Raw genomic sequence first — 57,671 nt, forward strand, 5'->3', positions numbered from 1 at the left:
ATGTCACGAACTGCACTTTTCACTGCCGCCATGTTTTTGATGGCCTGTGACCAGAAAAGTTCACAATCTGTAGAACAGCAGGCAACGGAAGACTCTGCATCAGAGGAAATCATGCAGGAATTGAAAACTGGACCCGTGAAAAACTTCCCTAAAACAGAAGATGATTCACATGATATCGCTGCCTTAAATGACTATGAAGAACGTTTCCAGGAAATGAGCGCGGATCTGGAAGCTGAACTCAATGGCATGCGCAATGATGACAATCTGACTCCGGAATTTGTCCAGCAACGTCAACGTGATCATGTCCAGTCTTCGCTAAATATGCTCAAAGATCTGGAGCTGAAAACTGAACAGGGCCGTTATATTCAGGGTTTGATGTATCAATACTGGGAACATCAGGAAAAATTGGTGAATAGTCCGAAATCTCAGGCCACTACCGTAAATGAAGCCAGTGAAAATGTAAAAGGTCTGGGCAAATATCTACATGCCCAGGAGCAGTTAGAACGCTGGCGTTCGCAATATCCAGAGATGACCACCGCAAATAAAGCCCCAGCACAATAAATAATACATTTCAGGAAGCAGACACTTCCTGAAATTTTATATACAGTCCTAAGATTTAACTTTCACTTTCTGAAGAATGCGTATTATTGAGCTTGAGCCAGATAGTGCTGCACCCCTTCTGCGGCTGCACGTCCAGTGGCAAAACAGGCTGTCAGCAAATAACCACCCGTAGGCGCATCCCAGTCCAGCATTTCACCACATAAGAACACATGTGGATTGGATTTAAGCTGAAGCTGCTCTGACAGAACCTCGCGTTTAACGCCACCTGCACAGCTAATCGCTTCCTGTATAGGACGGAAACCGGTTAAAGGAATTTTCAATTGCTTAATCTGCTGTGCTAATTCAGGAGCATTTTGCCAAAGCGGTTTTGGCACCAGTTCACGCACCAGAGCAGCTTTTGCACCATCCAGACCTGCTTTCCGCCAGATATTATTTAAAGATTGCTTTTTACTTGGCTGTAATTTTTTAGCTAATTGTTCTACGGTTTGATCCGGAAAAAGATCCAGATTCAGCTGCATCGGCTGGCCCTGTTTCAGCTGTTGACGCAGTCCCCGACCCTGTTTATAGATCAGACCACTTTCCAGACCATAGTGACTGATCACAATATCACCCTTAGTCTTGTCGCCACCCTCACCCCAAGCTTCGACCCGTTTTAAGGGCTGGCCAAAGATCGGCTGCATAAACTTGGACCATGGATATTCCACACCCGCATTACTGGCTTGGAAAGGTTCAATCTCGCTGCAATCAAGCCATGCTTGCCATTTCCCATCACTGCCGAGTTTTGACCACGACACTGCACCACAAGCCAAAACAATCGCATCAAAGTTTTCTGTGAATGCGCAATCATTTTTTAAATCATGAATCTGTAGCTGATGATTTTTTAGATCTAGAATTTGATGGCGATAATGAAATTGGATGCCATGCTCAGTTAAGCGTTTTAACCAGACACGCAATAGTGGAGCGGCTTTCATTTCTGTAGGAAAGACCCGACCTGAGGAACCGATATAAGGTTCAATGCCAAGATCTCTCATCCAGTTTTGAATCCATATGGCATCCCAGCGTTTGATCCAAGGCTCTAACCAGTCCACTTGATCATAACGTTGCACAAACTGTTCGACTGGCTCGGCATGGGAAATATTTAGACCGGTTTTCCCAGCCATCAGAAATTTGCGTGCAGCCGAAGGCTTCTGTTCAAAAACATGCACCTCATAATCAGACTGGCTCAGTACCTCTGCAGCCATCAAGCCTGCCGGGCCAGCACCTACAATTGCAATGCGCTTCGTCATAGCTTATTCCGCCGAACTCGCATTCTGCCCTTGTAGCGGCTGAAACTCATCAAAACGCGTTGTATAGCCTTCCGGCTTGCTAATAATCAATTGCTGGCACAACTCACCACGTTCTAGATATTTAATTTCAAAATGAGTTCTTGCCGAGTCCTGACCAATGACTTCTTTAACGAAAGGCAGTTTCCACAGATTTTGAACCTGCTGCTCTGCCTCCTCAATATATTCAGGAATATTACTCGCCAAAGTAATCGTGCCACCAGTTTTTAAACGCGATAATAAAAACTCAAAAAATGGCATATTCAGCCAGCGCTGTGCCGGGTTATGCGGCTCAGGGTTCGGATACAAAATAAAGAATTGTTCGACTTGTGCTGGATAGAGTGCATGCACAATCCACGGCAAGGCATCGGCATGAACCGTTTGTAAATTCGGCTGTCCTTCCAGCGCATGCTGTTTTTGCATAGCTAAAAATTTTTCTCGAGTTCGCTCGATCGCAATCAGCTTGCTGTTCGGATTGGTCTGAGTAAAGAGCAAAGCATGTTTACCTTTGCCCGCACCGATTTCCACACAAACCGGTTCAGAACTGATACTTTGGAAATCACGAGGCGCATGCATACGCTGTGCTTGAAATTGACGAATCGACATAATCAGATCAAACTAATAAAAACTGTATAAGTCTAACAAGTGCAGTTATATTTGCCTAATCGAAGCTTTATTTTTCTAGGGAGTGCGCTGATGTCGACCACTTTAAAATGTCCACGCTGTGGCAAACTGACCACTTGGGAAAATAATGAATTTCGTCCTTTCTGCTCGGAGCGCTGCAAAATGCTTGATCTAGGCGCTTGGGCCAGTGAGGAATATAAATTGCCGACCCAAGATGCTCCAGCGGCTGAATCTTCTGAAGAAGACTGAACCTTTTAAAATATCCTATCGCCTTAAGCATATCCTAAATAATCACATGATTTTTATAAAAGGCCTGTAGAAAACCAACACAAGTTAACAGTACATATGCCAGTTTAATACTATGTTCTTACGCAGAAATATCACATTATTTTAGAGCAAGAATATGGGCTACATTATTCTAAAGATCATTTTAATTGGGGTAGGAATACTTGCGATATTGTCATTAGGAATAGGCATTTTTCAACAGGATGGCTTATTTATTGTCGTTGGAGTTCTGCTTGCCATTATGACCTGGCTGATCTATGCACAAACCCGCCAGTCTTTGAATAATCCTTTTAGCAAATAAAAAGACCAGCTAGGCTGATCTTTTTACCTACTTTAACCCGCTTTTCCCGCAACGAAAGGGTTATGCTGCTTTTCAAAACCAATATTGCTGATCGGACCATGTCCTGAAATAAACCGAGTTTCATCCGGCAGACTAAAACATTCGCGCTGGATTGAATCGAGTAGCTGTTGGTGATCGCCACGTGGGAAATCTGTCCGTCCAATTGAGCCTTTAAACAGTACATCCCCTGTCCATAACAAAGCATGATTCTTGTTATAAAACATTACATGACCTGGAGTATGGCCTGGGGCAAAACGTACTTCAAACTCTTCATCACCCAGCTTGAGAACTTCTCCGCCCTCCAGCCATTGCGTGACTTCTACTTTTTCCGGAATCGGAAAACCGTAACGGGCAGACACTTCCTGAATCATATCCAGCCAGAATGCATCGTCCTTATGCGGACCAATCACCGGCACATCCCAAACGTTTTTTAAAGCACCAACTGCTCCAGCATGATCGAGATGACCATGAGTCAGCCATAAAGCCTTGACTGTTAAGCCCAGTGCTTCTACTTCCGCTTTTAATTTTTCAGGTTCGCCCCCTGCATCAATCAAAACAGCCTCTTTACTGTCACTATCCCAAAGAATCGAGCAATTTTGCTGAAATGCAGTCACAGGAACAATTTTGACTTGTAACATAGGATAAGAAACCTCAAAAAATTAATAGGCAAGCGTCTGGTTCAATGCTTCAAGATTAGCCTGTAACAGCGTATTGAGCAATTGCACATGATCCTCACGATTGTTCAAAGCCGGAATATAACTGTAACTTTCCCCGCCATTGGCCTTGAAGGTCTCCCCATTTTCCATCGCCAGCTCTTCCAGTGTTTCCAGACAGTCAGCCGAAAAAGCCGGACTCATCACCTGAATTGATTTCACGCCCTGTTTGCCCCACTCTTCAATCAGAGCATCGGTATAAGGCTTGACCCACTCCTGTTTACCAAACCGGGACTGGAAACTAATTGCATATTGATCTTCAGATAGACCTAAAGCTTCTGCAACCAATTTGCCTGTGATTCGGCAACGATCTGCATAGGGATCACCTTTATCGGCATAGGGCTGTGGAATACCATGAAATGACATCAACAGTTTTTCCGGCTGCCCATGAATCGCCTGATAATCCCGAACACTTTGCGCCAGTGACTGAATAAATAAAGGGTGTTGATAATAATCGCGGATAATCGACAAACCAGGTAAATTGCGCTGTTTCAGCACCCATTTTGCGACTGCATCATACAGAGGCGCGGTAGAGGTCGCTGAATACTGGGGAAATAATGGAAACAGAATAATGTGATCTTGGGGTTGAGCCGAAATCTGATCAAGGACAGCCTGAATATTGGGATTGCCATAGGTCATGGCAGGCACCACATTCAGTTCAAATTGCGGATATTGTTCAATGAGCTTGGCCTTTACTTGACTCACCTGCTGCAGCAGAATCTCACGCATCGGTGAATCCTGACCCCAGACCTGTGCATAGGCACGGGAAACCCGCTTGGGACGGAACGGTAAAATAAATAAACGCAGGATGAGTTGCCAGATCGGCTTGGGAATTTCAATGACACGCTGATCAGATAAAAACTGCTTCAGGAAATCGCGTACTGCCGGCACAGTCGGTGCATCAGGTGTGCCTAAATTTGCCAATATAATCGTAACTTTCGGTTTAGCTGTAGAAAACATGCAGTACGCCCGTCGTGGTATCAACCCGCTTACTTTAACAGCTTTTTACTTATTCTCTATATGGATTAATACACTGACTTATATTGAAAAGTACGATCTTTATCCAGCAAGTTACTGTCCAGCAGTTTCTGTGCCTTAGATGTAATCTGCCAAAGCAGACGCTGGCGGTCATCACGGCCCGACGGTACAATCCAGTCGTTCTGGCGCATTTGCAATTTCAGGCTATGTAGGGCACGGATATTAATCTGGGCACGGGCTACAGCATGTGCACGCGGCATTTCCGCTCGTGCATCTTCCAGACCGGTTTCATTCAAATACTCATTCATACGCTTGGAGAAAAATTCCTCCGGCGTTGGATTAATGAAGGTAGAGCCAAGAATAGCCAGCAATTGTGCCCAGGTCAGTCTCTTCTGAACTTTCAGCTCTTTAAAGTTACCATCCTGATAAGCATGCATACGGTATTCGAAAGAGAAAACTTCATGCATAGACACTTTCGGTAAGCTCAGGAAAGGGTCTACTTCACGCGTACCGCCATCTCGTTCCAGTTGGGCCACTTTGGCTTTGAGCTGGTCAATCTCGTCATGCAAGGCTTGAGTATTCTGCGGACGTACCCAGCCACTTACCGGATAACGTTCCAGCATTTGCGGCATGTTCAAACGCACCGCCATTTCCAGATCGCGCAGGGTGCGATAGCAAAAGACCTGATCAGCTTCCTGCTGCAATAACTGACGAAATTCTTTAAATTTTTCCTGTAATTCAGGTTTGGTATCGTGCAATGAAGAATCACGTGAGGCCGGATCTTCATGCATAAACACAATAATCGGTTTCTGCTTGGTCACAGCGTAAATGTATTCCAGGTGCATATAACCCACACCGGAAACCGACTGCTCGCCATACTGGCTGCCCAGCAGAATCACCACATAATCACAGTCATCAATCTGGCGACGCGCAAATGCAGTATTTAAAGGAGTGCGTTGTTCCAGCCCCCAGGAAAAGAAACCCATGCCGACCAAAGTCTGTGACAAGATGATCCGCTCTGGCTGCATTTCTGCACCAGAGGTGGAGATAAACACCTGATAACGTTTATCGAGCATTGATTATCCTCTTTTACTGCACATTGATCTGGCCGGCTAAACCCTGCCCTGACACAATATGACGACCCCAGTATAAAAATATATCTTTGAAAATTATAAGATGAGTGACGGTCGCCTAGCTGACTTCTGTCTCCATATTACTGACCTGCCATTTAATATCGGCTTGAATCAGATGCCCTAAAATCGGCTGGAGCTGTTCAGCATTTTGACCACTAACCACAAGTCGGATTTTTAGACTGTCCTTGCACTCATGTTCAAATAATAACCCATTTTTGATCAAAATTCGGGCCGTTTGTCTCGCAACCGCGAATCCTGAGTCAATTAATGTCAGCTTTTGACCAAAAATATACTGAATTGACGATTTTAGGAAGGGGTAATGTGTACATCCTAGCACTAAATAATCAGCCCCCTGATCAACAACCGGTTGTAAAATCTGAGTTAATGTCGCCAGACACTCAGGACTCATCTGCTGACCGGCTTCTACAAAAGGCACCAGATCCAGACAGGTCACCGGAATTACTTTGACCTGTGCCGGCTCGGCAAAACGGGTCATGACATCCTTAATCAGCTGGCCACGAAAGGTTGCAGGTGTGGCCAGGACGGCCACCGTTTTGGATTGGGTATTAAGGACCGCAGGTTTGAGCGCTGGCACTAGTCCAATGATCGGAAAGTTTTCGCCGTAATGCTCACGTAAATAATCCAGACTAAATGCAGAAGCGGTATTACAGGCAACAACTGCAACTTTACAGCCTTCACGATACAGCCATTCAATCGCTCGCGCAGTCAGATCACGGATTTCCTGATCTTTACGGGGTCCATAAGGTACGTAAGCCGTGTCGGCATAATAGACAAAGCGTTCATTGGGCAAATACCGGGCAATTTCCAAAGCAACCGACAACCCTCCTACACCAGAATCAAAAATCCCAATAGGTGCATCAGCACTGGCTTTAGGCATGGGATCTACTAAGGGATAAATCGGTTGGATAGCGCTCATAACGTTGCTAGTTGCTTGTTTCAAATGACCTTGCGACAAAGCTTAAACCTCAGGTGCTTAAATGCAAGTCTAAATCACCACTTTTCAAGCTTAAAACCGTCTCTCCAGCAGCATTTTCACCAAGCTCGCCCATCTCCACCAGATGTAAAAAAGCAGCCCGCTGAATAAGCGCATTGATTCCAAAACGCACATGCACATAAGGGCGCAATTCATCCTGATACTGACGCATAAAAATAGGATGTTCGCTATCGACAATAATGATGTCCTGAGTCGTGGTGGTCAGTTGCAGGTAAGTCCTGCCTTCAATCTTGACCTGATCGACCTGATTTACAAACAGAGGTTCATCTTCGACCTCGATTTCAATCATTTCAACCGGCGTCTTTAGATAGAATTTTCCTTCTTCTTTCCAGAGTACCGTGGAAAACAGGTCTATCATCGGCTGACGCTTGATCAATTGACCTTCGTGCCACCATTCTCCATTGGCCAAAACCTTGAGATCCATTGCGCCACAATGCTTTGGCTGCCATTGATCCAAAGGCGGGATTGACCTTTTGTGACTGCCCTGTGCATCTTTTAAGTATTGTGCGATATCCATTAAATTTTTATCATCGCTAGAAGCTACTTTTTTCGTCGGATTTTTCTCGGGTGCTGACTTATTCATATAAAGAAGACCTTAATGACGGAAAAATAATATGTTTCAGCCAATTGGCTTAACCTGGGTTTAAAACTATACTAGCCCAGATGCTTAAAGACACTACTATTTTTGTGTCTAGGAATTCAGAACACTCATGGCAGCACCCAATCATCCGATTATGGTTGCCACCGAATAGAAATATGAGGAGTCCTACATGGAACACATCGAACGTGAATCGATGGAGTTTGACGTTGTGATCGTAGGTGCGGGTCCTGCCGGCCTGTCTGCTGCAATCAAGATCCGTCAACTTGCAATTGAAAACAATTTAAATGATCTGTCCGTTTGTGTCGTAGAAAAAGGCTCCGAAGTCGGTGCACATATTCTTTCGGGTGCTGTGCTTGAACCACGTGCCATGAACGAACTATTCCCGAACTGGAAAGAAGAAGGCGCGCCTTTAAATGTTCCTGTGACAGAAGATAAAACTTTCTTCCTTCTTTCAGATGAAAAATCACAAGAAGCCCCGCACTGGATGGTGCCGAAAACCATGCACAATGATGGCAACTATGTCATCTCTCTGGGCAACGTGGTGCGCTGGTTAGGCCAGAAAGCCGAAGAGCTGGAAGTATCGATCTTCCCGGGCTTTGCTGCTTCAGAAATTCTGTATCATGAAGATGGTACAGTGAAAGGTATCCAGACTGGTGACATGGGGATTGGCAAAGATGGTGAACCGACGCATAACTTTGCGCCAGGTTATGAGTTGCATGCCAAATACACCATCTTTGCAGAAGGCTGCCGTGGTCATTTAGGTAAACGCCTGATCCAGAAATTCAACCTGGATAAAGATGCTGATCCGCAACACTACGGTATCGGGATTAAAGAACTCTGGGAAATTGATCCAGCGAAACACAAACCAGGTCTGGTAATGCACGGTGCCGGCTGGCCTTTATCTGAAACCGGTTCGTCAGGTGGCTGGTGGTTATACCATGCTGAAAACAACCAGGTGACATTAGGCATGATCGTGGATCTGTCTTATGAAAATCCGCACATGTATCCATTCATGGAAATGCAGCGCTGGAAAACCCATCCACTGATCAAACAATATCTGGAAGGCGGTAAACGTATTTCTTATGGTGCGCGTGCCGTAACCAAAGGTGGTTTTAACTCTCTGCCGAAATTCACCTTCCCGGGTGGATCTTTAATTGGTGATGATGCAGGATTCCTGAACTTTGCCAAGATCAAAGGCTCACACACTGCCATGAAATCTGGCATGTTGTGTGGCGAAGCAGTCTTTGAAGCGATTGCGGCCGGTGTAGAAAAAGGCGGTGACCTGGCGATTGCGCGTGTGACCGAGGGTGAAGACTTCTTTGTAAAAGAACTGACATCTTATACAGACAAGTTCAACAATAGCTGGCTGAAAGAAGAGTTGTATAGCGCACGTAACTTTGGCCCAGCAATGCACAAGTTCGGTCAATGGATGGGTGGAGCGTTCAACTTCATCGACCAGAACGTATTTAAAGTGCCGTTCACGCTCCATGATTTAGTGCCAGACTTTAAAACTCTGAAAACGGTTGATGCAGTGAACTTCAAGCCGAACTATCCAAAACCGGATGGCAAGCTGACGTTTGACCGTCTGTCTTCTGTGTTTGTATCGAATACAGTCCATGAAGAAAACCAGCCAGCGCACTTAAAGTTAACTGATGCTTCGATTCCGGTGGATGTGAACCTGCCGAAATGGGATGAGCCTGCACAGCGTTACTGCCCGGCGGGTGTGTATGAAATCATGGAAAATGATGACGGTTCGAAGCGCTTCCAGATCAATGCAGCGAACTGTGTACACTGCAAGACCTGTGACATCAAAGATCCATCTCAGAATATCACCTGGGTAACACCGGAAGGTGGCGGTGGTCCGAACTACCCGAATATGTAATGCTTAATTAGCTTGCATAAGCCTCTAAAATAATTAATTACTTTAGAGGCTTTTTATATTGATAAGATTATAAAATACGTGTCATTTAATTTTTTTGTGCAAGAAAAAATTAGCTTTCAATAGATTTAAATATTTTATCTGCATCATGGCGCTGCCAAATATGAAATAGGCTGTTATGGGTACAATTCATAGCTTTTAATATTTCTGCTTGGGTTTGAACTGAGTTGTAACCTTCTAATTTTTTATTAAGAACTTCAAAAAATAATTTATCTGTATTATTTAATTCATTCGGTATATCAATAATGTCTTTTATTGTTTGCACAGTCCAGATTGGTTGAGGGAGTAAATCTTCCTCATAAACCATAATAGATATCCTTACTATGTCTGTATAAGGTATTTTAATTATTACATCATCTATATTTACGCCCACAATCTGATCATGCTCTAGGCTAAAATTTTTAATTTTAGTTTTATAATTATTCGCATCTAAATTTTTATTAGCTTCTTTTCTTACTAACCTTTTAAAAAACTTAAACATATAGTCTACCTACTGGAATTAAAATAAAGTCCATTCTGTAAAAGCTTCTAATTCTTCATCATAAGCTTCAACTAATTTATATGCTCCATACCCTCCCGCTAGACCTCCAATTATTACCCCCACTGTTGAACATATGGGAGACCCGGGGCCACAAATTCCTCCTGCAATAGCACCACCCACAGCGCCAGCTACCACTCCTGAGCCTATGGTTGCGGCTTCTTTATAAAATTCCTTTTCTTTATTCTCAGCTGAAAAAATCTCATACCAAGCATAAGAAATTGAAATAACGACAATTACTCTGCCTAGTGGTTTCATATACTTTGCTGCTTTATCAAAGGTTCCATGGGAGGACCCTGATCCTTTAACTACACTATAAAAAACTTTATTTTTATCTGCTGTTGAAAGCGCCTGAAAATATGAATTTCTTGTACCTGTTGATGCTTTTACATAATGATCTAAGGTTTGTCTTGACTGATCTTTCAGTCTTTTCCATTTATCAGGATCTTTTAATTTCAATGCATAGTATTCTAAAAATTGATCTAAGCTTTTAGCTGCTATTTTTTCTTTTTGTGATACTGCTAACGCGATTGGAGAATTCTTTTTCCTAGTCTGTTCTAAGATATCATTTCTTAATGTATGAGCCTCTTTCGAAGCGTCTTTTACAGTCATTCTTCCATTTTCGACATCCTTTAAGTAATCATGACTCATTTTTTTAATTGCTTTCATATAAGCAATTCTTAAGGAGCTATCATGATCTAAAAAGTTATTACTAAAGTAAAGTGCTGTACTATGTAAGGCTTCAAGTGCTATTTCTAATTCATTTTTAACTTTAACAGGTACTTTATTTGATTCTGCTTGTTTTGTTGTACCTGTAGTTGATTTTAATTTATATATCGATTTATTAAATTCGCCATTTTCTAGTGCGGGAACACGCACTCTGGCAATTTTTGAATTATCTAAAATTAACTCTACAAAGATTAAATCTAATTTATTGCAATTATAGATTTTGGTACAACCATTCGGATCAATTTTTCCTCCATAACTTTTTTGAGTTGTTGTATTTAGTAAGGTATAGCTTAATTTTGATAAAAGGTCTTTATTATCACAGGATACCTTTAAACGAGCCGTATAAGTCATTTTTCTAACTCCGATATCTCTGCATCATATTTATGCACCATAACAGTATATTTTTCTTCCTTATTTTCTGAAGTAATTCTAATAATTCCATCTTTGGGAACCTCTCCTATTCGTACATTTCCCTTAGAATCGATAAGACTAAAATTTGGAGAGCTTTCTAATAATTTATTATTTATTTTATGTCGCACATCGAACTCTAAAATATAGGAACTATTATGTGAGGCAGGAAGATAGGGAATATCATGTATTACCTTTTCCCCTGATAAAAATTGATGCTGCCCTGCCTTCATCTCAAACTGACCACCCATCATCGACAAAATTCCGGCACTACTGATTTCAACTTGAGAACCGCCCGCAGTTAAAACAATTTCCTTCGCTGCTGTAATTTCGATCTGATCTTCAGTGGAGACAACTTTGATACCTTTACGCGCAATAACATCCATCCCATCATTTTGCGCCTGTAGTTCAACTTTGCCCTTTGCGGCATAAGCTCTTAAGCCTTGTTGAGCTGCAAACAGACTGACTTTAGAAGAGGCATGCCCAATAATATTTTTCTGCGAACTTAGGTTAATACTGTCCGCCGCCTGGTGGCTAATTTGACCCTCCGCAGACAAATAAATATCCTGCTGAGTACTCAGCGCAATGGAGTTTGGTGCTGTCAGAATCATGATTGCCTGTTTAAAGGCAGCTGCCTTGTCTTGATCTTGCTGTTCAATTTGCTCAATAAAGCTTTTTAAATTTTCAAAGATTTCAAGCGGATCAGTTTGCTGGTTTTTAGCAACATCACTTAGCGCCTGGCTCATCTGCAAGCCTGATTCAAGCTGGCTTTTCGCTGGTTCAGCATCCATATGTGAACCATCTGCAGCTTGCTGTTTATGAGCCGAAATCAATAACCCTTCACCTGCACGGACTGCACCCCATTGGTCAGTTCTAAGTTCAAAACCTTCACCCCGTCCTTCACTTTCCGCCTGTTCTTTCGGATGACTCAAGTTACCCAGATTGAGTTGACTGGCAGCTTGACTACTATGTAACTGTATACTGATCTGGCCAGTCGTATCATCAAAACGTAACTGGTTAAAGCCTTGCGCCTGTACTTTTTGCGAGCGAATACCACTGAGTTTTTTGGTGTCTGGTAGTTGTCCTTTTTGGTAAAACTTCGTCGGAGAACGTTGGCCTTCATGAATCCGACCTATCACAAAAGGCCGATCAATATTGCCATCGAAAAAGTCGACGACCACCATTTCACCAATGCGTGGCAAGAAACGGACCCCATAACCTATACCTGCCCACGGGGTCAGAACATCTACCCAGGCTGAATCTGTATCACTGTCATTGCTGCCTGCGCCACCATCGTGAGCATGATCATCCGAACGAGTGAACAGAAAACGGATTTTGATCCGCCCCCATTCATCCACATAAATCTCTTCATCTTCTGGCCCGACTACCTTGGCGCGTTGCAGATAGGCCTGTGGCCGCTGCAATAAAGGCTGATACTCAGGAACCAAGTGAATATGGCGACGTTGCAAGACTAGCTGGTTGGCCTGACGCTCACCTGCGTCCTTGGATTCTGTCATCTGCCAGCAGCTTTGCTGAATTAAAGCATGAACCTGCTCATTTAAGTCTTTAGGCAAATTATTCTGGTTATAAAATTTCTTAGAGATAATTAAAAATTCTTTGTCTACTTCTGGATGCTGATCTAGCCTGAACCAGTAGCCCACTTGGGCATCGCGTACCGTGGATGTTGCTAAAAATTGTTTGGCCTGTGCATCATAGAAATATTGCAAATTTTGGTTTATTTTGTCGATTTGTGCATCTGAGGCTGGGGTTGCCTGATCTTCATGCCTGAGATCAGTGACCCATGCCGGGCTGATGTTCCAGCCTTGTTCCAATGCCAGGCTGGCATTATCCTGAACCTGACTCTGCTGATGCTTACTTTGTATTGAACCTACACCTTCTTCCTGATTCAAGCGATCAGCATGCCAGCGCTGGATATGTACAGCAGTCGGCTGCAACTGTCGTTCTGCAATAAAACTGGTCATGCTATCTTCTTGTTCAGTCGCACTGGAACGATGGAAACGGATCGCCTTGCGGCTTAAAGCTTGGTAGTGGCTATTGTCATCAATTAATCTAAGCTTTTGCGCTGCAATCGGTGCAGATGAATGCACAACTATAAGCTCAGACTCATCAATCAGCCAGTTAATCCCCTCACTACGCCATAAACGGGTTAAAAATTCATAGTCGCTTTCATTCAACTGCATAGTAAAAGGACGCACATCATAAGTTTGCTGCAAACCGGATAAATCCAGCTTGAGTGCAGCCGCAAATAATGGACTCTTACGCTGCCATTCTTTGAATAAGATTTCAGTAATTTCTCGGACACTTTTGTCCATGAACACACGGCTATTACGGCGTTTATGCCATAGCGACGTTGCATCTTCCAGGGTGAGTTTATAAAGCGTTAATGCACCATCACTCTGTCCCTGAGTTGCTGCAGTAATAATTCCGGAACTGCGAAATAACTGTCCTTGATCCGTAACCTGATCTATTGCTACTTGAGTTCCAATAAATTCTTTAAGGGGAATCAAGGCATTGGTCGATACACAAATCAGTTCAATTTTTAGTCCCTGATTCAGGACATGTTGGCCATTAATACGTTGTAGAAAAACTTCAGAATTAAGTTTTTGAAGGGAAAACTGAACAAGCAAAGCTCGCTTCTGTGCACTAAGACCCAATTGCTCTAATACTTGAGCGATATGATTTTTTATCATTTTTAATTGTTATAAATATTTTTGCGGCATTATAGTGAATTATTTATATCCAGCCTAGGTTCATTGGTCTGGCCATGGTTCCGCTTCATCACTGTAATTCTGGAAGAAGCTTGAATATCAAAATTTTTATTTTCTGAAAGTCAGGCATTTCAAGCAGATCAAGTATTCAAAAAAAATATAGCTTTCTTTTAATTTTAATCTTTCAAAAATATGGGCAAATAAATCACTCATCTGCCCAAAAAATCTTTTAACCGCCTTTTTTCACCAGATAGTGGAACTCTTTATTGCCATTTTCATCCAGACGTTCTTCTTGGAGCAGCAGTTCATGTCCTAAATGCATACAGAATTTTGGAATATCCCAAGAGGTTGAATTATCCGTAGCAAAAACTTCAACTACATCACCAGCTTTAGACTTACGGATGGCTTGATGCAACATCATCACTGGCTCAGGGCAGCGTAATCCACGGGTATTCAATTGCAGGCTTGGCGTAATTTCGGCTTCAGACATCGACAGACTCAGGAATTCAAGATCAGCCTTATTTTAGCATAAAGCGACTCTCGCATTGCAGCCCGCGCTTTGAGCCAGTTCACAAAACCAGACTGACCCGCGAGATCAAGTCTGCGCAGCATAATTACAATAGACAAGCGTATTTTCTGCGGTATGATAAAATCACGTTTTTTTAGATATTAAGAGTCTTTAGGAAAGATCATGCACGAGGAATCAGGCCCGTCGTGGGGTATGCGCGGCTTACGTAAATGGCTGGGAACTGCACCCGAAACTCGCGACGAACTGCTAAAATTAGTACAAGATTCACGTCGATTTTTAGAACCCGATACTGTTGCAATGCTGGAAGGCGTATTGGACCTGCCAGCCACCAAAATTCGTGAAGTCATGACGCCAAGAACGTCCATGATTAGCTTGCAGGAAGATGACCAACTTCTCGAAATTCTGCATGTTTTAGTTGAATCTGCGCATTCGCGATTCCCTGTGTTCTCATCGGATCAACCGGATAATGTGGTTGGTATTTTGCTGGCCAAAGATCTGCTTCCTTTCCTGACCGAGCCTTCTTCCAAAGTCGATATTCGTGCCTTGATGCGTCAGCCGCTGTTTGTGCCGGAAAGTGCGCGTTCGGATCAGGTTCTACGTATGCTGAAAAATACCCAGACTCATATTGCGGTAGTGATTGATGAGTACGGTACAACTTCAGGTCTGGTGACCCTAGAAGATATTCTCGAAGAAATTGTGGGTGAAATTGAAGACGAACATGATATTGCGGATGAAGAAGCACAATATATTGTTCCAGACCAAGACCCGAAAACAGCCAATACCTGGGTAGTACAAGCGCTGACACCAATCGAGCATTTTAACAATATGCTGGATGCCAATTTCTCCGATGATGAAGTTGAAACCATGGGCGGTTTGTTATTACAAGAAATTGGTTTGGTAAATGATCTGGAAGGTCAGACGATTGAACTGGAAAACTGGCAATTTACCATTCTTGAGGCAGATTCACGTTCTATTCGTTTAATTCGAGCTGTGCGCCAATGAGAGCATATTTCGATAAGCTATTAAATCCAGCCCAGCAGCAAAAGCAGTTAGCCCTGATTTATCCTGTACTGATTGCCTTATTTGCCGGCGCTATTTTTAGCCTGGCACTAGCACCTTATCATTACTGGTGGCTGGCGATTCTCTCTCCTGCCTTACTGTATGCTTGCGTCCGTGGTCGTAGTGCGAAACAGGCTTTTGGTATTGGCTGGGCTTATGGGATTGGATTGTGGTTTGTGGGTGCATTCTGGCTCTATACCTCTATTCATGTGTATGGCGATACCAGTTCTTTCCTGAGCATAATCATGATCTTGATCATGGCGATCGTCATGGGACTGTTTACTGCGCTTCAGACTTTTATTTATCGTCGTTTTTTCCCGGAAACACCTCTTACCTTCGCACCACTTTGGGTGATCTTTGAATGGGCCAAAACCTGGGTATTTACCGGTTTCCCATGGTTATTTGCAGGTTACGCTTTTACTGAGCTCTATCTGGATGCCTATGCGCCTTTATTTGGTGTATTTGGGGTGTCCTTTGTAGTGATTGTTCTGGCCTGTGCGCTGGTTGAAATCTTAAGTAAACGGGTCTTCTGGATCGTTCCTTCTGCACTCTTATTATTGGGTGCCTGGGGTGCTGCACAACTGACTTTCGTACAAGAAAAAAATGAAAAGCCGCTCACTGTTTCTCTGATTCAGGGCAATATCCCTCAGGACCTAAAATGGTTAACTGAATATCAGGTAAAAACCTTACTGATCTATGCAAATCTGAGCAAGACAGAATGGGGACGTGACCTGATTGTCTGGCCAGAATCTTCGATTCCGATGTTCCAGACTGATATCGAACCTTTCTTGGATGCCATGAAAGTTCAGGCAGAAAAATCTGGAACAGCTTGGGTCACAGGTATTCCGTTCTGGGATCTGGCTGAGTCACAGGAAGCAGGCACGCCAAAATATTACAATAGCATCATGGCGACCGGTGATGAGTCGAGTGGTCTGTATAAGAAGCAGCGTCTGGTGCCTTTTGGAGAATATATTCCACTCTCTGGCGCACTCAGTTGGGTACTTCCAGCTCTGCAAAACGACCCTTCGGTGAGTGGTTTCTCGCGTGGTGCGGATATCCAGAAACCATTAAATGTGAAAAACCATCCTTTAGGTGCAGCGATTTGCTATGAAGTGGCTTATCCAAACCTGACTCGTCGTAATGCCAGCCAAAGCGATTTTCTGGTGACCGTATCTAATGATGCCTGGTTTACTGGCACTGCCGGTCCACAGCAACATTTACAGATGGTACAAATGCGGGCCAAGGAAAATGGTCGCTGGTTTATTCGTGCTACCAATACTGGGGTAACTGCGTTCATCGACCACAATGGCCATATTGTGAAACGTGCACCTATGGATAAAGAAGCTATACTCCGCGGTGAGTTACCCGCCATGCAGGGTGAAACGCTTTACATGAAACTCAGCGACTGGCCAGTACTGATTTTCTCCGTATTGTTATTATTACTGGGTTGGCGCTTCCGCCCACGTAAGGTGGATATCAGCTTTAAGTCTAGAAGGTAAGTATTTATTCCCTCTCCTTTTAGGAGAGGGTTAGGGAGAGGTCATTATGTGTTTCATCCTCTCCTTAATCCTTTCCCACATGGAGAGAAGGTATTAAGTATAAAAAAACCGAGGTTCATGCCTCGGTTTTTTATCTATATGTTATTAAAACTGGATCGCCAGATAAGATAACATGCTCGCCAGTGACAGCATTGGAATATAGCGATAGACCTGTACAATTCCGTTTTCAAATGCAGAAGCCTGTTCCTGTTCAAACTGTACGACCGATGCTTTTAATGCTGACCAGAAGCATAGTACGAATAAGGTACTCATCATGCTAATGGCAAAGAAACCCACCATAATCTGGCTGCTGCCTTCAGTGGTCTGCCATAAATGCAAAATTCCCTGACTGGCTGGAAGAATGCTTAAAACCAAAAGAACAGATTTCAGCATCGACCAATGAAACTGGTTTATTTCATCCGACAATATTAATGCTTTCATACCATTCTCCTTTGGCTAAAAAAGGGCCATTAAGAATATTATGAGCTATTTTTTGTAAATAGAAAGTCTATATTTATTCACATTTTACGATAATTGTAATAGATAAATATGGAAATAATTCTTATTATAACTATCAAATCATTAATATTATAGTAATAGTATTAAATTCAGTTACTTATATTATATTTTATGATTGAGAGTTATTATCACTTCACCTAATATTGAAACAACCAATCAAGTGAAGTGATATATTCAATAACTCACTAATTTATAATAATTATCAATTAAGGTTGGTAATAAATATCAGCATCAGTTCCTTCGCCTCCTGCCTGCCCATCGGCACCAAAAGAATACAAGTCAAAAGCACGACCATTGGTTCCCGGAATCACGTATTGCAGGTCATTATCCCAGCTGTCTTTTGGATAACCCCCTTTCACATAGCCACCTGGCAACCAGTTCTTCGCTGTTGCTGGCTGATTTACCAGCGCATCCAGACCACCTTCCTGCATACTTGGATATTTGCCATTATCCAGCTTATATTGATCCAGTGAACCCGCAATACTTTGCAACTTAATGACTGTGGTATCCACTTTAGCCTTTTCACCGCGTCCCATCACATTTGGAACAATCAGCGCTGCAAGCACACCAAGAATAACAATAACCACCATTACTTCAATCAAGGTAAAACCTGAGGCACGATGGGCACGTAACTGACTCACACGTACGGTAGGTTCAACAGCTGTAGTTGAAGGGTCTATGGCTTGATTTGGATTCCTTTTCATTCAATATCTCTCATTCATCTTTAGAAAGTTCAGGCACTTTCAATTCTTCGTAGACGTTACACATGTTATTTAAATCATATTATTCATATTCACGATTGGCAGCATCACCGCGATCACAATTACCAGCACAATACTGGCCATAAGTACTAGCATCAGCGGCTCCAGAAGCGCGAGTAATGTCGAAATCAGTGTGGTCACTTCACGGTCCTGCATGGTCGATGCCCGTTCCAGCATACGATCCAGCTCCCCCGAGGCTTCGCCACTTTTGATCATTTGTACCATCATCGGGGGGAAATAACCACTACGTTCCAGCTGGGTAGCCAGGTTCCCGCCTTCAGTCACTTTTTCAGCAGCCAGATTAACCGAATCCCGGATCACCCAGTTATTACTTACCGCTGCTCCGATGCGTAAGGCATCCACCAGTGGCACACCAGACTGGGTTAGAATTGATAAGGTACTGGCAAAACGGGCAGCATTAATGCCACGTGATAATTTTCCGAATAAAGGTAGTTTCAGAGTCAGGCGATCAAAAGCATAATGCCCAGCGGTCGTTCTTAAAAAACGTACCAGCAGAAAAATACCTGCCGCACTCCCTATCAACAAAAATGGCCAGGCGATCCGGATAAAATCGCTGGCTTTCATTAAAGTCACTGTAATCCACGGCAAGGCATCTTTGCTTTGATCAAAGGTCTTGACGATATCCGGTACCACATAGGTCATTAGACCCATCACAATCGCAAAAGACATCAAGAGCAAAATAATCGGATAGATCATCGCCCCTTGAATCTTTTTCTGCATGGCGAAGCGGTTTTCGGTATAGTCGGCTAACTGATCCAAAATCAAATCCAAGTGACCAGAACGTTCGCCGGCCGCAATGGTGGCAATATATAGTTCTGGAAAACGTCCAGACTGTTGTAGCGCCTGAGCTAAGCTATGCCCTTCCAGCACTTTAGAACGTACTGACATCAGCAGATTTTGCACATGAACTTTTTCGCTCTGCTTGCCGACGGCGCGAATGGCTTCCTCCAGCGGAATTGCGGCAGCGACCAGTACCGAGAGTTGTCGGGTCATAAGGGCCAGATCATAAGCAGTAATGCTTTTTTCAAACCATTTGCGACGGTAATACTGGTCTTTTTTCTCAACCGGATCTACGGACACCGGAATCAGCGCCTGATCCCGAAGCTGTTGCCGGATTTGTCGTGCTGAATCCCCCTCAAGCACGCCTTTTTGCTGCTTCCCTGAAGCGTCAAGCGCAGTAAACTGATATGCAGGCATTGTAATGCTCTAATTTTCCAAAATTTTGCTTAACGCTGTTGCGTCAGACCATCAAAATCATTCATATTCTTCAATATAAATTATCTGCTCACTCTAACATAACTGAACTTTGAGCACGACGAAATTTCATCAGGACCCACTCTGTTACTATGCCAAATTCTGTTCCCGTTACTGCCCCTGTTTATCGTGTTCGTGTTGCAGTGCCGGTGCATCTGTTTGACTGTTTTGACTATAGCTTGAGTCAGGAACAATATCAGCAGGCAGAAGTGGGTGCCCGAGTCGCGGTTTCTTTTGGCCGGCAAAATCTGGTCGGCGTGATTACTGAAAAATTACCGCTAGATGCTCCGATTGATCCGAGCTTCAAACTGAAAGCCATCACCGAGCTCTTAGATGACCGTGCCATTATCAATTCCCAGGTTTTAAGTGTATTGACCTGGTCAGCACAGTATTACCAGTTTCCTATCGGGGAAGTGATCCAGACTGCTTTGCCGACCTTATTGCGTCAGGGCAAACCTTATAACCTGCTGGCCCGAAACTGGAAATTGCTGGATCATGAGGCTGAAGCCAAGGTTCGCCGTTCCGAGAGGCAACAGGAAGCCTATCGGATTCTAAAACTGCATCCTGTGGGAACAACTGAGAATCTCTTAAATCTGGCCGGAATAGAAACAGCGACTTTAAAAGCGCTCGAAAAAAAAGGGATTTGCGAATGTGTCCTGGAAGCACAGGATTTTAGCCCGCAACCTGTACAACTGGCCCAGATGCCATTAACGGCCAATCCGGAACAAAAACATGCGATTCAGCAAGTGCTGAAATACCGCAAGCAATATCAGGCCTTTTTACTCGATGGCCTGACTGGCAGCGGTAAAACTGAAGTCTATCTTCAGATCATGGAACAGGTACTGAAACAGGGCAAGCAGGTACTGGTACTGGTGCCTGAAATCGGACTGACGCCACAAACGATTAGCCGCTTTCAGTCCCGTTTCCATTGTCATATTGCCTTGCTTCACTCTGGCCTGAATGACAGTAAACGCTTACAAGCCTGGCAAGCCGCTGAAACCGGTAAAGCTTCCATTGTGCTTGGCACCCGTTCTGCGATTTATACACCGATGCCGAATCTGGGCCTGATCATTCTGGATGAAGAGCATGACCTGTCATTTAAACAGCAGGAAGGCTTTCGCTATCATGCCCGTGATGTGGCATTGTACCGGGGACATTTACAGCAATGTCCAGTACTCTTGGGTTCAGCAACACCCAGCATTGACAGCTATGCGCTGGTGCAGCAAGGCAAAATGCAGGTGCTGGAACTGAATCAACGCGCGGGTACAGCGCTAATGCCGAAAATCCATATTCTGGATTTAAAAGTAGCACCAAAGCAGCATGGCATCAGCCTGCATCTGATTGAAGAAATCAAAAAGCGCCTGGCCAAAAAAGAACAGGTGCTCATTTTCCTGAACCGTCGTGGTTATGCGCCCGTACTGATTTGTGGCAGTTGTGGTTGGCAGGCGCAGTGTCCGAACTGTGATGCCAATTTCACTGTGCACCGGCAACCTTATCAGCATCTGCATTGTCATCACTGCGGCACCATTCATCGTATGCCTGAACAGTGTCCGCAATGCCAGCACCAGGAGCTGGCAACTTTAGGCATGGGCACTGGAAAAGTTGAAGAACATCTGAATGAGCTTTTCCCAGATTTTGAAGTGATCCGGGTCGATCGCGACTCAACCAGCCGGGTCGGTAGTTGGCAAAAGATCTATGACAAGATTCAGAAAAGTGAGCCTGCGATTCTGCTCGGCACCCAGATGCTGGCCAAAGGCCATCATTTTCCTTATGTCACGCTGGTTGCAATTTTGGATATCGATTCTGGTCTTCTTAGCGTCGATTTCCGGGCCACAGAACGTACAGCACAATTGATCGTACAGGTCGCAGGTCGTGCAGGACGTGGGGAACATAAAGGGGATGTATATTTACAGACCCTAAGACCTGATCATGCGCTGCTGAATACCTTAGTCACTGAAAATTACCGCGCTTTTGCCAAGCAGACCTTGACCGAACGGCAAATCGCCCAGATGCCTCCTTTTCGTTATGCCGTGCTGATTCGCTGTGAATCCAAAGATCAGGCACAAAATACCGAATTCTTACAGAAACATGCTGCTCTGCTCAGGCAATATCCCGATCTGGTGCTGGATATCTGGGGTCCCATTCCTGCCCCGATGGAACGTAAGGCCGGACGCTATCAATCCCATATGGTGCTATTGTCCGCAGACCGTGCCCGTTTGCATTATTATGTCCGTAGCTGGTGGCAAAACCTGTTACAGGATAAGCCATCCAATATGAAGCTGACACTGGATATTGATCCACAAGAACTCAGCTAAAAATATTGAGCCCAACTTCATTTGATAAAGGCTCAACTTTAAGACTGGATGAAAATAAAATTTAAGGCGGAAAAATGTCGATACTGTTACAAATAGCGCTGGTTCTGGCGATTGCACTGTTAATGGTGCCACTGAGCCATAAACTCAGACTGCCAACAGTGCTGGGCTATTTACTGACAGGTTTAATCATTGGGCCGAGTGCCTTAGCGCTGATCTCTGCTCCTGAGGTGATGCAGACTTTTATTCAAATCAGCCTGTTGGCCCTAATGTTCTGGATTGGCCTACAACTCAGACCACAACGAATTCTTCAGCTTGGGCAACCTCTGTGGTTTATGGCCATTTTACAGGTACTGAGCACGACCCTGATTTTGAGCCTGCTGGCCTGGTTCTTTCTCGATCAGAATCTGGTTTCCAGTATTGTTATCGGACTGGCCGGCAGCCTTTCTGCCATGACGTTGGTCACGCAGTTTTTAAATAATCAGCAACAACTGGCGACCAGTTATGGTCAATCCGCTTATGCCAACACCCTGATTCATGCACTGATTGCAATTCCTGTCATTGCAGCAATTCCGCTGTTTGCAGGCGTCAGTTCAACAGAACATGGCATAGCTTATTTTGCTGCCATGATGGCTACCTTTACTGGCTTATTCCTCTGTAACCGCTATTTCATGCAGCCGCTCTATCGCTGGATTGCCAGAAGTGGTCGTCATGAATTGCATAGCATTGTTGCCATTGTCATTTTCCTGGGCTTACTAGTCCTGATGGATACGCTGGGGCTGAATCTGTACCTCGCAGCATTATTTGCTGGCATGTTACTGGCAGATTCTGATTTCCAGATTTCGGTCGAAAAGAGTCTCCAGCCTTTTAGCGGCTTATTGATTGGGTTGGCTTTTATCAGTCTGGGCATGTCATTGCAGTTTGCCGATGTACTGACTCAACCCGTATTGATTATTGCCGGAACACTTTCGCTGATCCTGATTAAATTTGTGATTACCTTAGGATTGGCACGTTATTATCAGCATAGCTGGCGCAACAGTACGCTACTGGCCGCTAGTGTGGCACAAAGTGGTGAGTTCGCTTTTCTGGCACTCATCATTGCACTTTCGCAGCAGATCATTACTCCACCCCTGCTCTCCCCATTGATGTGGATGGCAAGTTTATCCATGCTACTTACACCGGCATTTTACTGGTTATTGCATAACCAGATTCTGCCACGACTGGATCGGCAAAATCATTTGGCAGCGACCTTTGACATTGAAAGCCTTCCACCCAATACTGCACCGATTCTAGTAATTGGTTTTGGCCGTTTTGGCCAGATTATTGCCCGTATCTTGCTGCAACAGCAGCAAAAATTCAGTGTCATGGACAGCAATATCGAAGCAACTGAATTGCTGACCTCTTATGGTATTACCTTCTATCAGGCCAATGCGACTGAGCCAGAGGCTTTAGCTCAAGCACATCTGGATACGGTTCAGCATGTGATTGTAGCCATTGATGATATTGAAGATTCACTGCTGACCGTCCGACATCTCCGCTTAAATTATCCTGACATGTCTTTATGGGTACGGGCACGTGACCGACATCATGTCTATCTACTTCAGGAGCTGGGCGTGGAAAAAATCTGGCGAGAAACCTATGCTTCTGCACTAGAACTAAGTCAGTGTCTGTTAGGTCAGCTGAGTGGTCTGTCTGAAGAACAGGCACAACAAAAAATTATTGAGTTTCATACTCACGATGAAAACCTGCTCAATCGTCAATTTCATCCGGATACGGAGAGCCCGTTTAATTCCGCAGGCTCAAGGAATACACTGGCAGAACTGGAGCATCTTTTTGCTCAGGATCAGCTAAAAAAAGTATCGGAACAGGATACGGACACGCAACAGGACAACAACGCTTCAGGAATTGATGCCATAAGAGATGATCTGGCATAACTTGTGTTTTACAATAATGCCACCATTAAAGCAGGGTTATGGAGAATTTTATGTCTGATTTACGCCAACGCTTTTTTATTGAAGATAGCCCTGTTCGTGGTGAAGTGGTGCATCTTGAAGAAGCTTTACAAACAATTTTGGCCCAGCGTGACTATGCGCCTGCAGTAAAAATCCTGTTAGGTGAAATGCTGAGTGCCACTGCACTATTGGCCAGCACCCTGAAAATTAAAGGGCGTATCAGCCTGCAAATTCAGGCTTCAGGCACATTTAAATGGGCAATGGCTGAATGTAACCATCGCGGTGAAGTACGTGCACTGGCGGATTACGAAGAAGATCCACACTTTCAGGCAGCAGAAGATAGCAGCACAGTTTTAAAATCACTGACTAATCCAGTGCTGTTTATCAATATCGAGCCTGAATTTGGTGAACGTTATCAAGGTATTGTTCCGCTTGATCAGGAAAATCTGGCTGGCTGTCTAATGCAATATTATGACCTGTCTGCCCAGATTCCGACACGTATCGTGCTGGCCAGTGACAACAACCGTGCAGGTGGTTTGCTGATTCAATTGCTACCGCGTAACAGTGAAGAAGAACAACGCCGTGTCGATGAAGACTTATGGCCACGTCTGACTATGCTGACTGAAACATTAAAAACAGAAGAACTGGTCACTCTGGATGCCAATGAAATTCTCTATCGTTTATATAACGAAGAAGAAGTGCGCTTACCAGAAGTAGAACATTTGCAGTTTGGATGTACCTGTTCTAAAGAACGTTGTGCGATTGCCTTACAGCAGATTGGTGTAGAATCGGTTCGCGAAACTTTAGAATTCCAGAATCCAATTGAGATGGACTGTCAGTTCTGTAATAGCCGTTATATCTTTACGGCTGAAGAAGCTTTGAGCCTGTTTGGCGAACACCTCAGTTAATAACTGCCCCTGTTCGACTCAAAAAAGCACTCAATATTGAGTGCTTTTTTCATTTTATATTTTCATAAAATATTGACCAAAATTCATCATAAAAAAAGACAAATGTACTTAATTTCAAGCTTGCCTCATGATTAAAATTTGCACGCCGATAGAATCAGAAGATCAACGGTATTTTCAAAGTAAAAAAATCAAAAAAATAAGTGGAAGATTTTAAATGAAATTTCGATATTTAATGGGTGTGATGTTATGTGCTGCGCAAAGCTTCAGCTATGCAGCCGAAATCACGGGGACATGGAAAGCCATTGATGACAAAACGGGCTATGCACGTGCTGATGTTGAAATCAGTAAACTCAATGATGGTACCTACCAAGGTAAAGTTATTCGTATCCATGCCATTCCAAATCGTCCTGCACATACCCATTGCTCTAAATGTAAGGGGTCACTGAAAGACGTACCTATTCTGGGTCTCTCTGTCTTATCAGGTCTAAAACTAAATCCAGAAAAGAAAAATGAATTCGTTAATGGATCAATTCTCGATCCACTAACCGGCAATGTCTATAAAAGCAAGGCAACGCTGAATTCCCGAGGCAATGTGCTGACGCTTCGTGGCTATGTAGGTACACCCATGCTCGGACGAACAGTATCCTGGGTGAAAGTTGAGTAAACCTCATTTTTTTATAAATTCTCATCTGTAAGCTGTCTGACCAGATCAAAGGCTTGGACAGCTTAAAATCATTATTTTCACTCCATTTCTTATCGCGAAAATATTCACCCGCTCTCATCAGGATGAATGAACGTGATTTTTAACTCATATTCATTTTTCTTAATTTAACGTGATTATTGACTGGTATTTAGTGTATTTTTCACGCTATATTAATCCCATAATTTTTTTATGCCTTTAAGAAGTTAAATATATTTTCAATAGCATGGGGTAATGTGGCAATGAGATTCAAACTGCTTTGTTCTATCATTCTTACAGCAGCAAGTATCATCAGTCTATCCGCGTTCGCCAACAGTGACCCATTACTTGGCCACTGGAAAACCATTGATGACCGTACCGGTTATTCCCTGGCAGATGTGGTGATTAGTAAAGATGCTCAGGATCGCTATATTGCCAAAATTGTGCATGTTCGTGAGATTCCTGGGGCAGCTCGACAGCAAACTTGCACTCTATGTAAAGGCGCATTGAAGGATCAGCCGCTCATTGGACTAACAATGCTTAAGGGACTGAGCAGTCATCCCTACCATAGCAATGAATTTATTAACGGCACTCTGCTCGACCCGGTTTCTGGACAGCTTTATCAGGCCCGTGCCCGCCTGAAAAATAATGGCAGGCATCTTGCCATTCATAGTCGTGCTGAAGGTGCACCGGTCGGACGCAATATGACCTGGATTAAAAACTAGTTTCGAATTCAGATTATTAAGAAAAGCTCCTTAGGAGCTTTTTTATTTTAGGTCATGTGATAATTCACATGAATCCATTAATCTTATGCCAATCTCATCACATTTTATACTATTGATTTTGTTACATTTTATGAATAAATTAGAGTAATAAATCTAATACGAATAATCATTGATCAACAGGCATGTTATGAAGAAAATTTTAAATCGCTTAATGATGGGGATCACATTGGCAACAGCAGCAGGTTTAAGCTTTGCTTCTGAAGATCCACTACTGGGGAAATGGAAGACTATCGATGATCAATCCGGTTATTCTCGTGCTGATGTCGAAATCCGTAAAAAACCAGATGGCAGCTATGAGGGAATTATCGTAGAAACCCGTAGCCTGCCAGGTGCAGAAAAACTGGGAATCTGTAGCAAATGTCCAGGACAGCTTAAGAATAAACCATTTATTGGCTTACCATTTATCTGGGATTTTAAGGCAGACCCCAAAAAACCTCGCGAATTCCATGATGGCAAGATACTTGATCCAATCAGCGGTAAAGTTTACAAAGGTAAAGCACGTTTAAGCGCCAATGGCAAACGCCTGACCCTGCGTGGTTATGTAGGCGTTTCGGTTATCGGACGCAGTGTTACCTGGATAAAATACTAATTTTTGTCAGTTTTCCATGCCCCTGTTTCAGGGGCTTTTTTAATGGTTATGATTTGAAACAATTAAGTACAAATAAAAACTGTTTCCCTTAGCCCAAACTCATAATAATGAATTGAAGACGGTTATTTTTTATTCACACAATGATCTATCTTCAGCTGCAATTCAATCTGCTACGGACTCTGGAACCTCTGGAACGGAGTATCCATGCAACAAGTATTCCTCAATTGATAGGCATGGGTAAATGTGTGTTGCAAACAGCGGATGGTTTGCAAATGACAGATAAAACTATAAAAACAGATGCCCGCCCAGATCTTTGTTTCCCTGCTCAGACTGAATTGTTCAGGTTCAAGCAGGATTTCCACAGGATAGGAGTTCCTCTTCTAGGCAGGATGCTGGTTCAAATAGCATCCCATGCCGTTAGGGCACAGCGCAGCGGCCATAAAATATTATGGCATTCCCCTACTTCAGGACGACCTTCCTTTCTGAATGTCTCAAGCCTGGCTGTTTAAGGAGTAGAGCTATGACTACAATTCAATATAGAGAAAACTTTTCCAACGGTTATATCCCCTCTGAAATCATGGATGATCGTACCTTTGATTTATTCCACTTTTCTGAAGCATGTGGCCAAAGTCCGGAATGGGTGATGCAACTCATTGAACATGGAATTTTGCCGAACCGTTCTAAAACGCATCCAGGTACCTTCCTTGGGGAAGATATCACCCGTGCACAACGCGCTTACCGTTTGCAGCGTGATTTTGATGCTTCCTTTAGTGCCGTTGCCATGATGCTGGATCTGATTGATGAAGTGCAGGAATTACGTCGTGAGGTGAAACATCTGCATTTCAAGTAATGCCCTTTAATGTCCGGTCTGCATGAGTTAGATCAATGCGGACTAGGGCATATTTTGCTTTTTTCTTTTATTTTTTGAGTGATAAATATCCCTATGAAAACCAAAGACTGCAATAAAAAGATCAAATATATGTTCCCAGAATACCGTGATTTAATTGTGCAATTACGCGAGGAAAATCCGTACTTTGCCCGACTATTTGAGGAACATAGTGAATTGGACAAACAGATTAGCCAGCTTGAACTCGATCCAGTCAATCATATCAATGATGATATCGATGCGATTAAACGCAAAAAACTAAAACTCAAAGACGAGATTTATCGCATGCTGAAAAACTCTGAAGCCGATCCGCTTACCTGAATGAGAGCAGCTTTCTTGACCAAGAGTGTTTCAACACAAGGCTTAATCATCCGTTTTATTTAAAATGTGATTATTGAATGATTTCGGTTCTTAAATAAAGAATCTGTCCAAATAAAAAAGCCCGCATGATGCGGGCTTTTTCAGACTTAAAAAGTCATCGAATTATACTTGTTCGATGTCTTTCATGGTCAATTTAATACGACCACGGTTGTCAACGTCAGCAACTTGTACTTTTACTTCCTGACCTTCTTTCAATACGTCAGCCACGTTGGCAATACGTTCGTTAGAGATTTGAGAAATGTGAAGCAGACCGTCAGTACCTGGCAGGATGTTCACGAATGCACCAAATTCAACGATACGAATTACTTTACCTGTGTAGATGGTACCTGGCTCAACTTCAGCAGTCAGCGCCTGGATTTTTGCAATCGCAGCCTGTGCAGCAGCTTTAGTTTCACCAAATACGCGTACTGTACCGTTATCCTCGATGTCAATCGCAGCTTTAGTTTCTTCAGTGATTTGACGAATCGTTGCACCCCCCTTACCAATCACATCACGGATCTTGTCAGGGTTGATGTTGATCACTTGGAATGTTGGTGCGTGCATAGAGATTTCTGGACGAGCACGTGAAATCACTTGATTCATCGCGTTCAGGATGTGCATACGACCTGCATAAGCCTGGTTCAATGCAACTTCCATGATCTCTTCGGTAATACCCTCGATCTTGATGTCCATTTGTAGCGCAGTAATACCGTTAGCAGAACCCGCCACTTTAAAGTCCATATCACCAAGATGGTCTTCATCACCCAGGATGTCAGAAAGAACTGCGAAACGTTCGCCTTCTTTCACCAGACCCATTGCGATACCCGCAACTGGTGCTTTAAGTGGAACACCGGCATCCATCAATGATAGAGAAGCACCACATACAGACGCCATTGAAGATGAACCATTAGATTCAGTGATGTCAGATACGATACGGATCACGTACGGGAAGCGGTCAGCTGCTGGAAGCACGGCTTGAACACCACGACGAGCCAGACGACCATGACCAATTTCACGACGTTTAGGACCAGACTCACGACCTGTTTCACCTACAGAATATGCAGGGAAGTTGTAGTGAAGCATGAAGTTGTCAGTTTTAGTACCAGCAAGGGTATCCACCATCAACGCATCACGAGTATTACCCAGAGTGGTAGTTACCAATGCCTGAGTTTCACCACGTGTGAATAATGCAGAACCGTGAGCACGGTCTAGTACACCAACCTGTACATCAAGGGCACGAACAGTTTTGGTATCACGACCGTCAATACGTGGTTTACCAGACAGGATGTTGTCACGTACGGTACGGTATTTAAGCTCTTCAAATAATTCGTTTACGTCATCAGCAAGACCAGTTTCGTCGCCTTCTGGAACGAATTGAGCAATTGCTTCTGCTTGAATTGCATCAAGTGCAGCATAACGGTCTTGTTTCACCGCAATGGTATATGCTTCAGAGATTTTTGCTTCAAATGCTTCTTTCAGTTTTGCACTAAGTTCTTCATTTTTCTCAGGAGCCACCCAAGTTGATTCTTTCGCACCAGCTGCAGCAGCAAATTCTTTAATTGCTTGAATCGCAATTTGCATTTCGTCATGACCGAACAATACTGCGCCCAGCATTTGGTCTTCTGAAAGTTCTTTCGCTTCAGATTCAACCATCAATACCGCAGATTCAGTACCCGCAACAACTAGGTCAAGATCAGACTCTTTTAATTGTTCATGGTTCGGGTTAAGAACGTATTCACCGTTGATCAAACCCACACGTGCGCCACCGATTGGACCACGGAATGGTGTACCTGCAATCGCAAGTGCTGCAGAAGTACCCAGCATTGCTGCAATGTCAGCTTCCATAGTCTTGTCAGAAGATACAACAGTCGCAGTGACCTGGATTTCGTTATAGTAACCTTCTGGGAACAATGGACGGATTGGACGGTCGATCAGACGTGAAATCAGAGTTTCAGCTTCAGATGCACGGCCTTCACGTTTACCGTAACCACCAGGAATACGGCCAGCTGCGTATTGTTTTTCTTGATAGTTAACAGTCAGTGGGAAAAAGTCTTGACCTGCTTTAGCAGTTGGCTGAGCAACAACAGCAACTAATACAGTTACGCCGCCCATGGTAATCAATACAGTATTGGCTTGACGCGCAACACGACCTGTTTCTAGGACAACCTGATGTTGGCCAAATTGGAATTCTTTACGAACAATATTAAACATCGACATGTTTTATTTTTTCCTGATTTTATTCTAGTGGAGACCCCTAAGGTTTGGCATTCACATCCAAATGGACGGGTAAATGACAAAGCTTAGAAGCCGACCTCACCAGAAATAAACACTATTTTTAAACACAAAGAAGGAGCGAACATTCGCCCCTTCCCCTGATCTAGCCAAAGGCTAAACCGACTTTAGTTTTCAGTAATAAAGCACAAGGCATGCAATAAACCCGAAAATAAAGTTTAAATCGAATTAACGACGTAAACCTAAAGCACCGATCAATGCAACATAACGACCGTGGTCTTTACCATTTAGGTAGTCAAGAAGCTTACGACGTTGGTTAACCATACGGATCAGACCGCGACGGCTATGGTGGTCGTGTTTGTGCTCTTTGAAGTGACCTTGTAAGTCATTGATTTGAGCAGTTAAAAGAGCTACTTGAACTTCTGGTGAACCAGTGTCATTTTCAGCGCGAGCGAATTTAGCAATGATCTCTGCGCGATCTGCGTTTGTTAAAGCCATTCGATTTCTCCGAGATGCTTATATATCTTGATAAAAATCAAAGTAATGAGAATTCAATACATTGACTGCCGTGCATCACTACAGCAAGTTGCATATTTTAAGGGAAATTGCGTCAGATTGCAAAAATAGATCATGAATTTTGATGGTGTCGGCTGCCAGATGTCTTTGGTTATTTGCTGATATGAAGAAATCCCATATGGTTCAATTTACACATAATTTCAGGAATTGGACCTGATCTGGCTTACGAGTAGCTATTTAGATAACTGCAGAAATTAACTGATCTTTTTATATTTAAAATATTTCTGGTAGAGCTTAGAAATAAATGATAAAAAAAAGCCCGAGTAAACTCGGGCTTTTTCGCGCTGTAGTTTCTTCTATTATCATTTTTTATTTATTGTTTTTTTAGTGCGTTTTACGCTTTATTATTTTCAAATCTTCCTGACTAAAAATAACTTCCTTGTGTGGTAGATTTTGCCATATTGTCGAAATGCTCATAGAGGCATTTATCCTCACTCGCTGTAAGCCATTGCGTACAAAATTGTCATGGAAATTTGCAAAATATTACACTTATACATCTTTTGATTACGCTATTTACTTAAATTTACTTATTCTGCCAAATTTATCGCTCTATAAGATTACGGCAAAATTCCATTAACGGCAGATATAAAAAAGCCTTGCAGTCTCTCCCAAAACTACAAGGCTTAGCGGCTGTAAGTTTCCTCTTTCACTTACTTCACTGTAAGTTCGCTGTCTGGTGACATTCTTGTTCTTATTATGCGATTTATACCCAACTTTCCGTGTTGAGTTCTTTTGTGTGACCAATCTTCTCAAAAACCGAGTAAAAGCTCCATGCGCCAATTTCCTGAATCCATGTAAGCATTTACCTACAAAAGTTATTTATTTTTTGCCAATAAATTGTTGCAATGTTCAAGTATTTTTCCGCTTAAGCCACTCTTTCGTGTGGTTCTGACACATAGTGCTTGTGTAAACGCGTCGCGATCTACCAGCAAGCTCACAACTTTTTTGGCTCGAGTAATCGCTGTATAAATCAGTTCCTTACTCAGCAAATTTTTAGCCTGTTGATCAAGTACTACAGCCGTATGAGTAAATTCTGAACCTTGCGATTTATGAATGGTTAATGCAAAAGCTGTTTCGATACTTTTTGGCAAGCGTGTCGCCAGCACCCATTTTTCTAAGCTCGGGAAATACACTTCAAATTGTGACTGTCCTTGTTGTTCTCTCCAGAAACAGATGCCAATATCACCATTGGACAGACCCAGCTGATAATCGTTATAAGTCATCATCACTGGCCGGCCGGTATACCAGTCGCCCTGTTTTAACTTGCCTACACTGGCCAGAAAACGCTGTTCAATCTGCTGATTGATTTTATTCAAGCCCAGATCACCATGCCGGATTGCGGTGAGAATCCGGTAATCATCAAAGTACTGAATTGCCTGCTGCACATATTGATCAAAATCAGCCTGATCCTGAGCCTGCTTGATCGCGTCCGCATAAGCCTGATAGCCATACATCAGTTGATCATAATATTGATCTAACTGTAGACCTGTAGTTGGGTTTATTTCTGGCAGGTATTGCAGTTGCAGCTGGTCGATTTCTACCTGGTCCAGTGCAATCGCTTGCAGCTCACTCGCAGCAACCACTTGCTGTTTAAACTGGTTTAAAACTGATGCTGGAACATGCTCCTGCTGGATAAAGTGTGCCATCGCACCAATTCGGGCGCCTGAGGCAAAACGGCGCGTCGTGATTAAATTGACCCGGTTATCTGCCAGAACAGAAGTCTGCTGCAAATCTGCCAGTACAGTGCCGACATCCACCGAGGCTAGTTGGTCTGCATCGCCTAACAGAATTAAGCGGGCTGAATCTGGCACTGCAGCAAGGAGCATCTGTGACAGGCTTAAGTCCAGCATGGATGCTTCATCGACCACGATCACATCATAGGGCAAAGGCTGCTTGGCATGAAACCGTGGGCGTCCCAACCGGCCCAAGCCCAGTAAGCGGTGCAAAGTAACGGGTTGAACCTGCTTTAAAGCCTCCAGTTCAAAAGCGTGTAACTTTTCACTATGTAGAGCTTTCTGCAAGGCTTCTTGCATTCGCTGCGCAGCTTTACCCGTCGGAGCGGCCATCGCAATCCGGATATTAGGCAAGGCTTCATGTAGTACAGCAATCATATGTGCCAAGGTGTAGGTTTTACCAGTTCCTGGCCCACCGGTAATAATATTCAGTCCCTGCTTGGCGACCATTTCCAGCGCTTGCTTTTGCTGTGGATCTGTCAGGAGGTTACGATCACGCTCACTTAAATTTACTGGCGTGATGGCTTGTGACTTGATCCGGGCGATCTGGGTGGCGACCGCTTGTTCCAGCTGCCAGTAGCGGTATAAATACAATTGCTGGTTTTCAAAAATAAAGGGCGCAATACCCTGAGCCTGCTGACTCCGATCCAGCACCAAATGATGCAATAGAGCGGTTTGCTCGGCACTGGCCGGAATACAACTATTGCCCTCCTGCATCGCTTCAAGGAGCTGCTGAATCAGCATTTTTGCGGCAGCATCAAAAGTCGCCGAACTGAATGGTGGCTGACATAGATAATCAATCCAGGCCATTAAATGGGCTGATTGCTGAGACACGTGAATTTGCTCATTTTCCACACAGTTATCCTCAAAGTTATCCACAGGATAATCTTCTGTTTAAACTCTTAAAATTTTATAAATCATCAAAATTATGCTGTTTTTTTCTGCTCAAAATAGCCCAGAATTTCATCCAGTTTCAGAATAAATTCCAGACTGGGCTGCCAGTGATAAGCACCTTGTTCAGCCTGACCATTCATACCGCGCAAATACAGATAAGTCGCCCCACCCAGATGCTGCTGTATGTGATACCCCTGCATGTTCACGCTTAAATAACGATGCAATGCCACCAGATATAAGGCCGCTTGCAGCCAGTAACTGGAGTGAGTCATATTCTGCTGGATGGCCTCAGCCGTGTAATGCTGCTGATCCGGTCCGAGAAAATTGCTTTTATAATCGGCAATATGATAGCGCTGGCCATCAAAATAAACCAAATCAATAGACCCGGTCAGATAGCGTGCTGATTTTGCCTCATTAAAATCAGGCATGAGGATATCATGCTCGGCAAACAGTTGCTGGATCTGACGAATCTGTAAGGGCGCATCGGTTAAAGACAGGTAAAACGGGAATTCGGACAGATAAGCGCCTTGCTGCAACTGTTCCAGGCTGAACTCTGCCTGTAGGGGTGCAGCCAGAATTTCTTTGAGCCAGTCATGAACCCGATTGAGCAGAAGATCTTCAATCATCTCATCAATGAAATGATCGAATGCCTGCTGAAAAACGGCTTCTACATCCAGTTGCGCTGCTGTCTCAGCAGGCGTCATCTGCGCCATTTCCTGTTCGAAAAACTGGATAAAAGGTTCATCATCCAGTTCTGTAAAATAGCGCTGAAACTGTCCTAAGAAGTTCAACCATTCAGAGTGATCGAATGTTTGAGCTGAACGGAAAAACTGCTGCCATTCCTGACGATAAGCTTCACTCTGATCATGCAGGCGAATTCCAGTCAGGATTTTATAATTCAGGCTGGAGAGTACTTTTTGCATACTCTGCTGCAATTTCTCCGGCTGCATTTGACCTTGACGAGCCACCTGACTGAACAGGGTCTGTAAATTCACACAGGCCGTCTGATAGCCCAGAGTAAATGCTTGCTGTAACAATGGACGAACATGAAAGGCCTGATGAAATTTCTCTTTCAGTTCTTGCCAGATTTGTGGTGCCGTATTTTTAAAACGGCGACGGATTTCCAGATTCCAGTAACTGCGATCCTGAAAATCGATATGCTCAAAAATACTGTGCAGGAAAGTTCCGGCCACCGTGCCTTTAGGAAAATTCAGCTTGATCCAGTCCAGTGGCTGACTGGCTGATTGCTGTTCCAGTTCCAGCAGATTCATTTCATCTGCGGCACTGTCCAGACGTTCAGGAGCGATGACCAGATCATCCTGCAATATCGCTTGATGCGGGAGATGCTGTGATAGTGCAGTAAAACTGGTTTTAGTCCGCGGATAGAACTGGCGCTCCGGTAAAGGATGAGCCTGCATCTGTAACGGTGCGTCTGTCTGTTGTGCCACAATTCTAGGCGGCTCAGAAGCCAGAGGCTGTTCCAGCAGACTTAAGGCATGCTGAAAGACCGCCTCACCTTGTCCACGCCAGAATGCCAAGCCTGAATCCACCTGTCCGCTCTGATCTTGCAGCATGGCATAAACCCGGTGACTGGCCCGGGTCAGTGCCACATACCAAAGCCGGTGATTTTCTGCGGCATTCCGGGCTGCATTTTGCAAAATTGCCTGCTCATGCAAGTCCTTATGATTAACTGCAATCACCCGGGATTGTTCCAGTACATTTTCCGCAGCTGACAGGGAAAAGTTCAGATTCCCCTTATTTACATCAAAAGGTGCATCGGCACCCAACAGGAATACGACTTTGAATTCCAGTCCCTTGGAAGCATGGATGGTTAAGAGCTGTACCCCATGATCGCCAGAGAGTTTGCGTTCTTTTTCGTTGTCCTTGCCGGAAGGTGATTGCAATTGACGCAGATACCAGTGATACAGCTTTTGAGCACCCTGATAATATTCACTTTGCTGGCACAGAATTTCGGTCAGATGACGTAAATTCACCACTACCCGTTCATTGTCCAGGCTCTGGCTCGCAACCAGATTGGTCCAGACCTGAAACAGGTTTAAAGCATAATTCCAGGCCGTCAGAAACCCTTTTTCAAACCACATTTCCCGGATGGCATCAAAATCAGCAATATAACGGCTCAGACCTTCGCTCTGCTCTTGCAGTTCGATTAGCTTTTTCAGGTTAAAGCCTAATAAACGGGTCAATAAAGCCCGTTTGACTTTGGCCTCGTTAAAAGGCTCCATGATCGCAGTCAGAATAGCAGCAACATCCTGAGCCACCGGGCTGGCAAAGACGCTCTGCTTGGATTCCTTATAACAGGGAATCCCCATGCGTTGCAGACGCTGTTTAACCTGTTCCAGCGCATAATGGCCAAAACTGAGGACTGCAATATCATCCGCTTTTAAGTGCTGAACATTGTCACCCTGCTGGAAATACAGTTGCTGCTGTTCGGACTGATTCAATAACTGGCGGATTTTCCAGACTACCTGATCCACTTCAACGTCCTGTTCACCGAGCTGAATCCAGCGCAGTGGATGCGGATTACTCAGCGTTTTATCGATTAAATCCGGATGTGGACGGCTCCCCGCCTGAATCAGGGTGTAATGCACCTGCTCGCCAAAATCCATCTGACGTTGAAACAGCGCGTCTACCACCTCGACCAGAGGTTTTATCGAGCGATGGTTTTGGATCAAGGTGTATTCACGACCCTGCTTTTGCCGCACGTCGGCACGCGCCTTGTTATAGGTCAGCATGTCGCCACCACGGAAACCGTAAATCGCCTGTTTCGGATCGCCCACCATGATCATACAGCCGGCTTTGACCCGATTCGGATCACGCCAGATTTTAGCCAGCAGATCATCCTGATCCTGGTTGGTATCCTGAAATTCATCGACCAGAATTAGTGGATAGCGGGCCTGTACAAACTGGGCAAAACGCTGACCTTGCTGTCCCTGTAAAGCTTCAGCCAGGGTACGAATTTGTTGGGAAAATGTAGTTTCACCCTGTTTTTGCAGGGTTTGTGGCAGACGGTTCTGCACACTGCGAATAATATGATATTCAAGATAGGTGATCAGCTGCTTCAACTGGGCATCCATCTTCTCTTTGACTTCACACAATCCATCAATGGCCTGAATCAGATTATTTTGTAGAATCTGCTGCTGCTCTGCTTCCGGACAGCTTTTGTTAAATACTTGCTTCATTGAGACCGGCTGAAAATCGGTTTTCTTGCGGCGCAAATAACACAGATTCAATAAGATCGCATGCAGTTCTGGATCAAAAAAGCTCATCACACCTTTGGTTTTCAGTGCCGCCATCCAGGTCATAAAGTTTTCACAGACATCGCTTAATCTGGTGAAAAAACTCTTATGAAAATACTTAGGCGAATTCTGGCAATACTCCCGAATGATCTCAATTTCATGTTCATGTACATTGAACAGGCGCTGAATACAGTGCTCTAGTTCAGCCAGATCCCATTCGACTTTTTCTACTTTCTGAAAGTATTGCACACGGAAATTTAGAGCATCACGAACTAGTCCAATATAATGTTCTACTGGTTTCAACAGGTTTTGCAGATATAGATGATTGACCATATATTGCGGCTGCTGCTGGATCCATTCCCGCAGCACATCATGAATCAGCTGCTGGATATATAGGTCCTGATCTTCAGTCAGTTCGGCCCGCTCAATCTTGCCGCTTTCAAAAGCAAATTCACGTAATAATTTCTGGCTAAAGCTGTCCAATGTCCCGACAAATAGCTCATCTAGCTGGTTCAGTACCAGACGCAGACGGCGCCGGGCATAATCCATGCGTGAGCCATAATCTTTTAATACCTGCTGAAATAGTGGATCCGATTCAGTCTGGATTTTGGCGGTGATTTCGACCGAATTCAGCTCCTGATGACGCTGAATAAAGGCCAAGGTTTCTTCAATTCTGAGACGCACCCGGTTTTTCAGTTCAGCTGTGGCTTTGCGAGTAAAAGTCGTCGCAATGACCTGATGCGGATAATACTGATCCAGAAAAATCCGTACCATCAGGCTGGATAAGGTATAGGTTTTACCGGTCCCCGCGGAAGCTTCAATCCAGTGCAGGCCGCTAAAGCGCATGTCTTGAATCGGATTGGTTGAAATCTTTTTGTTCTGGTTGGGTAACATGGTCATTATTCTTTTATCCATTCCAGATGTTCATGAATCGGTGCATATAACGCATGGGCAAAATCATGGCAACAGCGTTGCAAGGCCAGATCCGGGTCCTGATCCTGCAAAATAAACTGCCAGTCCTGATGCAACTGGCTGGATTCATCGCTGGCCAAAGGCTTGGCACTTTCATAGCTGTTGTTCCAGGCCTTTAGCAGTTCCTGCATCTCGGCAATAGTGATTTGTCCCTGTTCATTTTCGGTCCATTCCCAGGCCTTTTTCATCAGCAATTCGGCTGGCAGTACTAGCGGCTGGGTCTGTCCGACTTCCCAGGCTTGCAGCCAGGCCTGTAAATGATGACGTGCCTGACTAGAACGCAGTCCGGAAAATTTCAGGGTTTTATTACTGAAAATGACAATTCGTTCCAGCTGTGGAGACAGTTCATCATTATTCAGATAGGCCAACCAGAGCAGATATTCCAGCCAGACCTGTGCCCGACGTTTTTCTGAAGCGGAGGAAGACTGCATGCTGAGCCAGTAACTGCTGTGCGGTACTTGTGGCAAGGTAATATGAATCAGCAGCTCAGGATTATATTGCCAAGTTTGCTGAGTAACAGGCGTCAGCTCTTTATTCAGCTGCAATAAACGTTCTTTTAGCGATTGCCGTTCCTGCTGACTGCTGAGCCAGGTCGCTTCCTGAGTTTTTCCCACCGGCAAGCGGTCCAGCATCAGCTGTGGCTCAATCTCTTGATCCTGTTGCAGCAGAAAATCACGAACCTGATACTGTTCCAGTTTATTCAGCAATAACGGTTCTCGGGAACTTGGCAGATCGGCATATCTCACACTGGAAATACCGACACTTTTCAGGAACAAACGTGCCGGGAAAATCATGTCACGAATCCACTCATCCCCTTTCAGCACCCGGATTTCTTTCTGCATCAGTGCTGGATAATGGGCATTGATCCAGCTGCTGCGCTTGCCCTCTGCACTGCGAATATATTCGGCCACAGCAAACCACTGGGTCTGATAACGTGGGGTATGAGACTCTACATAACCGATCGGGTCAAAAGGCTGTAATGGATGTACATGATAGAGTTGACGGATATGCTTGGCGACACTCAAACTATTCATCTCAACCGTTTCATCGACTTCAGCATCGGGCTGATCTGACTGGCAAATCAAGGCAATATGCTGGATTAATTCCTGCAATGAAGTGGATGGATCACGCGCTTCCCCGTCATCAACATCAAAGCCATTATAGAACAGCCATAAATTGTCCTGCGCCAGTAGCAATGCATCCAGAAAAGCGCCTTGGTCATCATCCAGACGGGAACGATCCCCTAGTTGCGGCTTCAGACTGCCCATCAGGTCAAATGGCACCTGCTGATTCCGGCTCGGAAATTTACCGGTATCCAGATTCAGCATCACCACCAGTTTATATGGCAACGGACGGATCTGTCCGATCTGACTAAAGGTAATCTGTCCGGTCGGTTCAGCCTGATCGAGTTGCATCTCCAGCGTATTCTGAATTTCTTCCAGTACATAAGGCAATGGCAGACTTAAGGCGACCAGCTCCTGGCTGGCCTGCGGATCATCCTGATCGTGATAATCGGCCAGCGTCAGCATCCGCATCTGCTTGTCGATAATCTCTGCAACCGTCTTTAAGGACTCAACCCCGGCTTCACGGAATTCATTCAGATCTTCACGCAGATATTCTAGCCAGGTTTTTACCGGGGTACGTTGGCCCTGTTCATGCAAAATCAGCCAGTCACGGCGCTGCACCAGATCCTGATAAATCTGAATTAAAGTCGAGATGAGAGGGAAATCACTACTCAAGACCTGAGCATAACTTAAGGTGTCCTGAAACAGGACATGTTCTGGCACTGCGAGTCCGAGTGCCAGTCGATCCAATGCAAATTTAAAACTGAAGCGGTAGTCTTCATCACCGGCAGTCAGGCTTTGCTGTAAATGCTGCTGATCCAGACCGCGTTTAAAGCCCGCTTCACCCAATAACTGTAACATGCGCTCAACTTGGGTATAGTCCAGCGCATAAAGTTGCTGGGTGGCATTCAGGCTGAGCCAGTCGGCAAAATCCTCAATACTGAAACGTCGATGCACCAGCTGAATCCGGCCCAGTACCGCGCGCCAGGCATTGCTGACATCGAGTCGGGACACCCCGGCAATCTGAATCGGTAAATATAGATTATCTTTTTGCAGACGCTGGCTATTACCTTCCCGTTCTCGCGGTGGTGGTGCAAAGACACTCCGAATCGCCGGCTCCAGCTCTTTCAGGTTCGGGGCCAGCACCAGAATATCGCTCGGCTGACGTGGGGCATCTTCGGTACCTTGAGCCAGCCAGTGAATCATTTGTTCTTTTAAAACTTCCAGCTGGCGCAGTGAGGAATGGCAGACATGAATCTGTACCGAATCATCGTCTGGTTTGAGCGGATACTGGTGTTTTTCCGGTTCCAGCAGGTACAGAATATCCGACTGGATTTTGGCCAGTAACTTATCCTGATATTCATCCACGAAAGCATCGGCCCAGAGACCTTCTTCACCCGAAGACAGTTTGGATAATAACGAGAAATGATCACGCGCCTGTTTGCCAAAGCGGGTCAGCAAGGGATGACGCGATTCCCGATCTTCTGCATTAAAGTTCAGCTGAAAGGCAGCAAAGAAATGCTGGATTTCGGTATCAGTCGGCAAACGTCCTTGAGATTTTTCAAATTTCTTGATGAAACGTTCCTGCACGCCAAGGTCATAACGTGCTTTCCAGTCCGGATCGACACTATCGGCCCAGTATTCCTGTGATGGGTTAAAGTGGAAAATATAAATATCGATGTATTGACCGAGACGGCGCAAGAAATCCAGTTGACTCGGTGGCAATTCTAGCAAGGTAAAGACCACGACCTGTTGTGGTAAGCGTTTTAAAGCCTGTGCTTGGGTATCTTCATTTTCCAGACGTTCCCAGTACATCTGTTCGATGTCCAGAATCTTGGCATAATCATCCTGAAAGACATGCTGCCACAGCCAGCGCTGCCAGGCTTCCAGTTCACGTGCCTGAATCTTGACGAAGTCCGCCACCGGAATTTGATGGCCATTTTCATCTTTAGGAATATAGATCATCTGCTCAAGATCGAGCGCAATATCCTGCCCCCAGGACGCCAGCCAGTTGGTCGGACAACGACATTCCTGTGGTGGGCAATTCCGCGCGCAATAGCCACGGTAATCCATATAGTGGCTAAACAGGCGCGAGACCTGTTCAGATACCCAGTACAGCATGCTTTGTTTTTTCAGCTGCTTCTCTGTGCCCTGTTCCAGACGATCTGCGCTGTCATAAATCCGTTTGATAATCGAATACAGCGGATGATCGATCTCTAATGGAATCTGCTCAGGCAAAATATATTTGCGTAGTGCCTGAAATACCCGCCATTTAATAATAATTCGGGGAATATTGGCTTCACGGACCTGTTCGACTTCTTTGGGATTATTCAGCACCCACTGATAGGAAGTCCACTGAAAGGCACGGATCCGGTGATGAAACTGGGTATTGGCGCTGATGCCTTTTTTCTCGGCAATTTTTTGGGTGAGCCAGGCCTCGACTGCAGGAGACGGCACAATAAAATGCCGCGGCTGTAACACGGCCAAGGGATTTTTTGCGCTCTGGTTGACGATACGCAGCATACTATCCAAAAGCACATCAATGCGTTGACTCTGAATAACATGAATTGCCATCGTTTCCCCTGAAAAATGAGATGGAGCAGTACTACAAAATGATAAAGATTATTTACTATACTTACCGAACTGTCTATGTCACTTTAAAACTCATACTTCAGTCAAAAAAGTTCTTTGAAAAAAGCATCTTATTGATGTTTGAACAGAAAAAAACAACATCTAGCTTTAGGTAATGCCCATGAAATTAGACAAAATTCCAGATCGTATCGATCCAAGTTTAGATTTAGACAGAATTCGCAACGAGTGCTTAGAGCTAACCAAAAAACGTGCCTATTATTCTGCCGGAGCAGCTGTGATTCCGGTGCCATTTCTGGACGTGGTCATTGATGTCGGCATTCTGTCGCAACTGATCCCGGAGATCAATGCCCGCTTTGGTCTGGCCCCTGAACAGATCAGTGTGTTTGATCCTGCAACCAAACAGGTGCACTGGAATGAACTGCGTAAACGCGGAATCGAGTTTTCCGGTCTGGTGGTGGCACGTACAGCAGTCAAAAAATCTTTGAACAATGTTGCAGCGAAAGTGATCACAAAGCAAGTCACAAAATTCATTCCACTCGGTGGTCAACTGGTAGCTGCGAGCCTCGGTTATTTTGTCATGAAAAAAATTGCTGAAGCACATGTTGAAGATTGCTATCGTACTGCAAAAAATATTCAGCAAAAACAGATTGCTCAAAGCAAATAAATTTCCCGCCCCATTTTTTATCCCCAAACTTTTCAAAATTCAGGCAGATTAATCTGCCTGAAGCTGCTTTAAAATTGTTTTTAAAATTTCAACCCGAGCGGTGTTTTTATCATCAGTGGCGATAATGTGCCATGGCGCCTGTTCTGTCGATGTACGTTCAAACATGTCGGCTGCCGCTTTTAAATAATCATCCCAACGTTCCCGGTTACGCCAGTCTTCATCGGTGATTTTAAAGCGCTTATGCGGGGTGTCTTCACGCGCCTTGAAACGAGCGGCCTGTTCTTCCTGGGAAATCGCCAGCCAGAATTTAATAATCACGGTTTGATGGTTAATCAAGCTCTGTTCAAATCGGTTAATTTCATCATAGGCCCGCTGCCATTCTGCCGGGCTGGCAAAACCCTCTACCCGTTCTACCAGCACCCGGCCATACCAGGAGCGGTCAAAGATACAGATATCATCATCGGTTTGCAGCTTGTTCCAGAAACGCCATAAATAAGGACGATTCAGTTCATATTTTTCCGGTGCCCCGATGGTCTGAATTTCATATTCACGGGGATCCAGCTTTTTCACAATCCGCTTGATCGCTCCACCCTTGCCCGCTGCATCCATCCCTTCAAACAGCAAAATCACATTGCGTGGGTCTGAGCGCAGCGCCTTGGCCACCTGAGGAGACAGTTTTTTCAGTTCCACCTTATAGTCCTCTGTCTTGGCAAGCTCTTGCGAAGGATGCTGCAATAATTCTGGAATTTTGGCCTGTTTCCATCGTCCCTTGGCCCGGACCGGATGATTCGGACAATGTTTTAAAGCTTGCAAAATATGCTGTGCAAACTGCTGGTCACGCTGTTTTTCATCTTCCCCGTCAATGATCAGCCAGTCTTCGTCTTTAGTAAACCGCTCTCGCAAACGCTGCACGGTGTCGTACTTTTTTTTGTCGCGCCAGTCCAGGCCATGCAGTTTGTGCCATTGCATTTCACTCGGATCAATCTGATCCAGGCGTTTTTGTAGCACTTTCCAGGACAAGTCGAACCAGACCTTGACCACATCAACATAGTTATTTTTTAGATCCTGCTCAAAGACACGCATATCTTCCAGATAGGCATCAAACTGGGCATCATCAATGGCACCAGCCTGTATGGTGGTTCTGAGCAGATCGCTGTACCAGTTGCCAAATAGAACCATGATTTGGCCTTGGGCCGGAATAAACCGTGTATAGGGTTGCCAGAAGGTCTGTTTCTCTCCTAATACTTGCGGCTGATCGGCCTTCACCTGCAAATAACGGGGATCTACCCACTCACGTAACTGTTTAACTGCTTCGCCCTTACCCGCCAGCTCAATTCCATTGACCAGAACAATCAGGCTTTTGCCATTTTTCTGACCTTGGGTTTTCCTTAGATCATACTGGGCATTGATCAGCGCAAGGGATAGCTTGTCTTCATCCATTAACTGGAAACTTTGTTCTTCTGTACGCATGGAGATCCCTCATCTTTTATTCTTGTGGGCAGTATAGCGAGGAGTTTGAAGGCAAAAATAGCGTTAGCAACGTTTTTCACACGATTAGATTGTCTGTTTAAACAGCAAATTGACATTCAAATAAGGAATCATTGATCAATTTGTCATAGCGAGATTGCGCCACACCCTCTAAGATTCTGAGATCGAAAAATCATATTTGAAAATACATGTCCAAACTTGCCCGATTAGATGAACTCTTAGAACAGTATTATCAGCTGAAGTATCACACTCAGCCTGAAATTTTAAGCCGTTTACAGGATGTGCAGGCATGGCAAAAGGCACGGATGCAGCGCAGCCATCATCAGCATTTTTCTGAAAAAAATAACCAGCTGATGGCCGAATATTTCCTGAATCGGCTCTATGGCGGCCCAGACTTTGACGCACTGGCCGAACAGATTGCCCGACTGATGAAATATGCGCACAAGGCAGAAAAAATGATTCCGGAAAATGCCCTGAAAACCGGAACCTCAGGCGTAGAACTGGCGATCTTGGCCGTGCAACTGGATGAACAGGTCGCAATCCAGCTTTTAGAGGATTATCCTGCCAACACACCACTGACCGATGAAATGATGCGCGTGACCTATCTGAAACTGGATCAGGGGGAAGCACGCTTGAAACAGCTGGCATTGCTGGATCAGCTAGGTGTTAGCCTGGATAAATATATGCGTTCCTTTGTGGTTTATACCGCTTTCAAGATGTGTAAAGGTGCAGCCAATAAATATCATTTTCAGGTGATGTATGAGTTTATGCAGGACGGTTTCCAGGCCATGAAACCGTTAAAATCGGCAGAAAAATTCGTGCATGACTTTACTGCGATTGAACGTGGCATTATTGATAAGGTGCATTCAGGCGATCCTGCACCATTCCAATAATAGATTCCTTTCCCATCCATGATGAGGAAGGCTTGCGGTCCTGCCTGATCCTGATATTTTCAGGTTTTTAGGCAGGCCATCGCCAGTGATAAATCATATGAATTATTCGATCACTGGCAGTGAAGATTTCCGCCCATATTCCTATTTTTCTGTATATTATTCATAACAATTGCATCATGATTGCTGAATAACATCCAAGAATCTGTCATTATGCAGGCAATGCAAGATTAACCCGATTGATATGTTAGGAGTGACTCCAATGTCGAATGAAAATCAAACGCCTACCCCTACACCCGAGTCGGCACAACAGACAGACAAAGTGAGCCCATTCTTAACCACTCCGCTTCCGCAAGGCGCTCCACAAGGTCAGCAACAATCTCTAGAACAACGCCTGACCGATACGCCTGTGACTGGAACTGTCCCTAAATATAACCTGCCACGCGGTGCCAATACTGGTAATGTCGGTCCAACCACACACTTCGGCTACAAGACCGTGAGCAGCGATGAAAAAGCCCAGAAAGTAGCTGAAGTATTCCATTCGGTGGCCAGCAAATACGACATCATGAATGACCTGATGTCATTCGGTATTCACCGCCTATGGAAACGTTTTGCGATTAATATGTCAGGCGTGCGCCGTGGTCAGCATGTGCTGGATATTGCAGGCGGTACAGGTGACCTGGCCAAAGTATTTAGCCGTGAAGTGGGCTCTACTGGTCATGTAGTACTATCTGATATTAACGAATCCATGTTGAATGTTGGCCGTGACCGTCTGATTGATGCCGGCTGTACCAATGTTGATTTCGTTCTGGCGAATGCAGAAACTCTAGAGCCATTTGCCGACAATAGCTTTGACCTGGTAACGATTTCTTTTGGTCTGCGTAATGTCACCGATAAAGATGCAGCACTGGCTGCGATGTATCGCGTGCTTAAGCCAGGTGGCCGTTTACTGATTCTGGAATTCTCTAAACCAGTCTTTGAGCCATTTTCAAAACTGTATGACCTGTATTCATTCACCGCTTTACCAATCATGGGTAAAATCGTGGCGAATGATTCAGAAAGTTATAAATACCTGGCTGAATCAATCCGTATGCATCCAGACCAGCGTACTTTAAAAGGCATGATGGAAAATGCTGGTTTCCAGAACTGTGATTACCACAATCTGACCGGCGGTATCGTTGCCGTTCACCGTGGCTTCAAGCTTTAAGGGTCGTACCCGATATGTGGTCACTTCTCGCCCTCGGTGCCGTTGAACGCCTGATTCATCATATGATTGATCTGGATGCGATTACCCGCATTCAGCTCAATGCTTTGGCTGGCAAAATGCTGCGGGTGGTCATTACTTCACCGCAGCTGTCCGTCGATGTCTTCTTTGATGAGGGCAAGGTTCGTCTGGAACCAACGCCAACCGGTCATACTGAAGAATCTTCGATTTTTGAACAGCGCCCTTATGAAGCCAATAGTACTCAAATTCCTGAAGCAACGGCGACGCTACAGGTGAATAATGTCGTAGAGCTGCTTAAACTGCTGCTTGCTGATGAAGTCGGTAATATTCCATTGCAAGGTGACTATAAACTTCTGCAAGAAATCCAGCGCATCATGCAGCAGGCAGAACCTGATCTGGCGGCGCATTTGAGTCCTTGGATTGGCCCTGCTCTGGCACATGAAATTGGCAAGTTGCAGCTGGCTCCGAAGCATTTAAAACGCACTTTGCAAAGCCAATTATTTTTCGCTGAAGATGCCCTGAAAGAAGATAGTGGCTTGTTTGCCCCGCGCTGGCAAATGGATGACCTGAATCAGGATACCCGTATCCTGAACCAGAATTTAGATCGCGTCGAAGCCAAAATCCGTCAGCTTCAGGCACAGATTGAATCTGACGATTCTACTGATCAGCCATTTACTCCTGCTACACCTCATATTCCTTCTCAATACTAGGTACACCGCTTTATGATTCCGCATGTTTCACGTTTACTCGAACTTTGGCGCATCGCCGCGCACTATAGACTCGACACGTTGTTTCCTGCGGAAGAACTCCCTGAAAAAGCCCGACATATTTTATCTTTGATCCGTATGCATCCGGCAGCCTGGTCCAGCCGTGAGCGCAAGAATTCACTTAAGCTGAAACTGGCACTGGAAGAAATGGGACCGCTAGCGATCAAGCTGGGTCAGTTACTTTCGACCCGTCGTGACCTGATTCCGCCTGAAGTGCTGCAACAACTGGTTCTATTACAGGATCAGGTTAAGCCCTTTGATAATGATGTCGCCAAGATGCGTATTCAGGAGTCCTTAAAAGCGGATGTAAATACCCTGTTCGCTCGATTTGATGTTCAGCCACTGGCAGCCGCCTCGATTGCACAGGTGCATACTGCAGCCCTGCATGATGGCCGTGAAGTGGTGGTCAAAGTGACCCGTCCGAATATTCGCCAGCAGATCTTGCAGGATTTTGAAATTCTTAGCTGGCTGGGCGATTTTCTGGAAAAACGTCTGGAAGCAGCGCGTGCCCTACACTTGTCTGAAATTATTCAGGACTATCGCCAGATCATTCTGAATGAGCTGGACCTGACGCTGGAAGCGGACAATACCCGCCGTATGCGTCATTACTTCACTGGCTCCAGCATGATGTATGTGCCTGAAGTTTATATGGACAGTAAGGACGTGCTAGTAGCAGAACGGATTACCGGTGTTCCGATTTCAGATATTGCCACCTTTGATGAACTGGGCATGGATCGTGCGGATCTGGCACGTAAAGGTCTGACCATCTTCTTTACCCAGGTGTTCCGCGACAACTTCTTCCATGCGGACATGCATCCGGGTAATGTCTTTGTCGAAACTATCAATCCGGCCAATCCGCGCTTTATTGCGCTGGACTGCGCGATTATGGGAGAGCTGTCTAAGCATGACCAGATGACCGTGGCACGTATGCTGTTGGCGGTCATGAACAGTGACTTCATGCAGCTGATTCAGATTGTGCATCAGGCGGGCTGGATTCCACCAGGTACCGATCAGGACGCGCTAGCACGCGAAATGCGTCGCACTGTAGGTCCAATGGTCTCCAAACCGATGCATGAGCTGGATTTTGCCGGCATTCTGATTCAGGTTATGGACATCGCCCGTCGTTTCCATCTGGAGATCCCGCCACAACTGATGTTGTTACTGAAAACATTGGTACATGTGGAAGGTCTGGGAACAGACTTGTATCCTGAGCTGGATATCTGGAGCCTGGCTAAACCAATCCTCACCGATTGGGTCAAAGCCCAGATGAATCCGCAAAAGAATATTAAAGAACTGGGACAAAAAATCCCGGATCTGCTTTTGGGTGCGCAGGATTTACCGACCCTGATGATCGACAGCCTGAATGGTCTGAAAAACCAGTCCGCCTGGCATGCCAAACAGCTCAATGAATTACAAAGCATGCGCCTGCAAATGGAACATCAGCAAAAACGTAGCTGGATTTTTGGCAGCATCATGGCCATTCTGCTTTCGATTGCGATTATTTCACCATGGTTTGTGTCAGTGATTCTGATTGTGCTGGCAAGCATACTTGCTGTCTGGCGGATTGCGAAATAATTTTTAAAGAGCCTGATTCGTCAGGCTTTTTTATGCTTGAATTATTGAAAAAATAAAACAAGAATATCCAAATGAAATATAGCTTTTTATGGGCTATTTATCGCGAAAAATCTTTGTCGGCCTTTTTGTATAGTTTGCTTTATAGTTTCTTACCCCTCTTAGACTTGATAACTTATCTCAACTATAGATTTCGATGGCTAACTGAGATACCCACTACCGACTCAATATCATTCCGCATGATCAATAGCCCATCCTTTTGGCTGATGACGCTATTCAATTTCATGCCCCTCTTCTGCTTATTTCTCATAAAGCAGCAAAAACTCATAGTAGTTTTGGCAGTATGGATTTTTTGTGGGTTTAGTTTTTATTTGATCAATAACTATACTGTTGCAAATTACCCGATGTCGACCTTAATTCTTGTGAGCTCAAGTCTTGCTCTAATACGCTCACGTAATAAAAAACTTATGCTGACTTATATTAACCCGATGCCATGACTCTTAAGTCACCTTAGGGTACATCTTGCCATTGGGCTCTGTGACCAAATGCTTAAAATATGTCCTCATTGGCCAAATATGGGTTGAACCTTTATGCAGATTTTACAAAAACATGCGCCTGCTCTGAAAATCCGCGCTGGGCATCAGGCTCGTGAGCTGATTTTGAAAGAAGGTTTGCAACCCGAACAGATTGATATCGTGCCAGGTGCCGCAGGTGGACCCAAAGGTATTGGTATTCAGGGACTGGATCAGGCTATTTTTGGCGAGTTTTTCCCACGTGCTCCTCAGCGTAGAACCTTAGTCGGTTCATCCATTGGTAGCTGGCGTTTTGCCAGTGTCGCGGCGTGGGGAGCCAAAGCAGGCACTGAACGTCTTGCCGACTTGTATACCCATCTGTACTTTCACAAGAAAATGACCCGTAAGGAGGTCAGTGACGTTTGTCGTGGCATGCTGCTGGATCTGGTACAAGGCAAAGAAACCGATCTGGTGAATCATCCAGATTATCATCTGACAGTATTATCGATTAAAGCCCAGCACATTTTCCAGAGTGACAAGGCACTCCCCCTACTCGCCTCTGTAGCCGGCATCGTTGGAACTACCGCTGTGGCGCGTAAACATAGCCGCCATTTTATGCAACGTGTGATCAGCCAGCCGAATACAGGTGAACAGTTTAAAATTGCCGATGATGGATTTACCACACATTATCATGCCTTGACTGAGCAAAGTGTTTTGTCCTGGCTGATGGCCTCTGCTTCTATTCCAGGCGTGATGGCAGCGGTCAATAATATTCCAGATGCACCACAAGGTTATTATCGTGATGGTGGCTTGATTGACTATCATATTGACCTGCCGTTTCAGAGCAAAGGCATCGTGCTGTATCCGCATTTTACTGACAGCATTACTCCCGGCTGGTTCGATAAACTGTTTAAACGCACGGCAAGCCCGGAAAATCAGGCACGAACTTTGCTAATTTCACCCTCTCAGGAATATCTGCAAAGTTTGCCTTTGGGTCGTTTACCAGATCGTAAGGACTTCACTTTGAAAGGTTTGGATCAAGCTCAGCGGATTCAGCTCTGGAAGCAATGCATTGCTGAAAGTCAGCGCCTGGGAGATGAATTTCTGGAACTGGTCGAGAAGCAGAATTTTGCTGATGTGATGCAAAGCCTGTAATGGGCGCGGTCTGCCCGAATTTTTTGTATAATTACCTTAATTTTTTGAACTGTTGAGATTTATGCAGAAATTTTTAGTGATCCTGCAATATGCATGTATAGCCTTTGGACTTTATCTGATTTATAGCGTTAGCATGTCGCTGTATACCCAGCAATTTGAGCTGATGGAACTGGTGGCAGATATTGGCACCATTCTGATCTGTCTGGATTTGGGTGTGTTCTTATATACCAGTAAAGGCAAACAAGGCATCACCATGGAAGAGTATGCTAAACAGCTAGAACAACCACCGTCTAAACTGGTTTATGTGACACGTAAACTGGGACATCTGGGTATTTTATTGATTATTACCAGCTGGATTGTTCCGATTATTAATAGCTAATCCAAAATAAAAAACCTCCCGATTGGGAGGCTTTTTTTAAATTTCTTTGAGATGACAGGCTTTTAAAAATTGATATGTTGAATCATACAATTCACTCGGTCTGGTCCAATCATTATCATCTACATTCGGTAGGTAAATCACCATTCCTTGACGCGCACGAGTCAACAAAACACGATAAGTATTCAGTAGATATTTTTGCTTTTCCATCTGATTGATGTTCTGCCATTTTGTTCCTTTAAATGCTTGATAACACCAACCATCCTTAAAGTAAAAATTAATATCCCACGCAACACAGCAGTAATCTAATTCTAATCCTTGAACATCAAATTCTGTGGCGACATCTTCTAAGTAATATGAAGAACGTACATCAATTGTAGAAATGAACTACTCGCAGCTAAAGCAACGAGTTTCTGAAAGCAACCTAAGCTGCAATCATCTCTTTTGACGTTTCATCGGCAATGCGAGAAAGAGTTTTAACACTCTTTTTCGTCTTACGACTACCTCCACGCCCACTAGAGGAAGACATTAAGCCTTTCTCCAACACCGTTCCAGTGTCTAAAATTAATTTTATCGCTCGGCTTTTTATCACTTTTGATGCGTTTTTATCCGCATTATCAGTGTGACCACAACTCACGCATTTAAACTTTTCTTGAGTTTTGCGATTGTTGGGATGAGTGTGACCGCATGAAGCACACTCCTGACTTGTGTAAGCTGCCTGAACCTTAAATACAGCTTTTCCTAAACGAATGGCTTTGTATTTAACATATGCCTCAAGCATATACCAACCAACATTTAGAATTGCTTTATTTAAACCTGCTTTCGCCTTTGCCTTGTTGGGGATAAATCGACCTAATTCATCCTTTTTAGGGTTTGGCTTTTTCGTCATTTTTTGAGTATTTAACTTCTCAAAAATGAATACTTTATTTCGCTCATTGCTTACTAGGCTATGGCTAGTCTTGTGATTGAAATCCTTTCGGATATTGGCTTTCTTAGCGTGATGGATCGCAATACGGTGCTTGGTTTTAGCTCTACGGTTTGACCCTTTTTGCTGTTTGGTTAACTTGCGCTGTAATCGTTTAATGTAGCGCTCAGCTTTGGTTAGATGGTTCTTTTGTTCCCTGGTGAAATCAAATTCTTGCGCTGGTGTACAAACAGGGATTGCCACGCCACGATCAATACCAACAACGTGCTTATTTAGTTCATTGGCATCAGTATCACTTAATAATGCTAATTGCTTTTCTAGGTACTTATCTTCATTGAATTTTTTGCCATCAAAATCCTCCATCTCAATTCCATCTTCATAGCAGAATGAAACAAAGTATTGACCACGCTCTTTACGGATATAAAGAGATTTTGGCTCATTAAAATCGGCATGTTTATTGAAGCTCAGATAGCCAATATTGTATTTACGACCACCAATTTTAAGTCGTGTTTTACCAAATTGATCTTTCTCGAAAGAGAACAGGTCACGAGTCAGGTGGATGCTACCTTTATCGGTTTTGGCTTTGCGCTTTGGTCTGCCACAAATGCCTTTTTTAAACTTTTTAAGCGTATTAAACCAATTCACAGTCGCATTCTTTTGAATGGTACTAGGGCATTGACTTAACCATGGCGTAAGTTCTTTAGAGTTGAAATGAGCATACTTTTGATCTTGTGTATCAAAATACTGCTGAAATGGTGTGAACTTGCGAGCAAAACCTCTGAAATACTTATCTTCATCACATTTAGCATTCCAAACAAATCTCGCACAGCCCATCCACTGGCTCAGAATTAGCTTCTGTTCCTCTGTTGGATATGCTCGAAATTTAACGCCTGAAATCATTACTAAGTGAAGTGTTCTTGCTATTTATATGCTGGAATTTTATACTATTTTTTATCTTAAGTAAATCTAGTATGTGATAAAAATGTATGAGTGGAGAACAGGTAGAAGCTGTATTTTTAAGAATTATGTTCATCTAGTATTTGTAACTAAATACCGTAGAGATGTGCTAACCCAAGAAATGTTAGATTCATTAAAAGAAATAATGAAGGAAACCTGCGAACAAATGGATTGTGAGTTGATGGAGTTTAATGGCGAGGATGACCATGTTCACATGATGGTTAATGTTCACCCTAAAATTGCTATCTCTAATCTAGCAGGAAAACTAAAAGGGAAAAGTTCTTATTTGCTACGAAAAAGCTTCTGGGACTCAATTAAAACAAAGCTTTGGGGTAATCATTTTTGGTCGCCTAGTTACTGTGTAGTTTCGTGTGGTGATGCAAGCCTTGAAACGGTTAAACAGTACATTGAAAACCAAAGACAACCACCATCTGAAATAGCAGTTAAACGCTCAAAAAACCTGAGTGCTAAAAGTGGCTTGACTCGCCCCTAAAGAAGCGAGAATGCGCCACTAAACTTGTTCAAAAACCAATCAGATGGTGTGATTTTATTTTTAACATCAATCCCCTCTGCTTTGAGTCTTCTTGCGCCTGAGCTCGCAACCATGCCGTAACGCTCTGTCCCTTTAGCTTGTTGTTTTAGCCACGACTTAGCTTGTTCCAAATTCCTTGTTAAAACAATTGGATAGGATTCTATAACTTGGCTATAAATATGTTGTGCTTTCGTCGCATCCCCATCTAAAATTGCTTGGACAAGTTCAGCAACTCTTTCACTTCTAAACGACCTTACTGATACCGCCAAATGTAAATCAGGTTCTTTATTGCCATGCTGAATTAAATGATGCTTTTGGCTTTGATCTTGTATATAGACACGATCCTCTAAAATTTTCTCAGAATAATAAATCTGCCATTCAGGATAATGCTGTTGTAAAGCATCTAACCATTCGATAACCCCTGCTTCTCCAGTGTTAATCTCTTGACCGCCACCGATCAAACAAATAATCACACACCAATCCGTGTGCCGATCCATTACCTCAATCAAAAATTGTGGTTCAGATTTATCAAAGTTCTGAATTCCCTTTTTTTGCTTCATAAAGTTAGAAACTTGTTCTTTGCGCCAAGCTCTTTGTGCCTCATCAAATACCACCACCTTTTCAATAGGAGCTTCTAATGACCTTAAGTACTCATCTCGAAAGTGATGGATATTTTGAATAAAAGCTTTTGCTTTTCTTTCAGCACTTGATCTGGTTTCAAGTTGACCTTCAGTTTTTGCTGTTTCAACTGTTTGTCGAATCAGTGCTTCCTTTAGCACATCAACAAGTGGGCCATTGCCCGAGAGAAAAACTGAATGTTCTGATTCGTCTTTTTTTAGTCGCTGGTTAGCAATATTCAGCCCTGCTAATGTTTTTCCAGCACCCGGTACTCCTGTAAGAAAACAAATTGCCTTATGTCGTTTTTCTTTTGTTGTTTCAATAATATGTTCAATACGTGCTGAAGTTATTTTTAAATTAATCGCCCCTGCATCACTTCTGGAAATATCTTCAACTTGATGTCCTTGATAAAGTGCTTTCGCTGCTTCAATGATTGTGGGTGTCGGTCTATAGCTGGCTTGATTCCACTCTTGGACATTAATCTCCGCATCCTCATTATAATGCGCAAGAACCTGTAGAATCATTTGGTTTAAATTGTACTGATGACAACAAATGGGCGCTCCAAGATCATCTACATCCTCCCAAATGATCTCTTCTGTATCCGCTTCAGTAGCTACAAGAATTGGAATAATTTTTTTATCATGACTTTGTGAATGAAAATTCTTTAAATCCAAGCAATAATCAATCACCTGATTTTTTGCAGTTGCAGAATAAAAACTTTCCCCAACCTTAAACTCAATAACAAAGATTAAATTACAAATAATCAAAATATTATCAGCACGCTTCCCCATTCGAGGAATGCTGTACTCAAAGTAAAGACGACCCTTTGCTATACCAACTAAAGTTGCTTTTAAAATATCTATTTGTGCTAACCAAGCATTTTTCTGTAAATCTTCAAGTGCAAATTCATGATGCTGTGCCAAATTACCTAAGATTAAGTCATTTGAGCTAGATAAAAAAATCTTGGATGGAACTTTGATAATAACTTCTTAGCATTTTTAGATTCTTTGAGATTTTTTAAATGTTTTTAATAAGAAAAACCTCCCAAAAGGGAGGTTTTTCGTTTAGAGCCTAAAGATTATTTCGAACCTTTAATTCCGGCTTGAAGTAATAGTGCTCCTAAACCACCAATTTTATTTTCTTGTGGTTTAGCCGCTTGAGGTTTCTTGCCATGCGGGCGGTCACCTTGTGGACGTGCATGCTGTGGACGTTTGCCTTGTGGCTTGCGCTCACCGCGTTGCTCATTGTCACGACGTGGTTGACGTGGTGCTTTCGCTGGCGCTTCCGAACCTTCAGGACGCATCGACAGATTGACACGGTTACGTTCCACATCAACGTTCAGTACACGAACTTGTACGATTTGACCTGGTTTTACCACTTTATGCGGATCAGCCACAAATTCATTGGCTAATTCAGAAATATGTACCAAACCATCCTGATGTACACCAACATCCACGAAAGCACCGAAGTTAGTCACATTGGTGACTACGCCTTCCAGCTGCATGCCTTCAGTCAATTGAGCCACTTCAGTAATATCATCACGGAATTTTGCGGTACGGAATTCTGGACGCGGGTCACGGCCAGGTTTTTCCAGTTCAGCCAAAACGTCCTGAACGGTTGGCAGCCCGAATTTATCATCGACAAACTCTTCAGCATTGACCTGGCGAATGATTTCAGTATTGCCAATAATATCTTTTACAGTCGTTGCTTTCGCTTCAACAATTTTAGATACCAATGGATAAGACTCAGGGTGAACTGCAGAAGCATCTAATGGTTCTGAACCTTGCTGGATACGCAAGAAACCCGCTGCCTGTTCAAAAGTACGCTCGCCTAGACGTGGCACTTTTTTCAGGTCCTGACGGTTGTCAAAACGGCCATTTTCCTTACGGAAGTCCACGATTTGCTGTGCAATTGATTTGTTCAGACCTGCGATATAACCCAGGATTGCAGCAGATGCAGTATTTACATCCACACCGACCGAGTTCACACAGTCTTCAACCACTGCTTCAAGAGTTTTTGCCAGACCGGTCTGGTTTACATCATGCTGGTACTGACCTACACCGATTGATTTAGGATCGATTTTTACCAGTTCTGCTAATGGATCTTGCAGACGGCGTGCAATTGATACTGCACCACGGATCGATACATCCAGTTCAGGCAATTCCTGAGAAGCCAGTTCAGATGCTGAGTAAACAGAAGCACCCGCTTCTGAAACAGAAACACGAGTCAATTTCAGGTCGCTATTTGCAGCCATCATTTCGGCAATTAACGCTTCAGTTTCACGGCTTGCTGTACCATTACCGATTGCAATCAGGTCAACATTGAATTCGCGGCAAAGACGTGCCAATTCAGTCAGTGAACCTTCTTTATCATCTTTCGGTGCAAATGGGTAAATGGTGCTATGTGCTAATACATCACCTGATTCATTCACCACTGCCAGTTTAACGCCAGTACGGATGCCAGGGTCTACACCCAGAGTTGTACGGGCACCTGCAGGCGCAGAAAGCAGTAAATGACGCAGGTTTTCAGCAAAGACCTGCATTGCTTCAGCTTCAGCAGCCAGACGTTTTTCAGTCAATAATGAATGTTCGATCGTTGGACGAACTTTACCAAGCCAGAACAGTTTCGCAGTTTGCTTTAAGAAATCCCGACGAGATTGCGGCTGAATGGTATCCAGGTTGTATTCAGTTTCAATACGTGCCAATGGTGCATCATCTTCACCATCTACTTTAAGGCCCAGTACATTTTCCTGACGGCCACGTAGCATTGCCAATAAGCGGTGTGAAGGTACCTTGTTCAGATTTTCAGAGAAATCGAAGTAATCACGGAATTTTTTACCAACTTCTTTTTTCTCTTCACTAGCGACCAGACTTTTCAACACAGCCGTTTTAGCAAACATTGCTTTAAGCTCAGTGGTCAACGCAATATTCTGTGCCCAGTCATCAATCAGGATGTGCTGGATTGCATCAAGCTGGCTTTCCTGATCTGGATAATCTTCATGGCTAAAGCCCGCTAATGCTTCTGCTGGATCCACGGCTTCAGTAAAGATTTTTTCTGCAATCGGACCTAAACCGGCTTCTTTGGCTTTAAACGATTTGCTGGTACGTTTTGGACGGTATGGTGCGTAAATTTCTTCTAGGGCATTTTTAGTTTCTGCCGCATTCACCCGTGCCAATAAATCATCAGATAATTTATTTTGTTCTTTTAGTGATTCGATCACCTTTTCACGGCGTTCATACAAATCACGCAAATACGATAAACGTGTATCGAGCTGGCGTAGTTGCGTATCGTCTAAGCCCTGCGTTACTTCTTTACGGTAACGTGCAATGAAAGGAACGCTGGCACCCTCATCAATCAGTTTGATGGCAGCTTCTACTTGATTTGGACGTACGGCAAGTTCTTTTGCCAACTGCTGAACTAAGTCAGTCATCGTGTTTGATCCCACAAGGATAAGTACTAAATGGCATGATTATAAAGACCAGGTCTATAAAATCCACCATTGTTTTTATTAATTTATATAAGCTTCAGATAACCGTATACGATCGTTTTCCAGTTTTTCCACTAAAGTTTGCATGAACTTTGCATTTTATTCTTGTTCCGAGACGATTTTTTTCGCATATAGATGTATATATTTGGTATCTATGTCTTGATTTTAACTGCAATATTTGATGCTTTAGAGCATAGTCAATTAATAGTAATGAATCGTATACTCAAAGCATATTTCATTTTTTGTTTATGACGACAATAAAGAATAAAGGAGCACCTCATGAGTTTAGTGGTACCTGCTGAAAAACCCGATGCTGTACATACCGAAACCGACCGGGTCGAGCGCATCCTGGTTGTCGATGATGATGTGCGTCTGCGTACCCTGTTACAACGTTTCCTTGAAGATAAAGGCTTCGTCGTTAAAACTGCGCATGATGCTACCCAGATGGATCGACTATTACAGCGGGAACTGTTTTCTCTGATTGTGCTCGATTTTATGCTGCCTGTAGAAGATGGCCTCAGCATCTGTCGTCGCCTACGCCAGTCGAATATTGATATTCCAATCATTATGCTCACCGCACGTGGTAGCGATTCAGATCGTATTGCAGGTCTGGAAGCCGGTGCCGATGATTACCTGCCTAAACCATTTAATCCAAATGAATTGCTGGCACGTATTCGTGCAGTTTTGCGTCGTCAAGTCCGTGAAGTTCCAGGTGCTCCTAGCCAGCAAATGGAAGTGGTATCCTTTGGCCCATGGTCACTGGATCTGTCGACTCGTACCCTGACTCGTGAAGGACAGGTGGTCACCTTAACTACCGGTGAATTCGCCGTATTGAAAGCCTTAGTCCAACATCCACGTGAACCTTTAACTCGTGACAAGCTGATGAATCTGGCACGTGGCCGTGAATGGGGTGCGATGGAACGTTCAATTGACGTTCAGGTATCACGCTTACGTCGTTTGATTGAAGAAAACCCTGCCCGTGCGCGTTATATTCAAACCGTTTGGGGTGTCGGTTATGTGTTTGTTCCAGATGGTGCTGAATAATTTTCTTATTAGAAGAAAGTAAAATATTCGTCCGTCTATCAATTTAGTTTTGAATTACGTGACAAATTCATT

At 44.1% G+C, this 57,671-nt stretch carries 46 protein-coding genes and 1 pseudogene (1 of these 47 only partly in view); 23 read left to right on the forward strand and 24 right to left on the reverse strand.

Annotated features, from left to right (window positions below):
- Window positions 1-561, forward strand: the 3' portion of a protein-coding gene (locus tag AC4MCD_RS12855) for a hypothetical protein (RefSeq protein ID WP_419363788.1). 18 nt of this gene lie to the left of the window's left edge; the window shows 561 of its 579 coding nt (coding positions 19-579); its start codon lies off the left edge, out of view; its stop codon occupies window positions 559-561.
- An 83-nt stretch (window positions 562-644) separates the two neighbouring features.
- Here AC4MCD_RS12855 and AC4MCD_RS12860 read toward each other — a convergent pair whose 3' ends face one another.
- A complete protein-coding gene (locus tag AC4MCD_RS12860) occupies window positions 645-1,847 on the reverse strand; it encodes a TIGR03862 family flavoprotein (protein WP_491876236.1) in 1,203 nt (400 codons plus the stop codon).
- 3 nt (window positions 1,848-1,850) lie between these two features.
- Complete coding sequence (locus AC4MCD_RS12865) at window positions 1,851-2,495, reverse strand: class I SAM-dependent methyltransferase (RefSeq protein ID WP_291358307.1); 645 nt, start codon at window positions 2,493-2,495, stop codon at window positions 1,851-1,853.
- Between the two features lie 84 nt (window positions 2,496-2,579).
- Between AC4MCD_RS12865 and AC4MCD_RS12870 the strand changes: the two genes are divergently transcribed.
- A complete protein-coding gene (locus tag AC4MCD_RS12870; protein WP_419363792.1) occupies window positions 2,580-2,756 on the forward strand; it encodes a DNA gyrase inhibitor YacG in 177 nt (58 codons plus the stop codon).
- 154 nt (window positions 2,757-2,910) lie between these two features.
- The gene (locus AC4MCD_RS12875) at window positions 2,911-3,093 is read left to right on the forward strand and encodes a hypothetical protein (RefSeq protein ID WP_340835383.1); all 183 of its coding nucleotides are present in this window, start codon (window positions 2,911-2,913) and stop codon (window positions 3,091-3,093) included.
- A 32-nt stretch (window positions 3,094-3,125) separates the two neighbouring features.
- Here AC4MCD_RS12875 and AC4MCD_RS12880 read toward each other — a convergent pair whose 3' ends face one another.
- The 5 genes from AC4MCD_RS12880 to AC4MCD_RS12900 form a co-directional block, all read right to left on the reverse strand.
- On the reverse strand, window positions 3,126-3,770 hold the full coding sequence (locus AC4MCD_RS12880) for an MBL fold metallo-hydrolase (protein WP_491876237.1): 645 nt from the start codon (window positions 3,768-3,770) through the stop codon (window positions 3,126-3,128).
- A gap of 21 nt (window positions 3,771-3,791) precedes the next feature.
- Window positions 3,792-4,805, reverse strand: a complete 1,014-nt coding sequence (gene hemH / locus AC4MCD_RS12885) for a ferrochelatase (RefSeq protein WP_491876238.1) — start codon at window positions 4,803-4,805, stop codon at window positions 3,792-3,794.
- Between the two features lie 65 nt (window positions 4,806-4,870).
- Window positions 4,871-5,899, reverse strand: coding sequence for a DUF4062 domain-containing protein (locus tag AC4MCD_RS12890; protein WP_491876239.1), 1,029 nt, complete (start codon window positions 5,897-5,899; stop codon window positions 4,871-4,873).
- 115 nt (window positions 5,900-6,014) lie between these two features.
- Window positions 6,015-6,893: a glutamate racemase gene (murI, locus tag AC4MCD_RS12895; RefSeq protein ID WP_491876240.1), complete on the reverse strand. Its 879-nt coding sequence runs from the start codon at window positions 6,891-6,893 to the stop codon at window positions 6,015-6,017.
- A gap of 49 nt (window positions 6,894-6,942) precedes the next feature.
- Window positions 6,943-7,554: a DUF1285 domain-containing protein gene (locus AC4MCD_RS12900; RefSeq protein WP_291358305.1), complete on the reverse strand. Its 612-nt coding sequence runs from the start codon at window positions 7,552-7,554 to the stop codon at window positions 6,943-6,945.
- Window positions 7,555-7,741: 187 nt separating this feature from the next.
- Here AC4MCD_RS12900 and AC4MCD_RS12905 point away from each other — a divergent pair, with 187 nt between their 5' ends.
- Entirely contained in the window at window positions 7,742-9,454 is a 1,713-nt protein-coding gene (locus tag AC4MCD_RS12905) for an electron transfer flavoprotein-ubiquinone oxidoreductase (protein ID WP_005232462.1), read from the forward strand.
- Between the two features lie 109 nt (window positions 9,455-9,563).
- Here AC4MCD_RS12905 and AC4MCD_RS12910 read toward each other — a convergent pair whose 3' ends face one another.
- The 4 genes from AC4MCD_RS12910 to tusA form a co-directional block, all read right to left on the reverse strand.
- Window positions 9,564-9,992 carry a hypothetical protein gene (locus AC4MCD_RS12910; protein WP_491876241.1) on the reverse strand — a complete coding sequence of 143 codons (429 nt, stop codon included), beginning with the start codon at window positions 9,990-9,992 and terminating at the stop codon, window positions 9,564-9,566.
- Window positions 9,993-10,010: 18 nt separating this feature from the next.
- On the reverse strand, window positions 10,011-11,129 hold the full coding sequence (locus AC4MCD_RS12915; RefSeq protein WP_491876242.1) for a hypothetical protein: 1,119 nt from the start codon (window positions 11,127-11,129) through the stop codon (window positions 10,011-10,013).
- The gene (locus AC4MCD_RS12920) at window positions 11,126-13,897 is read right to left on the reverse strand and encodes a type VI secretion system Vgr family protein (RefSeq protein ID WP_491876243.1); all 2,772 of its coding nucleotides are present in this window, start codon (window positions 13,895-13,897) and stop codon (window positions 11,126-11,128) included. The genes AC4MCD_RS12915 and AC4MCD_RS12920 overlap by 4 nt, the downstream gene beginning before the upstream one ends.
- 247 nt (window positions 13,898-14,144) lie before the next feature.
- Window positions 14,145-14,405: a sulfurtransferase TusA gene (gene tusA / locus AC4MCD_RS12925; protein ID WP_004781744.1), complete on the reverse strand. Its 261-nt coding sequence runs from the start codon at window positions 14,403-14,405 to the stop codon at window positions 14,145-14,147.
- 201 nt (window positions 14,406-14,606) lie between these two features.
- Between tusA and AC4MCD_RS12930 the strand changes: the two genes are divergently transcribed.
- Together AC4MCD_RS12930 and lnt are read left to right on the forward strand one after the other, a co-directional pair.
- Entirely contained in the window at window positions 14,607-15,446 is an 840-nt protein-coding gene (locus tag AC4MCD_RS12930) for a CorC family transporter (RefSeq protein WP_004781742.1), read from the forward strand.
- The gene (gene lnt, locus AC4MCD_RS12935) at window positions 15,443-17,002 is read left to right on the forward strand and encodes an apolipoprotein N-acyltransferase (protein WP_491876244.1); all 1,560 of its coding nucleotides are present in this window, start codon (window positions 15,443-15,445) and stop codon (window positions 17,000-17,002) included. Before AC4MCD_RS12930 ends, lnt begins: the two co-directional genes overlap by 4 nt.
- 144 nt (window positions 17,003-17,146) lie before the next feature.
- On the opposite strand, the gene AC4MCD_RS12940 is transcribed toward lnt, so the two are convergent.
- The 3 genes from AC4MCD_RS12940 to gspF form a co-directional block, all read right to left on the reverse strand.
- Window positions 17,147-17,482: a hypothetical protein gene (locus AC4MCD_RS12940; protein ID WP_208462720.1), complete on the reverse strand. Its 336-nt coding sequence runs from the start codon at window positions 17,480-17,482 to the stop codon at window positions 17,147-17,149.
- 284 nt (window positions 17,483-17,766) lie between these two features.
- Window positions 17,767-18,150 carry a type II secretion system major pseudopilin GspG gene (gspG, locus tag AC4MCD_RS12945; RefSeq protein WP_240904185.1) on the reverse strand — a complete coding sequence of 128 codons (384 nt, stop codon included), beginning with the start codon at window positions 18,148-18,150 and terminating at the stop codon, window positions 17,767-17,769.
- A 183-nt stretch (window positions 18,151-18,333) separates the two neighbouring features.
- Window positions 18,334-19,539 carry a type II secretion system inner membrane protein GspF gene (gene gspF / locus AC4MCD_RS12950; RefSeq protein ID WP_419363810.1) on the reverse strand — a complete coding sequence of 402 codons (1,206 nt, stop codon included), beginning with the start codon at window positions 19,537-19,539 and terminating at the stop codon, window positions 18,334-18,336.
- A 149-nt stretch (window positions 19,540-19,688) separates the two neighbouring features.
- Here gspF and AC4MCD_RS12955 point away from each other — a divergent pair, with 149 nt between their 5' ends.
- The 8 genes from AC4MCD_RS12955 to AC4MCD_RS12990 all read left to right on the forward strand — a co-directional run bounded on the left by AC4MCD_RS12955 (window position 19,689) and on the right by AC4MCD_RS12990 (window position 28,028).
- Window positions 19,689-21,911 carry a primosomal protein N' gene (locus AC4MCD_RS12955; RefSeq protein WP_180011868.1) on the forward strand — a complete coding sequence of 741 codons (2,223 nt, stop codon included), beginning with the start codon at window positions 19,689-19,691 and terminating at the stop codon, window positions 21,909-21,911.
- 74 nt (window positions 21,912-21,985) lie between these two features.
- Window positions 21,986-23,842: a cation:proton antiporter domain-containing protein gene (locus AC4MCD_RS12960; RefSeq protein ID WP_491876245.1), complete on the forward strand. Its 1,857-nt coding sequence runs from the start codon at window positions 21,986-21,988 to the stop codon at window positions 23,840-23,842.
- A gap of 50 nt (window positions 23,843-23,892) precedes the next feature.
- Window positions 23,893-24,768: an Hsp33 family molecular chaperone HslO gene (gene hslO, locus AC4MCD_RS12965; RefSeq protein ID WP_159123419.1), complete on the forward strand. Its 876-nt coding sequence runs from the start codon at window positions 23,893-23,895 to the stop codon at window positions 24,766-24,768.
- Window positions 24,769-24,982: 214 nt separating this feature from the next.
- On the forward strand, window positions 24,983-25,432 hold the full coding sequence (locus AC4MCD_RS12970) for a DUF2147 domain-containing protein (RefSeq protein WP_419363815.1): 450 nt from the start codon (window positions 24,983-24,985) through the stop codon (window positions 25,430-25,432).
- Window positions 25,433-25,710: 278 nt separating this feature from the next.
- Complete coding sequence (locus AC4MCD_RS12975) at window positions 25,711-26,172, forward strand: DUF2147 domain-containing protein (protein WP_419363817.1); 462 nt, start codon at window positions 25,711-25,713, stop codon at window positions 26,170-26,172.
- Window positions 26,173-26,359: 187 nt separating this feature from the next.
- Window positions 26,360-26,821 carry a DUF2147 domain-containing protein gene (locus AC4MCD_RS12980; RefSeq protein ID WP_419375055.1) on the forward strand — a complete coding sequence of 154 codons (462 nt, stop codon included), beginning with the start codon at window positions 26,360-26,362 and terminating at the stop codon, window positions 26,819-26,821.
- Between the two features lie 520 nt (window positions 26,822-27,341).
- Complete coding sequence (locus tag AC4MCD_RS12985) at window positions 27,342-27,671, forward strand: chaperone modulator CbpM (protein ID WP_004781729.1); 330 nt, start codon at window positions 27,342-27,344, stop codon at window positions 27,669-27,671.
- Between the two features lie 93 nt (window positions 27,672-27,764).
- Window positions 27,765-28,028: an HP1242/YdcH family protein gene (locus AC4MCD_RS12990; RefSeq protein ID WP_004781728.1), complete on the forward strand. Its 264-nt coding sequence runs from the start codon at window positions 27,765-27,767 to the stop codon at window positions 28,026-28,028.
- Between the two features lie 162 nt (window positions 28,029-28,190).
- On the opposite strand, the gene pnp is transcribed toward AC4MCD_RS12990, so the two are convergent.
- From pnp to AC4MCD_RS13015, 5 genes are all read right to left on the reverse strand, one after another.
- Entirely contained in the window at window positions 28,191-30,278 is a 2,088-nt protein-coding gene (gene pnp / locus AC4MCD_RS12995) for a polyribonucleotide nucleotidyltransferase (RefSeq protein ID WP_491876865.1), read from the reverse strand.
- 249 nt (window positions 30,279-30,527) lie between these two features.
- Window positions 30,528-30,797 carry a 30S ribosomal protein S15 gene (gene rpsO / locus AC4MCD_RS13000; protein ID WP_004637724.1) on the reverse strand — a complete coding sequence of 90 codons (270 nt, stop codon included), beginning with the start codon at window positions 30,795-30,797 and terminating at the stop codon, window positions 30,528-30,530.
- A gap of 893 nt (window positions 30,798-31,690) precedes the next feature.
- On the reverse strand, window positions 31,691-33,463 hold the full coding sequence (gene recD, locus AC4MCD_RS13005) for an exodeoxyribonuclease V subunit alpha (protein WP_491876246.1): 1,773 nt from the start codon (window positions 33,461-33,463) through the stop codon (window positions 31,691-31,693).
- Window positions 33,464-33,534: 71 nt separating this feature from the next.
- The gene (locus AC4MCD_RS13010; RefSeq protein WP_491876247.1) at window positions 33,535-37,659 is read right to left on the reverse strand and encodes a UvrD-helicase domain-containing protein; all 4,125 of its coding nucleotides are present in this window, start codon (window positions 37,657-37,659) and stop codon (window positions 33,535-33,537) included.
- Window positions 37,659-41,369 (reverse strand): exodeoxyribonuclease V subunit gamma, encoded by a 3,711-nt coding sequence (locus tag AC4MCD_RS13015; RefSeq protein WP_491876248.1) that lies wholly within the window; start codon window positions 41,367-41,369, stop codon window positions 37,659-37,661. Before AC4MCD_RS13015 ends, AC4MCD_RS13010 begins: the two co-directional genes overlap by 1 nt.
- Window positions 41,370-41,547: 178 nt before the next feature.
- Between AC4MCD_RS13015 and AC4MCD_RS13020 the strand changes: the two genes are divergently transcribed.
- Window positions 41,548-42,051 carry a hypothetical protein gene (locus AC4MCD_RS13020; protein WP_004781723.1) on the forward strand — a complete coding sequence of 168 codons (504 nt, stop codon included), beginning with the start codon at window positions 41,548-41,550 and terminating at the stop codon, window positions 42,049-42,051.
- Between the two features lie 48 nt (window positions 42,052-42,099).
- Here AC4MCD_RS13020 and pap read toward each other — a convergent pair whose 3' ends face one another.
- The gene (gene pap / locus AC4MCD_RS13025) at window positions 42,100-43,521 is read right to left on the reverse strand and encodes a polyphosphate:AMP phosphotransferase (protein ID WP_491876249.1); all 1,422 of its coding nucleotides are present in this window, start codon (window positions 43,519-43,521) and stop codon (window positions 42,100-42,102) included.
- Window positions 43,522-43,727: 206 nt separating this feature from the next.
- Between pap and AC4MCD_RS13030 the strand changes: the two genes are divergently transcribed.
- The 6 genes from AC4MCD_RS13030 to AC4MCD_RS13055 all read left to right on the forward strand — a co-directional run bounded on the left by AC4MCD_RS13030 (window position 43,728) and on the right by AC4MCD_RS13055 (window position 50,039).
- A complete protein-coding gene (locus AC4MCD_RS13030; RefSeq protein WP_419363833.1) occupies window positions 43,728-44,432 on the forward strand; it encodes a DUF8198 family protein in 705 nt (234 codons plus the stop codon).
- Between the two features lie 259 nt (window positions 44,433-44,691).
- Window positions 44,692-45,636: a bifunctional demethylmenaquinone methyltransferase/2-methoxy-6-polyprenyl-1,4-benzoquinol methylase UbiE gene (gene ubiE / locus AC4MCD_RS13035; RefSeq protein WP_491876250.1), complete on the forward strand. Its 945-nt coding sequence runs from the start codon at window positions 44,692-44,694 to the stop codon at window positions 45,634-45,636.
- Window positions 45,637-45,650: 14 nt separating this feature from the next.
- Complete coding sequence (locus AC4MCD_RS13040) at window positions 45,651-46,364, forward strand: ubiquinone biosynthesis accessory factor UbiJ (protein WP_491876251.1); 714 nt, start codon at window positions 45,651-45,653, stop codon at window positions 46,362-46,364.
- A 12-nt stretch (window positions 46,365-46,376) separates the two neighbouring features.
- On the forward strand, window positions 46,377-47,996 hold the full coding sequence (locus AC4MCD_RS13045; RefSeq protein ID WP_034703567.1) for an ABC1 kinase family protein: 1,620 nt from the start codon (window positions 46,377-46,379) through the stop codon (window positions 47,994-47,996).
- 587 nt (window positions 47,997-48,583) lie between these two features.
- The gene (locus AC4MCD_RS13050; protein WP_419363838.1) at window positions 48,584-49,660 is read left to right on the forward strand and encodes a patatin-like phospholipase family protein; all 1,077 of its coding nucleotides are present in this window, start codon (window positions 48,584-48,586) and stop codon (window positions 49,658-49,660) included.
- A gap of 61 nt (window positions 49,661-49,721) precedes the next feature.
- On the forward strand, window positions 49,722-50,039 hold the full coding sequence (locus AC4MCD_RS13055) for a hypothetical protein (RefSeq protein WP_004781714.1): 318 nt from the start codon (window positions 49,722-49,724) through the stop codon (window positions 50,037-50,039).
- 36 nt (window positions 50,040-50,075) lie between these two features.
- Here AC4MCD_RS13055 and AC4MCD_RS13060 read toward each other — a convergent pair.
- Both AC4MCD_RS13060 and AC4MCD_RS13065 read right to left on the reverse strand, forming a co-directional pair.
- A pseudogene (locus tag AC4MCD_RS13060) lies at window positions 50,076-50,408 on the reverse strand (DNA/RNA helicase domain-containing protein); the annotation flags it as partial.
- Between the two features lie 52 nt (window positions 50,409-50,460).
- Window positions 50,461-51,861, reverse strand: a complete 1,401-nt coding sequence (locus AC4MCD_RS13065) for an RNA-guided endonuclease InsQ/TnpB family protein (protein ID WP_491876252.1) — start codon at window positions 51,859-51,861, stop codon at window positions 50,461-50,463.
- An 82-nt stretch (window positions 51,862-51,943) separates the two neighbouring features.
- On the opposite strand from AC4MCD_RS13065, the gene tnpA reads away from it, so the two are divergent.
- Window positions 51,944-52,411 carry an IS200/IS605 family transposase gene (gene tnpA, locus AC4MCD_RS13070; protein ID WP_491876253.1) on the forward strand — a complete coding sequence of 156 codons (468 nt, stop codon included), beginning with the start codon at window positions 51,944-51,946 and terminating at the stop codon, window positions 52,409-52,411.
- On the opposite strand, the gene AC4MCD_RS13075 is transcribed toward tnpA, so the two are convergent.
- Window positions 52,408-53,991, reverse strand: coding sequence for a DNA/RNA helicase domain-containing protein (locus AC4MCD_RS13075; protein WP_491876254.1), 1,584 nt, complete (start codon window positions 53,989-53,991; stop codon window positions 52,408-52,410). The two genes, tnpA and AC4MCD_RS13075, sit on opposite strands and share 4 nt — an antisense overlap.
- 155 nt (window positions 53,992-54,146) lie before the next feature.
- Window positions 54,147-56,498 (reverse strand): Tex family protein, encoded by a 2,352-nt coding sequence (locus AC4MCD_RS13080; protein ID WP_312156496.1) that lies wholly within the window; start codon window positions 56,496-56,498, stop codon window positions 54,147-54,149.
- A gap of 336 nt (window positions 56,499-56,834) precedes the next feature.
- On the opposite strand from AC4MCD_RS13080, the gene ompR reads away from it, so the two are divergent.
- Window positions 56,835-57,599, forward strand: coding sequence for an osmolarity response regulator transcription factor OmpR (gene ompR, locus AC4MCD_RS13085; RefSeq protein WP_004781707.1), 765 nt, complete (start codon window positions 56,835-56,837; stop codon window positions 57,597-57,599).
- Window positions 57,600-57,671: the final 72 nt, after the last annotated feature.

Source organism: Acinetobacter sp. CAU_H_78 (genome assembly GCF_058599365.1).

What these genes read in the sequence shown, in the direction of transcription:
- AC4MCD_RS12875 (WP_340835383.1), top strand. Translation starts at nt 2,911, where the DNA reads ATGGGCTACATTATTCTAAAGATCATTTTAATTGGGGTAGGAATACTT.
- pap (WP_491876249.1), bottom strand. Translation starts at nt 43,521, where the DNA reads ATGCGTACAGAAGAACAAAGTTTCCAGTTAATGGATGAAGACAAGCTA.
- ompR (WP_004781707.1), top strand. Translation starts at nt 56,835, where the DNA reads ATGAGTTTAGTGGTACCTGCTGAAAAACCCGATGCTGTACATACCGAA.
- AC4MCD_RS13015 (WP_491876248.1), bottom strand. Translation starts at nt 41,369, where the DNA reads ATGGCAATTCATGTTATTCAGAGTCAACGCATTGATGTGCTTTTGGAT.
- AC4MCD_RS12890 (WP_491876239.1), bottom strand. Translation starts at nt 5,899, where the DNA reads ATGCTCGATAAACGTTATCAGGTGTTTATCTCCACCTCTGGTGCAGAA.
- AC4MCD_RS12905 (WP_005232462.1), top strand. Translation starts at nt 7,742, where the DNA reads ATGGAACACATCGAACGTGAATCGATGGAGTTTGACGTTGTGATCGTA.
- murI (WP_491876240.1), bottom strand. Translation starts at nt 6,893, where the DNA reads ATGAGCGCTATCCAACCGATTTATCCCTTAGTAGATCCCATGCCTAAA.
- AC4MCD_RS13030 (WP_419363833.1), top strand. Translation starts at nt 43,728, where the DNA reads ATGTCCAAACTTGCCCGATTAGATGAACTCTTAGAACAGTATTATCAG.
- gspG (WP_240904185.1), bottom strand. Translation starts at nt 18,150, where the DNA reads ATGGTGGTTATTGTTATTCTTGGTGTGCTTGCAGCGCTGATTGTTCCA.
- AC4MCD_RS12970 (WP_419363815.1), top strand. Translation starts at nt 24,983, where the DNA reads ATGAAATTTCGATATTTAATGGGTGTGATGTTATGTGCTGCGCAAAGC.
- tusA (WP_004781744.1), bottom strand. Translation starts at nt 14,405, where the DNA reads ATGTCTGAAGCCGAAATTACGCCAAGCCTGCAATTGAATACCCGTGGA.
- hslO (WP_159123419.1), top strand. Translation starts at nt 23,893, where the DNA reads ATGTCTGATTTACGCCAACGCTTTTTTATTGAAGATAGCCCTGTTCGT.
- AC4MCD_RS13045 (WP_034703567.1), top strand. Translation starts at nt 46,377, where the DNA reads ATGATTCCGCATGTTTCACGTTTACTCGAACTTTGGCGCATCGCCGCG.
- AC4MCD_RS13080 (WP_312156496.1), bottom strand. Translation starts at nt 56,498, where the DNA reads ATGACTGACTTAGTTCAGCAGTTGGCAAAAGAACTTGCCGTACGTCCA.
- AC4MCD_RS12870 (WP_419363792.1), top strand. Translation starts at nt 2,580, where the DNA reads ATGTCGACCACTTTAAAATGTCCACGCTGTGGCAAACTGACCACTTGG.
- AC4MCD_RS12955 (WP_180011868.1), top strand. Translation starts at nt 19,689, where the DNA reads ATGCCAAATTCTGTTCCCGTTACTGCCCCTGTTTATCGTGTTCGTGTT.
- AC4MCD_RS12985 (WP_004781729.1), top strand. Translation starts at nt 27,342, where the DNA reads ATGACTACAATTCAATATAGAGAAAACTTTTCCAACGGTTATATCCCC.
- AC4MCD_RS13040 (WP_491876251.1), top strand. Translation starts at nt 45,651, where the DNA reads ATGTGGTCACTTCTCGCCCTCGGTGCCGTTGAACGCCTGATTCATCAT.
- AC4MCD_RS12900 (WP_291358305.1), bottom strand. Translation starts at nt 7,554, where the DNA reads ATGAATAAGTCAGCACCCGAGAAAAATCCGACGAAAAAAGTAGCTTCT.
- AC4MCD_RS13020 (WP_004781723.1), top strand. Translation starts at nt 41,548, where the DNA reads ATGAAATTAGACAAAATTCCAGATCGTATCGATCCAAGTTTAGATTTA.
- AC4MCD_RS13055 (WP_004781714.1), top strand. Translation starts at nt 49,722, where the DNA reads ATGCAGAAATTTTTAGTGATCCTGCAATATGCATGTATAGCCTTTGGA.
- AC4MCD_RS13050 (WP_419363838.1), top strand. Translation starts at nt 48,584, where the DNA reads ATGCAGATTTTACAAAAACATGCGCCTGCTCTGAAAATCCGCGCTGGG.
- pnp (WP_491876865.1), bottom strand. Translation starts at nt 30,278, where the DNA reads ATGTTTAATATTGTTCGTAAAGAATTCCAATTTGGCCAACATCAGGTT.
- AC4MCD_RS13065 (WP_491876252.1), bottom strand. Translation starts at nt 51,861, where the DNA reads ATGATTTCAGGCGTTAAATTTCGAGCATATCCAACAGAGGAACAGAAG.
- AC4MCD_RS12920 (WP_491876243.1), bottom strand. Translation starts at nt 13,897, where the DNA reads ATGATAAAAAATCATATCGCTCAAGTATTAGAGCAATTGGGTCTTAGT.
- AC4MCD_RS12915 (WP_491876242.1), bottom strand. Translation starts at nt 11,129, where the DNA reads ATGACTTATACGGCTCGTTTAAAGGTATCCTGTGATAATAAAGACCTT.
- lnt (WP_491876244.1), top strand. Translation starts at nt 15,443, where the DNA reads ATGAGAGCATATTTCGATAAGCTATTAAATCCAGCCCAGCAGCAAAAG.
- tnpA (WP_491876253.1), top strand. Translation starts at nt 51,944, where the DNA reads ATGTATGAGTGGAGAACAGGTAGAAGCTGTATTTTTAAGAATTATGTT.
- AC4MCD_RS12975 (WP_419363817.1), top strand. Translation starts at nt 25,711, where the DNA reads ATGAGATTCAAACTGCTTTGTTCTATCATTCTTACAGCAGCAAGTATC.
- AC4MCD_RS12880 (WP_491876237.1), bottom strand. Translation starts at nt 3,770, where the DNA reads ATGTTACAAGTCAAAATTGTTCCTGTGACTGCATTTCAGCAAAATTGC.
- AC4MCD_RS12860 (WP_491876236.1), bottom strand. Translation starts at nt 1,847, where the DNA reads ATGACGAAGCGCATTGCAATTGTAGGTGCTGGCCCGGCAGGCTTGATG.
- AC4MCD_RS13010 (WP_491876247.1), bottom strand. Translation starts at nt 37,659, where the DNA reads ATGACCATGTTACCCAACCAGAACAAAAAGATTTCAACCAATCCGATT.
- AC4MCD_RS12990 (WP_004781728.1), top strand. Translation starts at nt 27,765, where the DNA reads ATGAAAACCAAAGACTGCAATAAAAAGATCAAATATATGTTCCCAGAA.
- AC4MCD_RS12980 (WP_419375055.1), top strand. Translation starts at nt 26,360, where the DNA reads ATGAAGAAAATTTTAAATCGCTTAATGATGGGGATCACATTGGCAACA.
- AC4MCD_RS12940 (WP_208462720.1), bottom strand. Translation starts at nt 17,482, where the DNA reads ATGAAAGCATTAATATTGTCGGATGAAATAAACCAGTTTCATTGGTCG.
- AC4MCD_RS12930 (WP_004781742.1), top strand. Translation starts at nt 14,607, where the DNA reads ATGCACGAGGAATCAGGCCCGTCGTGGGGTATGCGCGGCTTACGTAAA.
- ubiE (WP_491876250.1), top strand. Translation starts at nt 44,692, where the DNA reads ATGTCGAATGAAAATCAAACGCCTACCCCTACACCCGAGTCGGCACAA.
- AC4MCD_RS12910 (WP_491876241.1), bottom strand. Translation starts at nt 9,992, where the DNA reads ATGTTTAAGTTTTTTAAAAGGTTAGTAAGAAAAGAAGCTAATAAAAAT.
- rpsO (WP_004637724.1), bottom strand. Translation starts at nt 30,797, where the DNA reads ATGGCTTTAACAAACGCAGATCGCGCAGAGATCATTGCTAAATTCGCT.
- AC4MCD_RS12960 (WP_491876245.1), top strand. Translation starts at nt 21,986, where the DNA reads ATGTCGATACTGTTACAAATAGCGCTGGTTCTGGCGATTGCACTGTTA.
- gspF (WP_419363810.1), bottom strand. Translation starts at nt 19,539, where the DNA reads ATGCCTGCATATCAGTTTACTGCGCTTGACGCTTCAGGGAAGCAGCAA.
- hemH (WP_491876238.1), bottom strand. Translation starts at nt 4,805, where the DNA reads ATGTTTTCTACAGCTAAACCGAAAGTTACGATTATATTGGCAAATTTA.